At 72.4% G+C, this 57,034-nt stretch carries 49 protein-coding genes, 1 other RNA gene and 2 pseudogenes (2 of these 52 only partly in view); 29 read left to right on the top strand and 23 right to left on the bottom strand.

What is annotated here, in order from left to right:
• The 3 genes in view from ABT158_RS30370 to ABT158_RS30360 are tightly spaced (at most 9 nt apart) and all read right to left on the bottom strand, a layout consistent with a single transcriptional unit that may run on beyond the window.
• A protein-coding gene (locus ABT158_RS30370) for an alpha,alpha-trehalose-phosphate synthase (UDP-forming) (protein ID WP_352359155.1) crosses the window boundary here: on the bottom strand, positions 1-1,205 show its 5' portion. It extends 229 nt beyond the left edge of the window; the window shows 1,205 of its 1,434 coding nt (coding positions 1-1,205); the start codon lies at positions 1,203-1,205; its stop codon lies beyond the left edge, outside the window.
• Between the two features lie 9 nt (positions 1,206-1,214).
• Positions 1,215-2,765 carry an FAD-dependent monooxygenase gene (locus ABT158_RS30365; protein ID WP_352359153.1) on the bottom strand — a complete coding sequence of 517 codons (1,551 nt, stop codon included), beginning with the start codon at positions 2,763-2,765 and terminating at the stop codon, positions 1,215-1,217.
• Positions 2,762-3,709: an MBL fold metallo-hydrolase gene (locus ABT158_RS30360; RefSeq protein ID WP_352359151.1), complete on the bottom strand. Its 948-nt coding sequence runs from the start codon at positions 3,707-3,709 to the stop codon at positions 2,762-2,764. The genes ABT158_RS30365 and ABT158_RS30360 overlap by 4 nt, the downstream gene beginning before the upstream one ends.
• 174 nt (positions 3,710-3,883) lie before the next feature.
• Between ABT158_RS30360 and paaI the strand changes: the two genes are divergently transcribed.
• Together paaI and paaK are read left to right on the top strand one after the other, a co-directional pair.
• Complete coding sequence (paaI, locus tag ABT158_RS30355) at positions 3,884-4,252, top strand: hydroxyphenylacetyl-CoA thioesterase PaaI (RefSeq protein WP_352324061.1); 369 nt, start codon at positions 3,884-3,886, stop codon at positions 4,250-4,252.
• Positions 4,249-5,547, top strand: coding sequence for a phenylacetate--CoA ligase PaaK (paaK, locus tag ABT158_RS30350; RefSeq protein ID WP_352359149.1), 1,299 nt, complete (start codon positions 4,249-4,251; stop codon positions 5,545-5,547). Before paaI ends, paaK begins: the two co-directional genes overlap by 4 nt.
• A 16-nt stretch (positions 5,548-5,563) precedes the next feature.
• Here the strand turns inward: paaK and ABT158_RS30345 are convergent, their stop codons facing one another.
• The 4 genes from ABT158_RS30345 to ABT158_RS30330 all read right to left on the bottom strand — a co-directional run bounded on the left by ABT158_RS30345 (position 5,564) and on the right by ABT158_RS30330 (position 9,073).
• Positions 5,564-6,376, bottom strand: a complete 813-nt coding sequence (locus ABT158_RS30345) for a hypothetical protein (RefSeq protein WP_352359147.1) — start codon at positions 6,374-6,376, stop codon at positions 5,564-5,566.
• Positions 6,377-6,469: 93 nt separating this feature from the next.
• Complete coding sequence (locus tag ABT158_RS30340; protein WP_352324238.1) at positions 6,470-6,769, bottom strand: DUF4193 domain-containing protein; 300 nt, start codon at positions 6,767-6,769, stop codon at positions 6,470-6,472.
• 340 nt (positions 6,770-7,109) lie between these two features.
• Complete coding sequence (locus ABT158_RS30335) at positions 7,110-8,381, bottom strand: sensor histidine kinase (protein WP_502911580.1); 1,272 nt, start codon at positions 8,379-8,381, stop codon at positions 7,110-7,112.
• Between the two features lie 38 nt (positions 8,382-8,419).
• On the bottom strand, positions 8,420-9,073 hold the full coding sequence (locus ABT158_RS30330) for a response regulator transcription factor (protein WP_349451511.1): 654 nt from the start codon (positions 9,071-9,073) through the stop codon (positions 8,420-8,422).
• 224 nt (positions 9,074-9,297) lie between these two features.
• On the opposite strand from ABT158_RS30330, the gene ABT158_RS30325 reads away from it, so the two are divergent.
• Complete coding sequence (locus tag ABT158_RS30325; protein WP_352359142.1) at positions 9,298-9,462, top strand: hypothetical protein; 165 nt, start codon at positions 9,298-9,300, stop codon at positions 9,460-9,462.
• Between the two features lie 63 nt (positions 9,463-9,525).
• On the opposite strand, the gene ABT158_RS30320 is transcribed toward ABT158_RS30325, so the two are convergent.
• The gene (locus tag ABT158_RS30320) at positions 9,526-10,314 is read right to left on the bottom strand and encodes an inositol monophosphatase family protein (RefSeq protein WP_352359140.1); all 789 of its coding nucleotides are present in this window, start codon (positions 10,312-10,314) and stop codon (positions 9,526-9,528) included.
• Positions 10,314-12,260 carry a S9 family peptidase gene (locus ABT158_RS30315; RefSeq protein WP_352359244.1) on the bottom strand — a complete coding sequence of 649 codons (1,947 nt, stop codon included), beginning with the start codon at positions 12,258-12,260 and terminating at the stop codon, positions 10,314-10,316. Before ABT158_RS30315 ends, ABT158_RS30320 begins: the two co-directional genes overlap by 1 nt.
• 138 nt (positions 12,261-12,398) lie before the next feature.
• Between ABT158_RS30315 and ABT158_RS30310 the strand changes: the two genes are divergently transcribed.
• Positions 12,399-13,358: a ferrochelatase gene (locus ABT158_RS30310; RefSeq protein ID WP_352359138.1), complete on the top strand. Its 960-nt coding sequence runs from the start codon at positions 12,399-12,401 to the stop codon at positions 13,356-13,358.
• On the opposite strand, the gene ABT158_RS30305 is transcribed toward ABT158_RS30310, so the two are convergent.
• The gene (locus ABT158_RS30305; protein ID WP_352359136.1) at positions 13,349-14,536 is read right to left on the bottom strand and encodes a lytic transglycosylase domain-containing protein; all 1,188 of its coding nucleotides are present in this window, start codon (positions 14,534-14,536) and stop codon (positions 13,349-13,351) included. The two genes, ABT158_RS30310 and ABT158_RS30305, sit on opposite strands and share 10 nt — an antisense overlap.
• A 92-nt stretch (positions 14,537-14,628) precedes the next feature.
• Between ABT158_RS30305 and ABT158_RS30300 the strand changes: the two genes are divergently transcribed.
• The 3 genes from ABT158_RS30300 to ABT158_RS30290 are packed head-to-tail and all read left to right on the top strand — an operon-like array spanning position 14,629 to position 17,931.
• Positions 14,629-15,831 carry an MFS transporter gene (locus ABT158_RS30300; RefSeq protein ID WP_352359134.1) on the top strand — a complete coding sequence of 401 codons (1,203 nt, stop codon included), beginning with the start codon at positions 14,629-14,631 and terminating at the stop codon, positions 15,829-15,831.
• 55 nt (positions 15,832-15,886) lie between these two features.
• Positions 15,887-16,609, top strand: a complete 723-nt coding sequence (locus tag ABT158_RS30295; RefSeq protein WP_352359132.1) for a polysaccharide deacetylase family protein — start codon at positions 15,887-15,889, stop codon at positions 16,607-16,609.
• Positions 16,610-16,653: 44 nt separating this feature from the next.
• Positions 16,654-17,931: a D-arabinono-1,4-lactone oxidase gene (locus ABT158_RS30290; RefSeq protein WP_352359130.1), complete on the top strand. Its 1,278-nt coding sequence runs from the start codon at positions 16,654-16,656 to the stop codon at positions 17,929-17,931.
• Here the strand turns inward: ABT158_RS30290 and ABT158_RS30285 are convergent.
• Positions 17,928-18,803 carry a hypothetical protein gene (locus tag ABT158_RS30285; RefSeq protein ID WP_352359128.1) on the bottom strand — a complete coding sequence of 292 codons (876 nt, stop codon included), beginning with the start codon at positions 18,801-18,803 and terminating at the stop codon, positions 17,928-17,930. The genes ABT158_RS30290 and ABT158_RS30285 overlap by 4 nt on opposite strands.
• Before the next feature lie 113 nt (positions 18,804-18,916).
• Here ABT158_RS30285 and ABT158_RS30280 point away from each other — a divergent pair, with 113 nt between their 5' ends.
• Complete coding sequence (locus ABT158_RS30280; protein WP_352359126.1) at positions 18,917-19,873, top strand: S8 family serine peptidase; 957 nt, start codon at positions 18,917-18,919, stop codon at positions 19,871-19,873.
• Between the two features lie 161 nt (positions 19,874-20,034).
• On the top strand, positions 20,035-22,653 hold the full coding sequence (gene sepH / locus ABT158_RS30275) for a septation protein SepH (protein WP_352359124.1): 2,619 nt from the start codon (positions 20,035-20,037) through the stop codon (positions 22,651-22,653).
• 100 nt (positions 22,654-22,753) lie between these two features.
• Here the strand turns inward: sepH and ABT158_RS30270 are convergent, their stop codons facing one another.
• Positions 22,754-24,205 (bottom strand): PH domain-containing protein, encoded by a 1,452-nt coding sequence (locus ABT158_RS30270; RefSeq protein ID WP_352359122.1) that lies wholly within the window; start codon positions 24,203-24,205, stop codon positions 22,754-22,756.
• Between the two features lie 77 nt (positions 24,206-24,282).
• Positions 24,283-24,804, bottom strand: a complete 522-nt coding sequence (locus tag ABT158_RS30265) for a PH domain-containing protein (protein WP_352359120.1) — start codon at positions 24,802-24,804, stop codon at positions 24,283-24,285.
• A gap of 877 nt (positions 24,805-25,681) precedes the next feature.
• Between ABT158_RS30265 and ABT158_RS30260 the strand changes: the two genes are divergently transcribed.
• The 5 genes and pseudogenes from ABT158_RS30260 to ABT158_RS51310 all read left to right on the top strand — a co-directional run.
• Positions 25,682-26,194, top strand: a complete 513-nt coding sequence (locus ABT158_RS30260) for a YbhB/YbcL family Raf kinase inhibitor-like protein (RefSeq protein WP_352324255.1) — start codon at positions 25,682-25,684, stop codon at positions 26,192-26,194.
• A 199-nt stretch (positions 26,195-26,393) separates the two neighbouring features.
• A complete protein-coding gene (locus ABT158_RS30255; protein WP_352359117.1) occupies positions 26,394-27,800 on the top strand; it encodes a hypothetical protein in 1,407 nt (468 codons plus the stop codon).
• A gap of 80 nt (positions 27,801-27,880) precedes the next feature.
• Positions 27,881-30,076, top strand: a complete 2,196-nt coding sequence (locus ABT158_RS30250; RefSeq protein WP_352359115.1) for a SulP family inorganic anion transporter — start codon at positions 27,881-27,883, stop codon at positions 30,074-30,076.
• A gap of 33 nt (positions 30,077-30,109) precedes the next feature.
• Complete coding sequence (locus tag ABT158_RS30245) at positions 30,110-31,126, top strand: NAD-dependent epimerase/dehydratase family protein (RefSeq protein ID WP_352359113.1); 1,017 nt, start codon at positions 30,110-30,112, stop codon at positions 31,124-31,126.
• Positions 31,127-31,418: 292 nt separating this feature from the next.
• Positions 31,419-31,784: pseudogene (locus ABT158_RS51310) on the top strand (DUF7144 family membrane protein); the annotation flags it as partial.
• Positions 31,785-31,867: 83 nt separating this feature from the next.
• Here the strand turns inward: ABT158_RS51310 and rnpB are convergent.
• From rnpB to ABT158_RS30220, 4 genes are all read right to left on the bottom strand, one after another.
• Positions 31,868-32,258: RNase P RNA component class A (gene rnpB, locus ABT158_RS30235), an RNA gene on the bottom strand.
• Between the two features lie 386 nt (positions 32,259-32,644).
• Complete coding sequence (locus ABT158_RS30230) at positions 32,645-33,892, bottom strand: bifunctional RNase H/acid phosphatase (RefSeq protein WP_352359109.1); 1,248 nt, start codon at positions 33,890-33,892, stop codon at positions 32,645-32,647.
• Positions 33,889-34,629: a zinc ribbon domain-containing protein gene (locus ABT158_RS30225; protein WP_352359107.1), complete on the bottom strand. Its 741-nt coding sequence runs from the start codon at positions 34,627-34,629 to the stop codon at positions 33,889-33,891. The genes ABT158_RS30230 and ABT158_RS30225 overlap by 4 nt, the downstream gene beginning before the upstream one ends.
• A 2-nt stretch (positions 34,630-34,631) precedes the next feature.
• Positions 34,632-35,432, bottom strand: a complete 801-nt coding sequence (locus ABT158_RS30220) for a Nif3-like dinuclear metal center hexameric protein (protein ID WP_352359105.1) — start codon at positions 35,430-35,432, stop codon at positions 34,632-34,634.
• Positions 35,433-35,549: 117 nt separating this feature from the next.
• On the opposite strand from ABT158_RS30220, the gene ABT158_RS30215 reads away from it, so the two are divergent.
• The 9 genes and pseudogenes from ABT158_RS30215 to ABT158_RS30175 all read left to right on the top strand — a co-directional run bounded on the left by ABT158_RS30215 (position 35,550) and on the right by ABT158_RS30175 (position 45,497).
• A complete protein-coding gene (locus ABT158_RS30215; RefSeq protein ID WP_352359103.1) occupies positions 35,550-37,016 on the top strand; it encodes a flavin-containing monooxygenase in 1,467 nt (488 codons plus the stop codon).
• A 72-nt stretch (positions 37,017-37,088) separates the two neighbouring features.
• Positions 37,089-38,117, top strand: a complete 1,029-nt coding sequence (locus ABT158_RS30210; protein ID WP_352359101.1) for a dipeptidase — start codon at positions 37,089-37,091, stop codon at positions 38,115-38,117.
• Complete coding sequence (locus tag ABT158_RS30205; RefSeq protein WP_352359099.1) at positions 38,114-39,175, top strand: M20 family metallopeptidase; 1,062 nt, start codon at positions 38,114-38,116, stop codon at positions 39,173-39,175. Before ABT158_RS30210 ends, ABT158_RS30205 begins: the two co-directional genes overlap by 4 nt.
• A gap of 268 nt (positions 39,176-39,443) precedes the next feature.
• Positions 39,444-39,857, top strand: a complete 414-nt coding sequence (locus ABT158_RS30200; protein ID WP_352359097.1) for an SSI family serine proteinase inhibitor — start codon at positions 39,444-39,446, stop codon at positions 39,855-39,857.
• Positions 39,858-39,933: 76 nt separating this feature from the next.
• Positions 39,934-40,722 carry a GNAT family N-acetyltransferase gene (locus ABT158_RS30195; protein ID WP_352359095.1) on the top strand — a complete coding sequence of 263 codons (789 nt, stop codon included), beginning with the start codon at positions 39,934-39,936 and terminating at the stop codon, positions 40,720-40,722.
• A gap of 61 nt (positions 40,723-40,783) precedes the next feature.
• Entirely contained in the window at positions 40,784-42,220 is a 1,437-nt protein-coding gene (locus ABT158_RS30190; RefSeq protein WP_352359092.1) for an Nramp family divalent metal transporter, read from the top strand.
• A gap of 47 nt (positions 42,221-42,267) precedes the next feature.
• Positions 42,268-43,290, top strand: a pseudogene (locus ABT158_RS30185) (zinc-binding dehydrogenase); the annotation flags it as partial.
• A gap of 12 nt (positions 43,291-43,302) precedes the next feature.
• The gene (locus tag ABT158_RS30180; RefSeq protein ID WP_352359242.1) at positions 43,303-44,196 is read left to right on the top strand and encodes an NADP-dependent oxidoreductase; all 894 of its coding nucleotides are present in this window, start codon (positions 43,303-43,305) and stop codon (positions 44,194-44,196) included.
• 179 nt (positions 44,197-44,375) lie between these two features.
• Positions 44,376-45,497, top strand: coding sequence for a C45 family autoproteolytic acyltransferase/hydrolase (locus ABT158_RS30175; protein WP_352359090.1), 1,122 nt, complete (start codon positions 44,376-44,378; stop codon positions 45,495-45,497).
• On the opposite strand, the gene ABT158_RS30170 is transcribed toward ABT158_RS30175, so the two are convergent.
• The 3 genes from ABT158_RS30170 to ABT158_RS30160 are packed head-to-tail and all read right to left on the bottom strand — an operon-like array spanning position 45,458 to position 49,161.
• Entirely contained in the window at positions 45,458-46,966 is a 1,509-nt protein-coding gene (locus tag ABT158_RS30170) for an AMP-binding protein (RefSeq protein WP_352359088.1), read from the bottom strand. The two genes, ABT158_RS30175 and ABT158_RS30170, sit on opposite strands and share 40 nt — an antisense overlap.
• On the bottom strand, positions 46,967-47,998 hold the full coding sequence (locus tag ABT158_RS30165) for an acyl-CoA dehydrogenase family protein (RefSeq protein ID WP_352359086.1): 1,032 nt from the start codon (positions 47,996-47,998) through the stop codon (positions 46,967-46,969).
• Complete coding sequence (locus ABT158_RS30160; RefSeq protein WP_352359084.1) at positions 47,995-49,161, bottom strand: acyl-CoA dehydrogenase family protein; 1,167 nt, start codon at positions 49,159-49,161, stop codon at positions 47,995-47,997. Before ABT158_RS30160 ends, ABT158_RS30165 begins: the two co-directional genes overlap by 4 nt.
• 163 nt (positions 49,162-49,324) lie before the next feature.
• On the opposite strand from ABT158_RS30160, the gene ABT158_RS30155 reads away from it, so the two are divergent.
• From ABT158_RS30155 to ABT158_RS30140, 4 genes are all read left to right on the top strand, one after another.
• Positions 49,325-50,674, top strand: coding sequence for a sensor histidine kinase (locus ABT158_RS30155; protein ID WP_352359082.1), 1,350 nt, complete (start codon positions 49,325-49,327; stop codon positions 50,672-50,674).
• Positions 50,675-50,685: 11 nt separating this feature from the next.
• Complete coding sequence (locus ABT158_RS30150) at positions 50,686-51,285, top strand: TetR/AcrR family transcriptional regulator (protein ID WP_352359080.1); 600 nt, start codon at positions 50,686-50,688, stop codon at positions 51,283-51,285.
• A 69-nt stretch (positions 51,286-51,354) separates the two neighbouring features.
• The gene (locus ABT158_RS30145) at positions 51,355-52,332 is read left to right on the top strand and encodes an AurF N-oxygenase family protein (protein WP_352359079.1); all 978 of its coding nucleotides are present in this window, start codon (positions 51,355-51,357) and stop codon (positions 52,330-52,332) included.
• A complete protein-coding gene (locus ABT158_RS30140) occupies positions 52,329-53,126 on the top strand; it encodes an SDR family NAD(P)-dependent oxidoreductase (RefSeq protein WP_352359077.1) in 798 nt (265 codons plus the stop codon). Before ABT158_RS30145 ends, ABT158_RS30140 begins: the two co-directional genes overlap by 4 nt.
• A gap of 27 nt (positions 53,127-53,153) precedes the next feature.
• Here ABT158_RS30140 and ABT158_RS30135 read toward each other — a convergent pair whose 3' ends face one another.
• Complete coding sequence (locus tag ABT158_RS30135; protein ID WP_352359075.1) at positions 53,154-53,915, bottom strand: class I SAM-dependent methyltransferase; 762 nt, start codon at positions 53,913-53,915, stop codon at positions 53,154-53,156.
• 51 nt (positions 53,916-53,966) lie between these two features.
• Between ABT158_RS30135 and ABT158_RS30130 the strand changes: the two genes are divergently transcribed.
• Positions 53,967-54,614 (top strand): copper resistance CopC family protein, encoded by a 648-nt coding sequence (locus ABT158_RS30130; RefSeq protein WP_352359073.1) that lies wholly within the window; start codon positions 53,967-53,969, stop codon positions 54,612-54,614.
• On the top strand, positions 54,611-55,645 hold the full coding sequence (locus ABT158_RS30125; RefSeq protein WP_352359071.1) for a CopD family protein: 1,035 nt from the start codon (positions 54,611-54,613) through the stop codon (positions 55,643-55,645). Before ABT158_RS30130 ends, ABT158_RS30125 begins: the two co-directional genes overlap by 4 nt.
• Here ABT158_RS30125 and ABT158_RS30120 read toward each other — a convergent pair.
• Both ABT158_RS30120 and ABT158_RS30115 read right to left on the bottom strand, forming a co-directional pair.
• Entirely contained in the window at positions 55,603-56,787 is a 1,185-nt protein-coding gene (locus ABT158_RS30120) for a hypothetical protein (RefSeq protein ID WP_352359069.1), read from the bottom strand. The two genes, ABT158_RS30125 and ABT158_RS30120, sit on opposite strands and share 43 nt — an antisense overlap.
• A 69-nt stretch (positions 56,788-56,856) precedes the next feature.
• Positions 56,857-57,034, bottom strand: partial view of a cytochrome P450 gene (locus tag ABT158_RS30115; protein WP_352359067.1) — the 3' portion only. It continues 1,133 nt past the right edge of the window; 178 of the gene's 1,311 nt are visible here — the last part of the coding sequence; its start codon lies beyond the right edge, outside the window; its stop codon occupies positions 56,857-56,859.

The following is a 57,034-nucleotide window of genomic DNA, read 5'->3' as shown; positions in this document are numbered from 1 at the left end:
TCGTCGGCCGCCCCGGTGAACTCGCTGAGCACCAGCGCGCCCTGCAGGTCGTGGTGGCAGGAGATGTACTCCTTGGCCACCAGGTTCATCCCGTCGCGCAGGGGCGTGACGACCATGACGTCGGCCGCCAGGTAGAGCGCGGCCAGCTCGTCGTGGCCGTAGGACTGGTGGAAGTACTGGATCGGCTGCACCCCGATCTGGGCGTGCTCGCCGTTGATCCGGCCCACCTGCAGCTCGATGTCGTCGCGCAGCTTGCGGTACTCGTCCACGCGCTCGCGGCTCGGGGTGGCGATCTGCACGAAGACCGCCTCGTTCGGGCGCAGGCTGCCGTCCTTGAGCAGCTCGCCGAACGCCTCCAGACGCTGGCCGATGCCCTTGGTGTAGTCGAGCCGGTCCACGCCGAGCAGCACGTGCTCGGGATCGCCCAGCTCGCCCCTGATCTCCTTGGCCCGCGCCACGACGTGCGGCTCGCGCACCAGCGAGTCGAGCTGCCCGAAGTCCACCGAGATGGGGAACGCCTGCGTGGTCACCACCCGGTCGTCCAGGAAGATCTCGTTCCCCTTGTACGGCAGCCCGAGCAGCCGCCGGCACAGCCTGCGGAAGTTCGAGGCGCCGCCGGGCAGCTGGAAGCCGACCAGGTCGGCGCCGAGCAGCCCCTCCACCAGCTCCTTGCGCCAGGGCAGCCGCCAGAACAGCTCGACGGGCGGGAAGGGGATGTGCAGGAAGAAGCCGATCCGCAGGTCGGGCCGGAGCCGCCGGAGCATCGCGGGCACGAGCTGGAGCTGGTAGTCCTGCACCCAGACGACGGCCCCCTCCTCGGCGGCCTCGGCGGCGGCCGCGGCGAAACGTTCGTTGACCGAACGGTAGGTCTCCCACATCTCCCGCTCGAACACCGGCGGCGCCACCACGTCGTGGTAGAGCGGCCAGAGCGTGGCGTTGGAGAAACCCTCGTAGTAGAGCTCGACCTCGCGGGCCGACAGCGGGATGGGGATGAGGCTCATGCCGTCCTGCTCGAACGGTTCGAGCTTCTCGTCCGGCGCCCCGTGCCAACCGGCCCAGGCGCCGTGGCGGCGCTTCATCACGGGCGCTATGGCCGTCACGAGCCCCCCCGGGCTCCTGCGCCACGAGGCCGTTCCGTCTGGCTCGATCGCGCGATCGACCGGCAAGCGGTTCGCGACGATCAGAAACGAGCTACGGCCGGTCACGCAGTCCTCCTAGGGCTCAGGTCGAGGAGAGCCGCAGGCGCGGCTCACGGCGGCCGCGACCTCGTCCGGCCCCCCGCGGGGAATGATCGCGGCGATGTGGGCATCTGGCCTGATCACCCATGCTTCATCCGGCCGCGCACCGAGTCTTTCGGCGAGCGAGCCGGTCGCATCCATCTCCGTGAGCTCGCGGACGGCGAGCGGTGCCGTAATGACCTTGCCCAGGACCTGCACAAACAAACTCGAATCGCACATATCGCCCAACAGAATGAGGAAACCGTCCCGGCAGAACTCGCGCAGTCTGCCCTTCGCCAGCGGCACGTCCGGCAGGATCACTCCGGGCGCCGGATCGCACAGCGCGCCCTTCGGCGGACGCCCCCCGAACGGCCGGCCCGGCTCGGGCGTGGTGAGCGGCGAGTCCACGTACCAGTAGGGCTCGGCGAAGCGCCCGGAGTCCACCTCGGCGACCAGGCCGCCCTCCAGCACCTCCCGCCGTCTGGCCCGGTCCCGGTCCGTCCTGGGCGCGAGGAAGCGCATGGTGGCGGCGGTCACCTCCAGGTTCTCCCGCGCCGCCGCGTGCCGCTCGGCGTGGTACGACTCCAGCAGCTCCGGCCCGGCCCAGCCGTTCAGCGCGAAGGCGAGCTTCCAGGCCGCGTTCTCGGCGTCGGGCACGCCGGAGTTGAGCCCCCGGGCCCCGAAGGGCGCCACCAGATGGGCGCAGTCGCCGGCCAGCAGCACCCGTCCGACCCGCATCCGCGAGGCGATGCGTGAGTGGAACCGGTACGTGCTGTGCCAGATCAGCTCGTACGGGCGATCCCCGATGATTTGCTGGATTTTCTGCGAAATATCGTCTCTTGTTGGGATGAAGTCCGGCGCGATCTGCCAGTCGATCCGGTACGTCCCGTTGGGGCAGGGATGGATGAGGACCTGCCGGCCCGGGTTCCACACGGGGTCGAAGTAGAAGCGCCGCTCGTTCTCCCAGCCCGGCAGATCCGCCCGGATGTCGCAGATCAGGAACTGGTCGTCGAACGCCTCGCCGTCGAAGGAGACGCCGAGCGACCGGCGTACCTGCTGGGCCCTGGCGCCCGCGCAGACCAGCACGTAGGGGGCGCGCAGCAGCCGCTGCCCGCACTGGACCTCGACCCCCGCCGGGTCCTGGACCAGCCCGGTGACCTCGTGGCCCCAGCGCACCTCGATGAGCGGCTGGTCGGCGATGACCTCGTCGAGCAGCTGCTCGGTGCGGGCCTGGGAGATGTTCACGCACGGCGGCAGCGGGCCCTGGCCGTCGAAGGACCAGGAGAACAGCTCACGGTCGCGGTAGTACGTGCGGGCGGTGGTCCAGGCCAGCCCCTCCTCCGCCACCCGGCCCGCGCCCGCCGCGGCCCAGATGTCGAGCACGTCGCGCTGCTGGCAGATCGACTTCGAGCCGCCGCCGTCGCGGGCCTGCCGCCGGTCCAGCACCAGCACCCGGACGCCCCAGCGGGCCAGCAGCAACGCGGCGGTCTGGCCGACCGGCCCCGCGCCGACGACGATGACCTGCGGCCCGGATTCCGCGGGCCTCATGACTGGAGCTCGTCCCACACCTCGCGGTCGCGCTCGGCGGTCCAGACGCGCGGCCGTTCGACGCCGTGGAGCTCGTCCCAGAGGCGGGAGACGTTGAAGGGCAGGCAGTGCTCGAAGATGGGCCAGCCGCCGTAGCGCGGCCGCAGGGCCCGGTGGGTGCGCTCGAACGCCTCCTTCAGCCCGCTCGCCGCGCCGACCTCGCGCAGCATCACGGTCAGGAAGTCGCGGCTCTGGGCGATGGCCGCCTCGACCTCGGCCTTGCCGTGGGCCACCGCTCCCCTGCCGCCGACCAGCGTCTCGGCCCCGAACGAGGCGACGCGGTCGAGCGTGCCGGAGGCCCATTCGCGGTGGAAGGCGTCGCCGGTGTAGAGCGCGGCCTGCGACTCCACCAGGTCGCCGGCGAACAGGATGCGCCGGTCGGGCAGCCAGGCCACCAGGTCGCCCTCGGTGTGGCCGCGTCCGCAGTGGGCCAGCACCAGGTCGCCCCTGCCGCCGCCGAGGTCGATGGTGAAGGTGTCGCTGAAGGTGGCGGTGGGCCAGGTCAGGCCGGGGATCGAGCCGGGGTCCTTGAACAGGCGGGGCATCCGGGCGTACTCGCTGGCCCAGTCCTGCTCGCCGCGCTCGGCGATCAGCTCGCGGGTCTTGTCGTGGGCCACGACGACGTCCGCGCCGAACGCCGAGGCGCCCAGCACGCGGACCGCGTGGTAGTGGGAGAGCACGAGGTACCTGACCGGTTTGCCGGTGTGCTCGCGCAGCCTGGCCAGCCAGTCGCCCGCGGCCGTGGGCGTGGCCAGGGCCTCGAAGCAGACCAGGAAGTCCTCGCCCTCGATCGCGCCCACGTTCGGGTCGCCCTCGGCGGTGAGCGCGTAGACGCCTTCCGCCAGCACCTCAAGGGACTGCCGCTTCTCACCGAGATCCGCCGACGAGGCGAACGGCTTGATCATCGTCTCTCCTCACGCGCTGAGGCCGACCCGCTGACGAACCAGGACATACCCCACAGACGGCCCTTGCAGCTGCGCTGCGCCGGCCCTCCCTTGACAGTGCTCGGCAGGACGGGGAAGTGTTTACCGAACAATCGGTCAGTAAGCAAGGGAGACCAGGTGGAGAGCGCGCGCCGCATGCTGGACGCCGACACCGCCTCCGCCGCCCTGGGCATCGAGCTGGTGGAGCTGGCCGAGGGGCGCGCGGTGTGCCGGATGACCGTGACCGGCCAGATGATCAACGGACACGCCATCTGCCACGGCGGCTACGTCTTCCTCCTGGCCGACACCGCCTTCGCCTGCGCGTGCAACACCCGGGGCCCGGTGACCGTGGCGGCCGGGGCCGAGATCACCTTCGTCGCCCCCGCCCACGAGGGCGACGTGCTGGTGGCCGAGGCGGCCGAGCGCACCACCTACGGCCGCAGCGGCATCTACGACATCACCGTGCGCGGGGCCGGCGGCCGGGTGGTCGCGGAGTTCCGCGGGCGCAGCAGGGAGCTGAGATGAGGCCCTTCCCGCCGCCGTCCCCCGAGGAGCTCGACCCGGTCGAGCGCGTCTCCAGGGACGAGCTCATGGCCCTGCAACTGCGGCGCCTGCGCTGGACGCTGTCCCACGCCTACGACAACGTGCCGCTCTACCGGCGCAAGTTCGACGAGCACGGCGTCCGTCCCGGCGACTGCCGGACCCTGGACGACCTCGCGCTCTTCCCGTTCACCACCAAGGAGGACCTGCGCGAGTCGTACCCGTTCGGCATGTTCGCCGTGCCGCGCGAGCGGGTGGCGCGCGTCCACGCCTCCTCGGGCACCACGGGCAAGCCCACGGTCGTCGGGTACACCAAGGCCGACCTCGACGTCTGGGCGCAGGTGATGGCCCGGTCGATCCGGGCGTCCGGCGGGCGTCCCGGCGACGTGGTGCACGTGGCGTACGGCTACGGGCTGTTCACCGGCGGCCTCGGCGCCCACTACGGGGCCGAGCGGCTGGGCTGCACGGTGGTGCCGGTCTCCGGCGGCATGACGGCCCGGCAGGTCCAGCTCATCACCGACCTGCGGCCCAGGGTCATCATGGTCACGCCGTCGTACCTGCTGGCGCTGCTCGACGAGTTCGCCGCCCAGGGCCTCGACCCGCGCGAGAGCTCGCTGGAGATCGGCATCTTCGGCGCCGAGCCCTGGACCGAGCGCATGCGCGCCGAGATCGAGGAGCGCTTCGACCTGCACGCCGTCGACATCTACGGGCTGTCGGAGGTCATGGGCCCCGGCGTGGCCAACGAGTGCGTCGAGACCAAGGACGGCCTGCACGTCTGGGAGGACCACTTCTACCCCGAGACCGTCGACCCGTTCACCGGCGAGCCCGCCCCCGACGGCGGCGAGCTGGTGTTCACCAGCCTCACCAAGGAGGCCATGCCGGTCATCCGCTACCGCACCCGCGACCTGACCCGGTTGCTGCCCGGCACGGCCAGGCCCGCCTTCCGCCGCATGGAGAAGGTCACCGGCCGCACCGACGACATGATCATCCTGCGCGGCGTGAACGTGTTCCCGACCCAGATCGAGGAGCTCGTGCTGCGTGTGCCCGGGCTGTCGCCGCACTTCCAGCTGCACCTGACCCGGCCGGACCGGCTCGACGTGCTCACCGTCAGGGTCGAGGCGCGGCCGGGCGCGACCGCCCGCGAGGAGGCCGGGCGCGCGCTGCGGCACGCGGTCAAGGCGGGCGTCGGCGTGAGCGTCGAGGTCGAGGTGGTGGACCCCGAGACGCTGGAGCGGTCGGTGGGCAAGCTCAGGCGCGTGGTGGACAGACGGGACGTCTGACCTCACGGCCGCCGGGCTACGGCGTCAGCTCGTCACGGGGGTCGGACGCCGGCAACGACGGGGCCTTGAGGCGCAGGTCGGCGCGGATGGTCTTGCCGAGCTTGCCGGTCGCGCCGCGGTTGAGCGCGCCGCCGGCGACGGCTCCGGTGAGGAAGGGGCCGAACGTGGTCAGGTGGCGCCCGAGCGTGCGCATGAGACGGTTGCGGAGAGCGGCCTTGGACGCGGCGCCGAGCGCGAGCGAGACGGACGCGGGGGCGAGGGGGTCGATCCCGCGCTGCTTGGCCCAGGCGGAGGCGAAGGCGAAGGCGCGCTGCGTGCCGTTGCCCTGGACGCGGACGCCGTAGACCTCGTGCAGCTCGGCCAGGAGCTTGACCTCGATCGCGGCGACGACGATGGTCTCCGCGACGAGCTGCGCGGGCGCGGAGAGCAGGAGGGGTGGTGCGGCGAACTGGGCCGCCGCCAGTGCTCCGCCGATGGCGCCGACCGTCATCGTGGCCTTCTGGGCGGTGCGCACCAGGTCGTCGGCGAGCTCCTCGCCGGTGAGGCCGTGATGATGCTCCGACAGCGTCGAAAGATCGCGGATGGGGATGCGGGGCGCGATGGTGAGGAAGACGTCGGCCAGCCAGCGGCCGCGGCCTGCGCCGCTCTCGCGGGCCTTCTTCGCCCCTGCGGCCAGGGACCTGGCTAGTCGGCCGAGCAGTCTGCGCCGCTCGGCCGGCTCCAGCTCACCGGACTCGGTGAGCCGCACAACGAGCTCGCCGACCTCCTTGTCGGGGTCGGCGATCCCGTCGTCCGTCTGTTGCTTGTTGTCCTTCTCGGGCTCGGCCACGCGATGCCTCCGTCCTCTTGGTCGCGACCGCTCAGGGTAGGCGGGCTCGGTCGTGCCTTGGGTCCCTCACCCTGAGCTCCTTCGCTCCAGCGGTCAGGCGGCGCACTCCCGGCAGATCTGCTGGCCGTTCTTCTCGGAGGCCAGCTGGCTGCGGTGGTGCACCAGGAAGCAGCGCGAGCAGGTGAACTCGTCGGCCTGACGGGGAATGACCCGCAGGGAGAGCTCTTCGTTCGACAGATCCGCGCCGGGCAGCTCCAGCGACTCGGCGAGGTCGGTCTCGTCGATGTCGATGCTGCCGGACGACTTGTCGGTACGCCGTGCCTGGAGTTCCTGGAGGCTGTCCTCTCCCAGGTCGTCGTCTGTCTTTCGCGGGCTGTCGTAGTCGGTAGCCATTGTGCTTACTCCATCCCCCTCATCTATATGTCTTCGCGCTCATCGCGCGTCTTCTAACGTCCGGGAGGCCCATCTTGTGCCCGTTCCGTCGGGGAGATTTTCCATCGGTACCCCGCGCGAACGGACAACGAACCTCCCAACACGACAGGGCCTGCTGCCGACGGCAATGGTTAGCCAAATATGGCGAAACCCACAGCCTTGGCGTCATGCACCACCGTGTTCGACGGCACATCCAACCACATGTACGGCGAGAACGAGACGCCCCCACTACATCAACACGCGGACGAACACCCCTGAACGTCACCCGTCGGCGCCCCATGGCCCACTCAAGGACGCTCACTCAACGCGTCGGAAGCCGAATCGTCACCACAAGTCCTCCGCCGTCACGCGGCACCGCGGTCACGTTTCCACCGTGTGCCTGCACCACCGCACGGACGATGGACAGCCCCAGACCCGCCCCCTTGGCCGATTCCACGCGGTCGGCGTGGAGCCTCCTGAACGGCTCGAACAGGCTGTTCACCTCGTACGCCGGGACGTGCTGCCCCGTGTTGGCCACCTGAACAACCAGCCCCCCGTCTGCCATTCCCGTCCGGATCCAGACTTTTCCGTTTTCGGGAAGGTTGTACTTCACGGCGTTCTCCAGCAGGTTGCTGACCGACCGCTCCAGAAGCACCGGGTCGCCCACGGTAGGCGCGCTGACCAGTTCGGCCACAACGGTCACGCCGTGTTCGGCGGCGAAGGGCGCGAGCTGTTCCACGGCCGTCTGCGCGACTTCCTGAACGTCGAGCGGTTTGCGCACCGCGAGTTCTCGTTCGCTCCTGGCGAGCAACAGCAGTCCCTCGATGAGCTTCTCGTTACGCGCGTTGACTTCCAGCAGCGTGCGCCCGAGCGCTTTGAGGTCCTCGGACGCCTCCGGATCCGACAACGCGATCTCCAGGACGGTCCGGTTAATCGTCAACGGCGTGCGCAATTCGTGGGAGGCGTTGGCCACGAATCTGCGCTGGGTGTCGAAGGCAACGTTGAGCCGGGTGAGCATCGCGTCGAAGGTGTCGGCCAGCTCCTTCAGCTCGTCATTGGGGCCGCGCAGGGCGATGCGCTGGTGGGCGAGCGTGCTCTCCGACAGCTTGCGGGCCGCGCTGGTCATCTGGGCGACCGGCCGCAGCGCCCGGTCGGCCACGAAGTAGCCGATGATGAGCGCGAGGATGCCGACCCCGGCCAGCGCCATGAACGAGCTGGTGAACAGCGCGTCGCGGGCGCTGCTGACGGCCCGCCCCTTGGCCAGGGTCCACCGGTTCTGCATGATGGCGGCGTCGAGCGGGTCGAGGTCGTCGGTGATCAGGTCGGGCCAGGCGTTCTCGATCGACCTGCCGACGATCGAGTAGACGACGAACAGCAGCACCGCCGCGGCGGCGAACACCAGAGCGCTGTAGGTGAGCGTGAGCCGCCACCGGATGCTCACCTTGGCCGGCAGCCCCCTGACCCGTTCCAGGGTACTGCGGGCGGCGGGCGTCTCCGCGCCGGGCGGGGGCGGGCCGTCCCAGGCCGGCGGGCCGGTCGGGGGTGGCGCCTCCTGCACGCGCGTCGCCTTCCTTGCCGAATGGGGGCTGATCATCGGATGCGTCGGCCCCGCCCCGCGCTCTGGCCGTTCGCTCACAACTTGTACCCAACCCCGGGCACGGTCTCGATCACCTGAGGCTCGCCCAGCTTCTTCCGCAGCGTCATCATGGTCACCCGGACGACGTTCGTGAACGGGTCGATGTTCTCGTCCCACGCCTTGTCCAGCAGGTCCTCCTGGCTGACCACCGCGCCCTCGGCGCGCATCAGCTCCTCCAGGACCGCGAACTCCTTCTTGGTGAGCACGATCTCCTTGCCGTCGCGCTCGACCAGCCGCTTGCCCGGGTCGAGGCGGATCCCGGCCCGCTCCAGCACGGGCGGCAGGGCGGGCGCCGAACGCCGCCCGAGCGCGCGCACCCGGGCCACCAGCTCGATGAACACGAACGGCTTGGCCAGGTAGTCGTCGGCCCCGAGGCCGAGCCCCTCCACCTTGTCGTCCACGTCGCCGGAGGCGGTCAGCATGAGGATCCGCGAGGCCGAGCGCTGCTCGACCAGCCGGCGGCACACCTCGTCGCCGTGCACGACCGGCAGGTCGCGGTCGAGCACGATCACGTCGTAGTCGATGTAGGAGGTGCGCTCAAGGGCGCCGCCGCCGTCGTAGGCGACATCGACGGCCATGGCCTCACGCCGCAGCCCGGTCGCGATCGCGTCGGCGAGCACCCGCTCATCCTCGACAACCAGCACTCGCACGCCTGGTACACCCTCTTTCCGGTTCCGGTGTCTCATTCTGCCTACAGGCTCGATAAGCGCACGGTAAGGCATGTCCAGGGGTGTGCCGGGCAGGGGCCGCACACATTCATGTTTCAGAGGGCGATAACCCGGGGTATGCCGTCGGGACACCCATTGCCCGGACATCCACTGGCAATGGACTCCCTTGGCCCCGCACGGATCGAACCCCTGAGAGAGTAGGTGAGATGGGCGAGTTCACCACCACGATCGAACGCCGCCTCGACCAGGCTTACAAGGGCCTCTCCGAGGCCCGCAGCACCGGCGACGACTACCTCGCCGACACCCTCACCGCCGAGATCGAGGACCTGCGCCGCCTGGCCGACGATCACGGCGTCCCGCTGCCGCGCTAGACATACGCGTGCGACGGCCGGGGCCCGCTGGGCCCCGGCCGTCCTGTCATGTTCGCGACCCCGTCAGGAGTCGCGTTCGGGGTCCAGCTGCACGAGCAGGTCGTGCAGCTCCTCGAACAGGCCCGGAGCCGCGCACAGCGCGAACTCGGGGCCGACCGGCCGGCCGTGCAGGCCGCCGAGCCGGGCTCCCGACTCGGTCGCCACCAGCCCGGCCGCGGCGTGGTCCCACGTGTTGGTGCCGCGCTCGTAGTACGCGTCCACCCGGCCCGCCGCCACCGAGCACAGGTCGATGGCGCACGAGCCGCCGCGCCGGATGTCGCGCACCCGCGGCAGCACCGCCGCCACGACCTGTCCCTGCACCTCGCGGCGCGGCGCCGAGTAGCCGAACCCGGTCGCGACCAGCGCCCGGGCCAGCGGCACCCCGCTGTTGCAGCGCAGCCGCGCGCCGCCCAGCCAGGCCCCCTCGCCGAGCGCGGCGGTGAACACCTCGCCCCGCGCCGGCACGTTGACGACCCCCGCCACGACCCGCCCGGCCACCTCGACGGCGATGGACACCGCCCAGTCGGGCAGGCCGTACAGGAAGTTGACGGTGCCGTCGACGGGATCGACGATCCACCGCACGTCGGACGCGCCCGGCGCCTCGCCGCCCTCCTCGCCCAGGAACCGGTCGTCCGGACGGACCGCCAGGACACGCTCGCGGATCAGCTCCTCCGACGCCTTGTCCAGGATGGTGACGACGTCCGTGGGGCTGGACTTGGTCTCGACGTCCTCCGACATCGTGGGCCGCTTGGCCAGGAGCATGTCCCCGGCCTCGCGGGCGACGTCCTCGGCCAGCCGCAGGAAGTCGGTCATCAGGCCACCGAGTCCGGGCGCTTCCACTCCTCGCCGAGCACGTGCTGGGCGAGGAAGGCGAGCACGGTCTCGTACCAGGCGACGATGTTGCCCGGCTTGAGGATCCAGTGGTTCTCGTCGGGGAAGTACAGGAACTTCGACTCGACGTCGGTGCGCTGCAGGTCCCACCACAGGCGCAGGGACTCGCCGATCGGCACCCGGTAGTCCTTGTCGCCGTGGATGACGAGCATCGGGGTGGTGATCTTGCCGAGCCCCAGGTGCGGGGAGAGCCGGTCGTACCGCTCGGAGCCGGGCTCGCCGAACTCGCGCTGCCAGTACAGCGAGGAGTCGGTGGTGCCGGCGAACTGGTCGAGGTTCCACAGCGCGGCGTGGGTGACGATGGCCTGGTAGCGGTCGGTGTGCCCGGCCAGCCAGTTGGCCATGTAGCCGCCGAACGAGCCGCCCATCGCCGCCACGCGCTCGTCGTCGATGTCGTCCCTGGCCAGGGCGACGTCCACGACGGCGTCGAGGTCGGCCTGGGTGCGCGGGCCCCAGTCGCCCCAGCCGCGGTCGATCATCTCCTGGCCGTAGCCGGTGGACAGGCAGGGATCGGGCATGAGGACGGCGTACCCGCGCTGCGCCATGATCCACGCCTGCCAGCGCCACTGCCAGTCGTTCCAGGACGCGACCGGGCCGCCGTGGATCCACAGCAGGAACGGCGCCGGGTTGTCGGCCGAGGCCCCCTCGGGCAGCACGAGCCAGCCGCGCACGGTCGCGCCGTCGTCGGCGGTGGCCGAGATCTCGGTCAGCGTGCCCGGCACCTCGGGGCGTGGGGCCGGCGAGGGCAGGTCGGCGATCTCGCCGGTGGCCGCGTCGATCCTGGCCGGGGCGGGGGCGAGGGCGATGTTGCTGCGCAGGGCGTAGACGTACGCGCCGTCGGCGCTCGCGTTCACCCCGAGGTAGGCGGCGTCGTCGCCGGTGAGCCTGGTGTGCTCGCCGTCCAGCGGGACGCGGAAGACCGGGCGGCGGCCCTGGTGGTCGGCGACGAGGTAGAGGGCCGAGGAGTCGGGGGCCCAGGCGAGGTCCATCGGGAACAGGTCGGGGGCGTAGGCCCGGCCCTCGCCGGTGGCCAGGTCGGCGATCCACAGCTCGACGCGGACGGAGACGTCCGTGCTCGTGATGCGCTCGCGCGCGCAGGCCACCCGCGTGCCGTCGGGCGAGACGGCGATCGGGCCGCCGAAGTCGTGCGCCTCGTCGGTGAGCAGGGTGCGCCGCCGGCCGGTGGCCACGTCGATGGCGACCAGGTCCGTACGGTTGTCGCCACCGGACAGGTACCTGCGCCAGGTGACGATCACGGTGGAGCCGTCGGGGGTGAGCTCGAAGGCGGCGTCGCGCAGCGCCTCGCCCGCGTCGGGGGTCAGCTCGCGCACGTCCTCCAGGCGGTCGGCGCCGAGCCGGCCGGTGAACAGCCGGGTGCGGGCCGGGCCGAGGTCGTGGTCCCAGTAGCGGACCGGGTAGCCCTCGTGCAGGATCGCGCTGGTCCCGGAGTCCTTGCGGGCCTTGCGCCGCTCCTCCTCGGTCGACTCGTCGCCGTCGAGCACGTCGGAGGCGAACACCACCACGTCGCCCGCCGTGCGCGCGGCGCCGATGCCGCCGGGGCGGGTGGCGATCTGGCGGGCCTCGCCGCCGGCGCGCGGCAGCAGCCACAGCGCGGGCACCTCGTCGGTGGCGTCCTTGACGGTGGTGTCGGGACGCGCGGAGGTGAACAGCACGTCCCCGGCGTCGGTGAAGACGGCGGCCGTCTCGCCCTTGGCGGACCGGGTCAGACGGTACGGCTCACCGTCGAGGGGGATCGCCCAGAGCGCGGTGCCGTACGACTTGCCGTCGGGATTGAGGGCCTGCACGGCCGAGATCAGACGGGAGCCGTCAGGCGAGAGCTTCAGGGAGAGGACCCGGGGAATGGCCACATAGTCACGAATGTCATCGAATGCGCTCACTCGATCGAACCTACCTGTTCACCGGCGCTCCGCGGGCGACGCCGCGCTCCGCGCTCCCCCGGCACTCCCTCCGGCCGGACCGTCCGCTCTCCTGACTAGGCTTGACACGTGGCTGATTACGACGCTCTGCTCGTCCTGTCGTTCGGCGGTCCCGAGGGCCCCGACGACGTGCTGCCGTTCCTGGAGAACGTCGTGCGGGGGCGCGGCGTGCCGCGCGAGCGGCTGCTCGCGGTGGCCGAGCACTACCAGGGCTTCGGCGGCGTCAGCCCGATCAACCAGCAGAACCGCGAGCTGGTCGAGGCGCTGCGCCCGGTCGCGGGCGTGCCGGTCTATTGGGGCAACCGCAACTGGCACCCCTTCGGCGAGGACACCGTGCGGCGGATGGCGGCCGACGGCGTGCGCCGGGCCGCCGTCTTCGCCACCTCGGCGTTCGCCGGATATTCGAGCTGCCGCCAGTACTACGAGGACATCGCCAGGATCTCCGTCGAGGGCGGCCCCGAGCTGATCAAGATGCGGCACTTCGGCGACCATCCGGGGTTCGTCGCGGCGATGGCCGACCACACGCGCCAGGCGCTGGAGCGGCTGGGCCGCCAGGACGCCCGGCTGGTGTTCACCGCCCACAGCATCCCGGTCTCCATGGCCGAGACCGCCGGCCCCTCGGGCGGCCTGTACGAGTCCCAGCTCCGCCGCAGCGCCGAGCTGGTCAACCAGGCGCTGGGCCGCGACGAGCCCTGGCACCTGGTGTGGCAGTCGCGCAGCGGCCCCCCGCAGGTGCCGTGGCTGGAGCCCGACGTGTGCGACTTCCTGCGCAAGACGGACGCCGGCTCGGTCGTCCTGGTGCCGATCGGGTTCGTCTCCGACCACATGGAGGTCGTCTACGACCTCGACACCGAGGCCCGGCAGGTGGCCGCCGAGCTGGGCCTGCCGATGGAGCGCGCGGCGACGGCCGGCACCCATCCGGCGTTCGTGCGCATGGTCCGAGAGCTGATGGACGAGCCGGCGTCCGTCCCGTGCCCGCTCACCTGCTGCCCGCGTCCGGTCCGGCCCGGCGGGCGGCCTCAGGCGTAGGTGCGGGCGTACGCCTCGGCGATGCCCATGACCTTGTCCACGTAGTCCCACGAGTGGTTGTAGAACCAGATCGACTTGCGCAGCTTCGCGCCGCCCTTGCCCGCGCCGTTGGCGCACAGGTAGTTGGCGGCGCCGGGCACCGCGTCGTAGGGGCTCCAGATGTCGGCCTTGCCGTCGCCGTCGCCGTCCACGCCGTAGTGCTTCCAGGTGGCGGGCATGAACTGCATCGGCCCCAGGGCGCCCGCGCTGGAGGGGCCGTTGTTGCGGCCGTGGCTGCTCTCGACCTGGCCGATGGCCGCCAGCACCGTCCAGGACAGGCCGGGGCAGCGGGTGGCGGCGGCCTTGTAGAGGTCGAGGTAGCTGTTCGGGCGGCCGACGGTGACCGGCTGCTGCTGTTGTTGCTGCGGTTGCTGTTGCTGTTGCTTCTGGGCGCGGCTGGCCGCGTCCAGCACGACGACCTGCGCGCCCTTGCCGAGCAGCCGCCGCACGCCGGCCTCGGCGATCGTGCCCGGCTTGCCGTGCAGCAGCACCGCGACGCCCTTCGCGAAGCCGAGCGACCTGCCCACCTCCAGGCTGACCAGGCCGTCCACGCCGGAGAGCCCGAGCGTGGCCGAGGCCGCGACCCGGAGCCTCGGGCCGCCGTCCACCTGGTACATCGCGCCGAGGATCATGCCGTACTTGCGGGTCGTGCCGGCCTCGGCGACCAGCTCGCCCCTGGCCAGCGCGCTCCAGACGGCGGGCTGGTCGGCGACGGGCTGGGGCGTCCAGGAGCGGAAGTCGGCCGGGTCGACGGCCAGCAGATTGAGCGACGTGCCGGCGACCTTGACCGCGCCGGCGTCCACGACGGCGGCCTTCTGCACGTGCTTGAGCGCGCCCAGAGCGAGCCTGGTCCGCCGGGAGACCGTGGCGGGCGCGATCGCCAGCACCCGCGGCGGCGTCACCGTGACGCCCGGACCGCCCTGGCCGAAATCCTTGACCGGCGCCGTCGTGGGTACGAGCTGGTCGAGGCGGGGAGCGGCCTCCGGAACCGCGCGGGTGATCGGCCTGCGCACCGGCTCCTGGGCCGTTCTGACCAGGTCATCGCCCATGAGCACGACGACTCCCCCGGCCACGGCGGTGACCACGAGCACGCCGAGGACCATGAGCAGGACCGCGCGGAGAGAGGGAAGACCGGACATCAGCCACACGTTAACCCACTCACCGGAAATATCACTTGCCATCCGGACAGACGGTGCGCCATCGTGGGGGCGCCAAGTAAGGGGGAAACAGCGTGGTCGGGCCTTACCGGGGGTTGTTCAACGGGCCCGGCGTCAAAGGATTCGTGCTGGCCGGGTTCGTCGGCCGGATGCCGATGTCCATGCTCGGCATCGGCGTCGTGCTGCTGATCTCCACCGTCACCGGGTCCTTCGCCACCGCCGGCGCGGTCGGCGCCACCACCAACGTGGCCTTCGCGATCGCGGCGCCGCTGTCCGGGCGGCTGGTGGACAGGTTCGGCCAGAACCGGGTGATCGCCCCCTTCTCCGTGATCAACGCGCTGGCGATGGCCGCGCTGATGCTCAGCGCCGCGCTCGGCCTGCCCGAGTGGACCCTGTACGTCTCCGGCCTGCTGATCGGCGCGTCCTCCCTGTCCATCGGGTCGATGGTGCGGGCCCGCTGGTCCACGATCCACGGCGGCACCGGGACGCTGCACACCGCCTTCGCCTTCGAGTCCGTGGCCGACGAGGTCGTCTTCGTCACCGGGCCCGCGCTCGTCACGGTGCTGGCCACCGCGGTCAACCCGTACGCGGGGCTGCTGGTGGCGCTGGTGTGCATGCTCGGCGGCTGTCTGGCCCTGGCGGCGCAGCGGCGTACGCAGCCGCCCGTGCAAACGGTCAGGACGGGCGGCGGCACGCCCATCCTGATCCCCGGCATCGCCCTGCTGGCGTGCGTCTACCTCGGGCTCGGCGCGGTGTTCGGCTCGGTGGACCTGATCATGGTCGCCTTCGCCGAGGAGCACGGTGTGAAGGGCGCCTCGGGATTCCTGCTGGCGGCGTTCGCGGGCGGGTCGATGGTGTCGGGGCTGTGGTTCGGCTCGCGGGAGTGGCGGATCTCGCTGCGCGCCCGGTTCATCCGCGCGCTGGGCGTGTTCGTGGTGGGCCTGCTGCCGATCCTGCTCGTGGACGACCCGTGGATCATGGCCGCCGTGGCGTTCGTGGCCGGTCTGGCCATCTCGCCGACGCTCATCACCGGGTTCTCGCTCACCGAGCGGCTGGTCCCGCCGTCCCTGCTCACCGAGGGCATGGCCTGGATCTCCACCTCGATCGGGTTCGGCGTGGCGATCGGCGCGTGGGCGGGCGGGCATCTCACCGACACCTTCGGCGCGTCCAGCGCGTTCGGCTTCGCCGTGTGCGCGGCGCTCCTGGCGGCGGTCGTGGGCGTCGGAGGTTCGGGTTTGCTGAGACTTCCGGAAGCGCCTTCACCCCTGAAGAGCTGATCCGCTACGGTCGGGAGTTATCCCTCGCAACACCCATCACACCGGAAGCTCTGTTATGTCCCGACAAATCACTTCACTTCTAGCTATCGCGGCAGTTTGCGTCACCCTGGCTCCCGCGCCCGCGTTCGCCCAGACGCCGAAGAAGGCCGAGGTCGATTGCGAGCAGGTCAAGTGCATCGCGCTGACCTTCGACGACGGGCCCGGCCAGTACGCGGGCACCTTGCTGGACACCCTCAAGAAGTACGGCGCCAAGGCGACGTTCTTCCTGGAGGGCCAGTACGTGAACAGCCGCCCGGCCTTCGTCAAGCGCATGGTCACCGAGGGCCACGAGGTGGGCAACCACAGCTACAAGCACCCCGACTTCACCAAGATCGACGCCGGGGTCATCAGGAGCGAGATCAAGAAGACCCAGGACGCGGTCAAGAAGGCGGCGGGCGTCGAGCCCAAGCTGCTGCGACCGCCGTACGGGCTGGCCGACATCCAGGTGTCGGATGTCGCGACCGAGTTCGGCATGCCCATGATCCTCTGGACGGCCGGCTCGCACGACTGGGACACCAAGAACGTCGAGGCCATCAAGAAGAAGACCCTTGAGGTGGCCGAGCGCGACGGCATCATCCTCATGCACGACTGGGTCAAGCAGACCGTGGACGCCATGCCCTCGATCGTCAAGTCGCTGCAGGCCAAGGGCTACCAGCTGGTCACGGTCTCCGACGTGGTCAAGCAGCAGAACCTCCAGCCCGGTCAGATTTTCCCGGTTCCCGAAGGCTGGCAGAAGTGAGTATCGTTCACGTTTAATCGGAACGACGCTCGGAGGGGCGCCTCATGGTCTTCACTAACTGGGCCGGGAACCAGACGGGCGCCCCTGCCGAGGTGCGCACCCCCGCGAGCGTGGCGGACGTCGTCCAGGCCGTGCGGGACGCCTCGGCCGCCGGGCGCCGCCTGCGCATGGTCGGCACGGGCCACTCCTTCACCGGGGTGGCCCTCACCGACGGGATCATGCTCCGCCCCGAGGGGCTCAGCGGCATCAGGTCCGCCGGCGAGGACCGCGTCACGGTGCTGGCCGGCACACCGCTCAAGGTGCTGAACGAACTGCTCGACCAGCGCGGGCTCGCCCTGGCCAACATGGGCGACATCACCGAGCAGACCGTCGCCGGCGCGATCCAGACCGGCACCCACGGCACCGGCCGCGACAGCGGCGGCCTCGCCGACCAGGTCACCGAGCTGGAGCTGGTGCTCGCCGACGGCTCGGTCGTCACGGCCGCACCCGGCGAGGACCTGTTCGACGCGGCCCGGGTCGGCCTCGGGGCGCTGGGCGTGCTGACGGCCGTGACGTTCCGGGTGGAGCCGGCGTTCCTGCTGCGCAACCGGCGGCGCAGGATGACGCTCACCGACATCCTCGCCTCGCTCGACTCGCTGACCTCGGCCAACGAGCACCTCGACTTCTTCTGGCTGCCGCACACCGACGCCTGCCTGGTCAAGACCAACAACAGGGACGCGGGCCCGGCCAGGCCGCCGAGCCCGTTCAAGCACTGGCTGGACAACGTGTTCCTGGAGAACACCGTCTTCGGCGCCGCCTGCGCCGTCGGCGGGCGGCGTCCGGCGCTGATCCCGCGGATCAACGCGATCAGCGCGGCGGCGCTCGGCGACTCGGAGGCGGTGGACACCTCGTACAAGGTGTTCACCGCCCGCCGGGACGTGCGGTTCCTGGAGATGGAGTACGCCGTGCCGCGCGAGCACCTGGCCCAGGCGCTGCGCGAGACCCGCGACCTGATCGACAGGATGGACTGGAAGATCACCTTCCCCGTCGAGGTCCGGGTCACGCCGCCCAGCGACGCCTGGCTGTCCACCGCGTACGGCCGCGACTCGGCCTACGTCGCCTGCCACATCTACCGGCCCACGCCCAACCCCGCCTACTTCGAGGGCGTGGAGGAGATCATGAACCGGCTGGACGGCCGGCCGCACTGGGGCAAGATGCACACCCGGGACGCCGCGTACCTGCGCAAGGTCTACCCCCGCTTCGACGACTTCGTCGCGCTGCGCGACCGGCTGGACCCGCGCCGGGTGTTCACCAACGACTACCTCGACGTGGTGCTCGGCTAGCGTCCCTGCTGCTGCGCGGGCGGCTCGTCCGGCTGCGTCGTGGCCGGGGGCGCGCTGGACTGCTGCTCACCCGGGTCGGGGCGCTCCTGCTCCTCCTCGCCGGGCCCGGGCGTCTCGGGGACGGGCTCGACCGTGTCCGTGGGCGTGGGCGTCGGCGTGCCGGTCGGCGTCGGCTCGCCGGTCCCGGAGGGCGGCGGGGTGCGCGGCGTGTCCGTGGGCGTCGGGGTGGGGGTCGGGGTGGGCGACTGCGTCGGACCGGTCGGCCGGTCGTCGCGGTCCTGGCGGTCGTGCCCCTGATCCTTGACGGGGGCGCGCTGCTGCTCCTTCACCGTCGTCTGCCCGCCGGTGACCCGCTCGTGCAGCGTCCGGTGGTCGAGGGCCTGGAAGGCGAGGATGCCGCCCATGCTGACCGCGAACACCAGCGCGGCCGCGACCGCCATCTTCAGCCACGGCAGCCCCCTGCGCCCGGCGGGCTCGACGACCGGCATGACCAGCGTGTCATGCCCCCGGCCGCCGCCTCCCTGCACGGCGTGCGCGGCGGTCTCCTCCCCTACGGCACGGGTGGCGTGCGCGGCGGTCTCCTCGCCCGCGGCCGGGGTGGCGTTCGCGGCGGCGGCGAGCAGGCCCTGCCCCTCCTCCTGCTCCTCGCGCCACGCGGACAACGTGTGCTGCTTGACCCGGTCGCCGGTGCGCTTGAGATAGTGCGTGTAGACGGCACTGGCCACCGTGCTGGCGATGCTGAATACGGCGGCGCCGATCACGGTGCCCGCCACCCCGAGATAGGAGGCGGCCACCGCGGCGGTGACGGCGGCGAGGGCGCTCCCGAGGATCTGTGGCACGCTCAGCTCGAACTTCCGCTGCTCGCCGGTCATCCCCCGGATCAGTCCCCTCTGGTCATGCGTACGGTAAAGAGCTTCCTCGTGAATAGACGCGAGCGCGTGTCCCGTTGTTCCTGTGACCTGCGTGACAGGCATCCTCGTAACTCGTGCCCCGACGATTCGGCCTACCCTCCGTCTACCTCGCCGCGGCCGTGGCGACGGCCGCGACGACCGCTGTCCCGCTCGCCATGACGCCCGCCTCCGGACTCGCCCTGCGCCCCTCGGCCTCCGAGCCCACCCGGCCCTACATCGTCACCGCCCGCAGCCGCGCGGACGCCCGGGACCTCGTCGCGGAGGTGAGATGGCGGGTACGGCGTTACTACACCGAGGCCCTGCCGGGTTTCGCCACCTTCCTCACCGTCGGCGAGCTGGCCGAGCTCAGATCCGATCCCCGGGTCCTGGCCGTCGAGCCCGACCGCGAGATCCACGCCATGCCCGGCGACGCGCCCGCCCCCGCCTCCGACACGGACGCCGACACGGGCACGGGCGCGGGCGCGACCGTGTTCGTCGTGGACACCGGCGTCGACGTCACCCGGGCCGAGTTCGGCGACCGGGCCTGGCGCGCCTTCGACGCCACCGGCGGCACCGGGCGCGACTGCGGCGGGCACGGCACGCACGTGGCCAGGACCGTCGCCGGGCGGGCGCCGGAGGCCAGGATCGCCTCGGTGCGGGTGCTCGGCTGCGCGGGGTCGGGCTCGCTGGCCGACGTGCTGGCCGGGCTCGACTGGATCCGGCGGCACGCGCGCGGCCCGTCCGTCGTCACGCTCGCCGCCGACGGGGCCGACTCGCCCGCGCTCGGCGCCGCCGTACGGTCGCTGGTGCGCTCGGGGGTGTTCGTCGCGGGCGCGGCCGACTCGGGCTGGTGCCAGGTTTCCTCCGGCGGGCAGGCGTTCTCGGCGGGCGCCCCGTACCTCGCCGCCGCCGCGGCGCGTCTTCTCGAACGCCGTCCCGACGCCGGCCCCTCCCTTGTCGCGAGTTCGCTGAAGTGCACAACAGCACGCGCCGCGATTCGCCAGAATCCGTCGAGGAGCCCTAACCTCCTCATGCACAGCGGCGGGCATTAGAGGAAATGGAATCCACAAATGTGACCGGCGTCACATCGCCCCCGGGGCTTCCCAGGAAGGCGATGTTCGGACATGCCGGGTACGGTGCTGGCAGGCAACCGGCACACGCGAGAGACTCAAGGGTCCGGGGGAAGAATGGCGACGCTGACGAAGGGACTCGCATGCAGGAGCTCCGACTCGTCGCGGTGAGTGAGGACGGCACCTATCTCGTGCTGGCTACTGCCGGGCGGGGTACGCGCTTCACCCTTCCCGTGGACGACCGGCTCCGTGCTGCCGTCCGCGGCAACTTCTCCCGTCTCGGCCAGTACGAGATCGAAGTGGAGAGCCCGTTGCGCCCCAAGGAGATCCAGGCACGCATCCGCGCCGGAGAGACAGCGGAAGAGATCGCCGCGACCGCCGGGATCCCGGTCGAACGAGTCCGCTGGTTCGAGGGCCCGGTGCTGCAGGAGCGGGAGTACGTCGCCCAGCAGGCGCAGCGCGTCGCCGTCCGCATGCCCGGGGAGACCGCGCCCGGTCCCACCCTCGGCGAGCTGGTGGCCGAGCGGCTGACCAGGCGCGGCGTGCCCACCGACGAGATCGACTGGGACTCGGCCAAGCGCGACGACGGCCTGTGGCGGGTCAAGCTCGGCTACGTCTGGAACGGTCACACGCGCCACGCCGAATGGCTCTTCGACCCGCGAAAGCGCCACGTCTCCCCGCACGACGACGAGGCCATGCGCCTGTCGTCCGCCGACTTCGATCCCGAGCCCGCCGTGGTGGAGGACACCACGGTCACGCCGTTCGCGCCGCGGGTGGCCAAGCTGCAGCCGGTGCCGCCGCTCGCCTCCGACCCGCTGCCGTTCCCGTCGGTCGTGCGCCGCGAGCCGGAGGAGCCGGCCGTCGGCTACACCCCGCCGCCCAGGGCCGCCGACACCGGCGGCTACGGCCGCGGCCCCGACCTGCCGGGACGTGACCTGCCTGGGCGTGATGTTCCTGGGCGTGACGTGTCGTTCGACCGGCCGTCGCCGGCGCGGGAGAGCGCGTCGGACAGCTCGTCGTCCCTGCCCGAGACCACCCGCGCCCCCTTCCGGGGCGAGGGCTTCCACCCGGACCCGTCCCGTGCCGAGGGGCAGCGCGGTGAGCGTGGTGAGCGTGGTGAGCGCGCTGAGGGCCAGCGCGGGGAGACCGCGGGCCGCGAGACCGGCTTCGGCCGCTCCCCGGACGTCTCCTCCCGCCGCGGCGGCACGTCGCCGTGGCTGCCCGACTTCGGCTCCGGCCGCTCGGGCGAGCGCGACGACTCCATCTACGCGCCCGCCACCCCGCCGCCGTCCCGCCCGCTCGCCTCACACCCGTCGCCCCCCGAACCGACGACATCCGCCCAGCCACCCGCCGCCTCGGACCTCCGCCCGCAGCCACCCGCCGCCTCGGACTTCGGTACGCAGCCACCCGCGACCCCGGACTTCCGGACGCAGCCGCCTGCGGCCTCGGCACCTGGCGCACAGCCGTCGGCAGGCCCGTCGCTCGATGGGCAACCGTCGGTCAGTCCGTCGTCGGGTGCGCAGTCGCCTGCCGCTCCGGAGGCCGGTGCTCAGTCGCCTGCTGCTCCGGAGTCTCTTGGTCAGCAGGCGGCGGTGTCCGCTCCTGAGGTCGCCGCCACGTCGGCGGCTCCTGAGGTCCTGCCGACGTCGGCCGCTTCTGAAGGGCCTGTGACGCAGCCGTCGCAGCCGTCGTCGCCGACGTCCGCCGGGGAGCGCACGGCCGAGCCCGACGCTTCCGTCCCGGCCCCGGCCCAGCCCGTCACCTCGACACCCGCGGTCGCGACGCCCGCCGCCGCGGCGCCCGTCCAGCCGGAGCCCTCCGCCACGGCCGACGTGCAGCAGGAGACCGCGGCCACCACGGAGGCCCAGCCGACTGGCTCGGCCGTGGATGCTCAGCTCTCCACGACGCCGGAGGCCGACACCACGTCCGTCTCCGCCACGCCCGAGACCGACACCACCGGTTCTCCCGCGTCCGAAGACGCCGCCACCACCTCCGACACCGGCAATGCCCAGGTCACCACGCCCGAGGCAAGCGACTCCACCGCGCCCTCGTCGGACGCCTCGACGGCCGGTGCGACGGACGTCCCGGACGCCGCTGCGGAGGCTTCCTCCGCCGAAGCGCCCACTGTGGCCACCACCGAGGCGACCGCCTCGGACGTGACATCAAGCGCACCGACCGCGGCTCCCCCGGCAGCCGCCGAGGACGCCCCGGAACCCCCTGCGACCACCGAGACGGACGCCACCCCTCAGGCCGAGCCTGTCCCGGCCGAGACGGCGACGCCCGACGCGCCCGCCGCCGAGACGTCTGCCACCCAGGACACACCGGCCGACGAGACCGACGCAGAGTCCTCGGCCACTCCGGAGGCGGCTACGGCGAAGTCCCCGGACGCCGAGCAGGAGAGCCCGGCGACAGCACCGGAGCCCGCCGCCCAGGACGTGGCCGCCGAGGACGTGTCCGGGCCGAAGACGTCTATGCCGGAGGTGGCCGAGGAGGTTGCGTCCGAAGAGGTGGCGGAGAAGGTCGAGAAGAAGGCGCCCGCGCCCAGGCCCAAGCCGGGCCCCGGCGCGCCCAAGGGCACCCCGCCGGTCCCGGCCGCGCGTCCCGGCAAGGACGACGCCAAGGGCCCCGGCAAGGACGACGTCCCGGTGCCCTCTCCGCCGCCCGCTCCGGCCGCGCGCCAGGCGCGCAAGAATTCGCGGGGCCGCCGGGCCTCCGTGCCGACGTGGGACGAGATCATGTTCGGCGCCCGCCGCCAGGACTGACCCGCACCCGATCAAGCGACCACAGGCCGCGCCCACCTCGACAGGAGGGCGCGGCCTCGGTCGTTCAGGAAGGAAGCACCGCGGTGGTCGGCGGAGGCGTTCAGTCCTGCGGCGGGACGGTGTGGGGCCGCATGAACGGGGCCAGCCACTCCGGCGTCACCTCGGCGGGGAACGCCGCGCCCTGAGCTTCAGAGACGTCCAGCGCGTCGTAGCCGCCCTTGCCCGCGCCGACCCCCGCGATCAGCGTCAGCACCCCGGCCCGTCGCTGGAACCAGGTCTGGCGCAGCCGCCAGCCCACCACGGCCCGGCGTTCGATCACCGCTTCGGCGCGGCGCAACGAACCCGACCGGACCGCCAGCCGGGCGCCGTCGTAGCCGTGCCCCAGGGAGGCGTACCGGTCGAGGCCCAGGAACACCCCAGCGCCCGCCAGGAGCAACGCCAGAACCGTCAGGATCCACCAGAGCATCATTCCTGTGGCCCACGCTCCGGCGGCGCTCAGCGTGGCCAGGAGGAGCCAGGGGAAGACCGCGCGGAACAGGCGGCGGTTGCGGGCGATCGGCGGATGGGCGCGCAGGGTGGAGCGGAAGGGGCCCACGGCGTCGGCGGTGACGCCGACGGCGACCTGGCGCGGCACGTCGGGCAGCAGCTGCCCGCGCGTCTCGGAGTCGCCGAGGCCGGTCACGATCGCCCAGACGCGTACGACCCCGGCCAGGCGTTCGGCCAGACCGTCGACGATCTCGTAACCGCGCACCCGCCGGGACTCCAGCGACACGCTGCGCCGGTTGATCAGCCCGCGTTCGGCCACGAGGTAGCCGTCGCGGCGGGTGAGCCTGAAGTCCCAGTTGAAGACCGCGTACATCACGCCGCCGACGAACGGCATGGCGACGACCAGCAGCAGCGCCACGACGAGCAGCAGGTAGGGGTGCTCCCACAGCCACTCCCCCGCGCTCCAGGCGGCGTCCTGGCCGAAGCCCAGGTCGTCGCCCCACTGGAAGGCCAGCCCCACCGCGCCGCCGGCGAGCGCGAAGGGCGTGAGCAGGTACGCCCCGGACAGCGGCCCGTACAGGAGCCACCGGCGCGGGACGGCGATGATCGGCCGGTTCACGGGCGCGGGGCCGGGGGCCGGGATGTGCTCGGCCTCCCTGACCTGGACGGCACGGCGCAGCAGCACCGCCTTGAGGCGTTCCGCCTCGTCCAGCGTGACGCCGTCGAGCGCGGCCTCCTCGTCGTCGCCGCTCGCGCCCGTGTCGACCTTGAGCACGGCGAGCCCGAGAATGCGGTGCATGGGCGGCGTGGACACGTCGACGCCGCGCACCCGTTCCAGCGGGATGGTCCGGATCGAGCGGCTGATGAGCGACCGCTTGGTCTCCAGGCGGTCGCCGACGATCTCGTACGTGAAGGTGGCCCAGCGGATGACCGCGAACACGACGGTGCCGACGACGCCGAACGCCGCCCACGCGTACGACCTGGCCGAGAAGCCGCCCACGAACAGCACGCCGACCAGGGGCAGCAGCAGCGAGGGCAGCATGCGTACCGGATCGATGAGCAGCACCTTGGGGCTCAGCCGCCTGTGCGCGGGGGGCGCGGGGGGCGGAGGAGGCAGAGAGGGCGGGGGTGGCGGCGGCTGGGTCACGTGGCGTCGTCCCTGAGCTCTTCGGCGCGGTGGGCGAGCCGTTCGGCGAGCCCGGCCGCCACCTCGAAGTCGAGGCCCTTGATCGTGGACGAGCCCGCGTGCGAGGCGGTGCGGATCTCCAGCGTGGCCAGGCCGAGCAGCCGTTCCATCCACCCCTGGCCCTTGTCGACCGTCTGGATGCGGCTCACCGGCACGAACACCCACTCCCTGGTCAGGAACCCCGACCTGGCGTAGACGACGTCGCCCGACAACTCCCAGCGGTGGACGGCGTACCTGATGAACGGCTCCGCCGCCAGGAACGGCGTCAGCACGACCCCGACCACCAGCGGCAACAACCAGGAACGCGCGGCGAGCCAGGACGGAACCCACGACCAGCCGCTGCCCCCCAACCACCCGGCCACCACGGCCGAACCGCCCACGAAGAGCACGAATCCGATCGCCGCCTGCAGCAACCACAGGCGGCGGGCTTTGGGCGAGACGCGGTGCGCGGGGTCACGCAGTGGGCCTTTTGACGTCACAAGAACCAGCTTAGGGCGCACGCCCCGAAAGACGATCTGACCCCGCCCCCCAAGATCTCTTCCCTCCCCCGGCACAACTGCCAAGGCCCCCCACGAAAGGCATCCCCACAGACAGCGCCGGCCGCCCCCGGAGGTCCAAGGCCGGTGAACGGGCGAAGGCGGTGCCGAGGGCTACAGGGAGCGCCCAAGAGGTCCGGCCCGGCCGGGGAGCGCCGCTGTCTGCCACGACGGCAATGCGCAGGACCCGGCGTGCCCCGCGCGGCGGCAGGTAAAGATCGGACGGGCGGCGCGGCGTGTCGGACGGCCGGCCGGGGGCGGCGGGTGCATGCTCGGTGGCGGCCGGCCGCAGGCTGTCGAGCTGGGCCACGTCGGCGGCGCCACGTTCGTGCCATCCAGGCCCGGCGGCGCGTTACCGCACCACGCGCGAAACGCCCTCACGAAGCGTGGCAGCCGCCGTCCACCCGCAAGTCGAAGGCAGCCGCCGTCCTCTCGCGAGGCGCAGAGACCTGGGCAGCCGCACCCCTGTGCGAAGCACATCTGCCTCGTCCGGCGCAGCTGAATTTCGCGTGCCGGGCGCCGTCCGAAACCATGCCCGTTTTGTCCTGCGATCTCGCGCGCCACGAGCGCGCCGCCCGCCCCAGGGAACGGGCAGGCCAGGAAGGTCATCGGATCGTCATCGCCGGGCCGCCGCCGACGGCGTCCCTGTGGCCAACTTCACCCCTCAGATCACCGCATTCTGGCCGGTTTCGGCTCCTTTGCCGACGACCGACCATCGGGAAACGGTCTGCGCACCGCCGAGAGCCGCGTAGCATCATCCGGCATGGGGCTGTGTAACACGGCATCACGTGTGAGGCGGGCCGCTGTCAGTGTGACAGTGGTGGCTTTCGCGCTCACCCTGTCAGGTTGCGCCGCCCTGGGCATCGGAAGATCACAAGCCAAGGAGATCGCGGAGATCAACGTCTCGAGCCCGGAGTTGCGCGACGGCATGCCGCTGCCGAGCGAGTTCTCCTGCCGAGGCCGCCAGGGCAGCCCGCCGCTGCGCTGGTCCAGCGAACCCTTGCCGAAGGCGAAGTCGATCGCGATCGTGGTCGACTCCCATACTCCCTCCGAATCGGCCGTTCACTGGGTGCTCTACAACATCCCGGCGACCACGACCGAGCTGGGGCCGGGTGCCGCCGAGAGTCCTCCCGAGGGCTCCGGCCAGGCCACGGTGACCAGTGGGAAGGCGGGCTACGAACCGCCCTGCAACACTCCGGGCAGCTACCGGTTCACCGTCTACACACTGAACGACAAGGTCGAGGCGAAGGAGGGCGGTCTCCCCGAGATCTTGAAGGAGATCGCCGACCACACGATCGCCCGGGGCCGGCTGACGGCGGTGAACATCCAGTGACAGGTCGATCACCGCAGGTAGACCGGATGGACCAATTCTCTACGTAGGGTGTGACAACTCTCATAGTGGTCCGACAGAATCAGATCCAATTGTTAGGCATTGGTGATCAAAGGGGGCAGATCGCGTCGATGGCCGCGCGATCTCACCGATGCCACAGGGAGGCCATGGCTTTGAGGGTGGTGCAATGATCGCGGTCGTCGTGAGCTTGGTCGCTGTCGTGCTCCTCGTGCTCGTCGTCGTGGCACTGGGCATGCGTTCCATGAACCGCCGGGAGAGCTCTCTCCCTCCGGAACGGCTGAAGGAGATGGCCGAGAAGGAGGAGATGACGCACGCCCGGTCCACCGACGAGTTCGCCGCGCACGAACCGCGCATGGCCAATTTCAGCCCGGACTTCTCCCCGATCGACGAGGTGAAGCCGAAGCCCGTGCGCACCGGCCAGCGTGGCAGGCGTGGCGTCGACGAGTGGGGCAACCCGACCACCGACCACGAGGACGAGGAGTTCTGGGCGAACATCCGCAGCGACGCCGAGGAGGGCGGTTTCGGCGCCGGCGGCACCGTGGCGGCCCGGAAGGGCGCCGCCCGTCCCGTCGAGCGTGAGCAGCCCGCCGAGCGCCGTGAGCGTCCCGCCAAGCCCAAGCCCGTGGCCGCCGCGGCCGACCCCAACGCCGCGACCGTCCAGGCCCCGCTGCCCCAGCGCCAGCCCGCCGCTGCCGCGGCCAACCTCGCCGACCTGGTGGAGCCCGCCAAGCGGCCCACCCCCTCCGCCTCCGACATGGCCGACCAGCGCACGGTGACGTTCGCGGCGCCCACGCCCGACGTGCTCAGCCTCCTCGGCGGCGGCGCCCAGCCCGTCGTGCCGGCCTCCCGCCCCGAGCCCCTGCCTGCGAGCGGCGCCCACCCGGCCGTCCCGGCGGCGAGCGGCGGCTCGTTCCCCGCCAACCCGGCCGCCGGCGGCGGGTCCTACGCAGGCGTCACCTCCAGCGGGTCCTTCCCGGTCGCGCCCGTCGCGCCGATCCACGGCGCCCCGACCAGCGACCCGTTCCCCGCGTACAACAACGCCGCCAACAACGCGGCCGACGCTCTTGAGACCACCTGGACGGGCGCGCCCGCCGCGGCCACCTCCGGCTCCTGGCCCGCCGCCTCGCCCGACATCCTCGACGACCCCTCCCCCACCTCCTACGGCGGCCCGGCGAGCTCCTGGCCCGCCTTCGTGGAGCAGCCCGCCGCCACCGCCTCTCCTGCCGCCGCGTTCCCGGCCTCGTACGAGGTGCGCGCCGGCTGGGCCGTGGCCGACGACTCCGGCTCGCCCATCACCGGCCCCTCCCCGGCCACCGGCACGCCCACCGTCCCCGCCCGCGCGGTCTCGGCCTACGACGACGTCCTGTCGGCTCCGCCGGTGCCGCCCGCGCCGTCCTCCTCCATCGCGTACGAGACCGGCGACTTCGCCGCCGAGCCCGGCCCCGCCTGGCCCGAGCCGCCGTCCGGCACGGCGAACTGGCCGACGTACGGCGGGCAGTCGCAGGGCGCGGCCACTCCCGGCCAGACCGACAGCGGCGGCGGCCGTCGCCGCGCCCCCGAGCAGGACTACAACGACTACTACCGGTGATCTCCGGCCCCTTACCGAATGAGTAAAACTCCCGCGACGACCCCCTAAAGCGGGGGTGGCGCACCACTAGGGTTTCCGACATGATCGGCGATACCCTCAGTAGCTGGTTGCGTACGCTACGGCATGATCTGCCCGCTTCGCTCGTGGTCTTCCTCGTCGCAGTCCCGTTCTCCCTGGGCATCGCGGCGGCCTCGGGCGCCCCGCCGGCCGCCGGGCTCATCGCCGCCGTCGTGGGCGGGGTCGTGGCCGGCTCGCTGGGCGGGTCGGCCGTCCAGGTGAGCGGGCCGGCGGCAGGGGTGTCCGTGGTGGTCGTCGAGCTGGTACGGATCCACGGCTGGCGCGCCACGTGCATGATCACGCTGCTGGCGGGGCTCGTCCAGCTCGTGCTCGGCGTGGTCAAGGCCGCCCGGGTCGTCCCCGCCGTCTCCCCCGCGGTCCTGCGCGGTCTGCTGGCCGCGGTCGGCGCGATCCTCGCGCTCTCCCAGCTCCACGTGGTCCTCGGCGGGCAGCCCCAGCTGTCGGCCCTGGCCAACCTCGCCGATCTGCCCGGCCAGATCGCCGGCCTGCACGGGCACAAGGTCGCGCTGGGCCTGTTCACGATCGTGGTGCTGGCGTCGTGGACGCTGCTGCCGGCCCGGGTCAGGGTGGTGCCCGCGCCGCTGGTCGCGCTGCCGGCCACGGCGGGCGTCGCCTGGCTGGCCGGCTGGGACGTCACCCACATCGACCTGGCGGGCAGCTTCTCCGGGTGGGGATTCCCCGTGCTGCCGTCCGCCGACTGGCACACGATCGTGGGCGCGGTGCTGCTCGTCGCGCTGCTGGGCAGCGTCGAGTCGCTGCTGTGCGCGTCCGCCGCCGACGGGACGCACCCCGGCCGCCGCGCCGACCTCGACCAGGAGCTGACCGGCCAGGGCGTGGCCAACATGGTGTCGGGGGCGCTGGGCGGGCTGCCGATCGCCGGCGGCATCGTCCGTACGGAGGCGAACGTGCGGGCGGGCGGGCGCACCCGGTCGGCGGCGATCCTGCACGGGGTGTGGGTGCTGGGGTTCGCGGTGGGTCTCGGCTGGTCGGTGCGGCTGATCCCGCTGGAGGCGCTGGCGGCGCTGCTGGTGTTCACCGGCGTGCGGATGGTGGGGCTGGCGCGCGTCAGGAGGGGCCGCGGGCACGGCGAGGTGCCGGTCTACGTGGCGACGGCGGCGACCGTGATCGTGCTCGGCCTGGCCGAGGGGGTGCTGGCGGGGGCGGCGCTGGCCGCGCTGCTGGCGCTGCGCCGGCTGACCTGGGTGAGCGTGCGCAGGCGCGAGGAGCCGGACGGCCGCCTGCACGTGACGATCAGCGGCTCGCTGACGTTCCTCGGCGTGCCCAGGCTGACGCACGAGCTGCGGTCGATCCCCCCGGGCACGCCGGTCGACCTCGACCTCACCATCGACTTCATGGACAACGCGGCCTTCGAGGCCATCCACTCCTGGCGGCTGGATCACGAGCAGGCGGGCGGCACGGTCGACCTGCACGAGCCGCACGACGAGTGGTACACGCTGGCGGCGGGCGGGGCCCGCGCGTACCCCGGCAGGTCGCCGGACCGGCGATGGGTGCCGTGGGCGCAGCGGCGGACCCGCCCGCAGCGCCGCGCCATCCCCGACGACGGCGGCTCGACCCCGGCGACCTGCACCGAGGGGGCACGCGACTTCCACCGCACCACGGCGCCGCTGGTCCGGCCGATCTTCACCGAGCTGGCGCGCAAGCAGCAGCCGACCCACCTGTTCATCACCTGCGCCGACTCCAGGATCGTGCCCAGCCTGATCACGGCGAGCGCTCCCGGCGACCTGTTCACCGTGCGCAACATCGGCAACCTGGTGCCGCGCCGGGGCTCCGAGCCGCACGACGACTCGGTGGTGGCCGCGATCGAGTACGCCACGCAGGTGCTCGGCGTGCGGACGATCACCGTGTGCGGGCATTCGGGATGCGGGGCGATGGCCGGGGTGCTCAGCGCCGGCGTGCAGGCCGGCAGCCTGCCGGGGCTGCGGCGGTGGCTGCGGCACGGGAACCACAGCCTGGCCCGGTTCATCGAGACCGAGGGCGACCGGCTGCACAAGGGGGCCCTCGACGTGTTGTGCCGGGTGAACGTCCAGCAGCAGCTGGAGAACCTGCGCACCTACCGGAAGGTGGACGAGCAGGTCAGGGCTGGCAAGCTGGAGCTGGTGGGCCTGTACTTCGACATCGGGTCGGCGCGGGTGCACCTGGTGCCGCCGCTGCGGTCTTCGCTCTCCGTGAAGTTGTGAGCCCGCGCCCCGCCGGGCGCCCAAGATGGGTTCATGAAGATTTTGCTCATCGGCGGCACGGGGTTCCTGGGGCGCGCCATCGCGGAAGAGGCGTTGGCGCGTGGCCATGAGGTCACGACGTTCAACAGAGGGCAGAGCGGCGGCGACGTGCCGGGCGTCGAGACCGTGCGCGGCGACCGGGAGTCCGTCGCCGACCTGGAGCGGCTGGCCGACGGCCGGTCGTGGGACTTTGTGGTGGACACGTCCGGGTATGTTCCGCGGGTGGTGGGCGAGGCGGTGCGGGCGCTGTCGGGCCGGGCGGCGACGTACGCGTTCATCTCCAGCGTCTCGGCCCTCGACGGGTTCCCCGCCAAGGCCGCGACCGAGGAGACCGGCGGATGGCCGTGCGAGCCCGACGCCGGCCCCGACGACGGCGACTACGGCGTGCTGAAGGCCGGGTGCGAGCGGGCGGTCGAGCAGGGTTTCGACGGCAACGCGCTGATCATCCAGCCTGGGCTGATCCTCGGCCCGTACGAGAACGTGGCCCGGCTGCCCTGGTGGCTGACCCGCATCTCGCGGGGCGGCCGGGTGCTGGCGCCCGGCGATCCCGCCGAGCCGATGCAGCTCATCGACGCCCGCGACGTCGCCATCTTCACCCTCGACCAGGCCGAGCGGGGCGTCGCCGGCCGGTTCGCGGTGACCGGCCCGGCGGGCAACACCACCTACGGCGAGTGGCTGGAGCTGTGCAAGCAGGTCACCGGGTCCGACGCGGAGTTCGTGTGGATGGACGCGGAGTTCCTGGTCGCGCAGGGGGCCGGGGCGTTCGTGGAGCTGCCGCTGTGGGGCGGGCCGCCGTCGGAGGAGAACGCCAACTTCTGGAGCGTGCCGACGGGCAAGGCCGAGGCGGCGGGGCTGCGGGCGCGTCCGGTCGCGGAGACCGTGCGTGACACGTGGGAGTGGCTGCGGGAGATCCCGGAGGAGCAGCGTTCCTACGGGCGAAGGATGGTCCACGGGATGGCCCCGGAGAAGGAGGCCGCCATCCTCGCCGCCTGGGACGCCCGCTCCGCCTGACCCCGAAAGCGCCGCCAGGGCCTCGGCGGAGACGCCGTCGGGGCCCAGGGCCCGGCGGAGGCGCGCCCGTCAGAGCCCGGCGGAGGCGCGCCCGTCAGGGCCCGGGGTGGAGACGGGCCGTCAGGGCCCGGTGGAGGCGCGCTGCCAGGGCGCGGCTGGGGCGTCGTCAGGGTGCCGAGGCTTTCTGGCGCCCCGGAGGCGACTGGGCTTCCGCCCTTCGCCGACGGGCGCCTGACGCGTCGTCGAAACGTTGTGAGCTGGGAATACGCATACAGCTCGGCTCGACGGGCAGATGACTGCCGGTGTACGTGAACTCACGGGGGAGGGTTCGACGATGACGTACCAGAGCAGGCCCGTCACGGGCTGGGTGGGCTGGGTATGGTTCGCCGGCATGCTCATGATCATGGCCGGCGTGTTCAACATCATCACCGGTCTCTACGCGGTGATCAACAGCGGGCTGTTCGTCCGCACGCCATCCCGCCTGCTGTTCTTCAACGTCGGCACTTGGGGCTGGATCCACCTGTTGTTCGGGATCGTCCTGCTCCTGACCGGTATCGCGGTGACGGTGGGGCAGACCTGGGCCCGCGTCGTGGCGGTGGTTCTCGTCATGATCAACGCGATGACGCAGCTGACCTGGATCGCGGTCAACCCGTGGTGGTCGCTCGCGGTCATCGCGGTGGACGTACTGGTGCTGTACGCCCTGATCGTGCACGGCCGCGAGGCCCAGGAACTGGGAGGTGAGAGACGAGCCGGCCTGTAGGCCGGGTTCTGTCCTTCGCGAACGAAGGGGCGACCATCCATCTAGGGCCGCCGTTGCCGGCGGCCTCAAGCGGTCTACCCGCGCGGCTCGGGCGGGCAGCCCTCGAACGTCGCGCGCGGAACGCTCCGGAGAGCGTCCCTTCTTGACCTTGCTCCGGGTGGGGTTTACCTAGCCGCCCACGTCACCGTGGGCGCTGGTGGTCTCTTACACCACCCTTTCACCCTCACCCCCCACCGAGGCGGGGGGCGGTCTGCTTTCTGTGGCACTGTCCCGCGGGTCACCCCGGGTCGGCGTTACCGACCACCCTGCCCTGTGGAGCCCGGACCTTCCTCGGCGGGCCCGAAGGCCCGACGCGGCCGCCCGGCCGACTCGTCTTCAGGGAGGTTATCAAACCTCAAGCCGTTCCCAACCGAGTCGCAAGATCGATTGGATGGGATGGGCATGTCACCGCCTGAGGGGGGCGGAGGCAGCAGCGGCCGCGCCGGGATGTTCTGGCGGCTCCCGGCGTGGCCGCGCTCAACGCAGGTGGGCCGGTCTAAGCACGAATTCACCGCCGCGCTCAACGCAGGTGGGCCGGTCTAAGCACGAATTCACCGCCGCGCTCAACGCACGCAGGCTGGCCGAAGCACCACTCCACCACCGCCGCGCTCAACGCACGCGGGCCGGTCGAAGCACGAATTCACCGCCGCGCTCAACGCTGGCGGGCCGGTCGGTGCACTACTTCGCCACCACCGCGCTCAACGCGAACGGGGGCGTGTTCAGCGTAGGTGGGCGGTGTCGTTGAAGGACTTCACCACGGCGGGGCCGTCGGCGTAGTACTCGATCAGCGACAGGCAGGCCAGGTCGAGGTGCATCCGGTAGAGCGCGCCCAGAGGCGCCGTGAGGGCGTCGCGCAGCAACATCTTGATCGGTGTCACGTGGGAGACGGCGAGCACGGTCTTGCCCTCGTAGCGCTCCACCAGCCGCTCCCCTGCCGCCTGGACGCGGCGGGCCGCCGTGGCGAAGCTCTCGCCCCCGGGCGGCGCGGCGTCGGGGCCGGCCAGCCAGGCGGCCAGTTCGGCGGGCCACTCACGCTGCACCTCGGTGAACGTGTGCCCCTCCCAGGCGCCGAAGTCGGCTTCCCTGAGGTCGTCGTCGATCTCGACGTCGAGCCCGGTGCGCTGGGCCACGGCCTCGGCCGTCTGCCTGGCCCGCTTGAGCGGCGAGGAGACGATGACGTCCGGCCGGTACGGCTCCCGCGACAACCGGTCGGCGGCCGCCGCCGCCTGGGCCAGCCCGTTGGCGGTGAGCTCGGCGTCGCCGAGGCCGGAGAACCTGCGCTCGACCGACAGCGGCGTCTCGCCGTGCCTGAGCAGCAGCAACGAGGTGGCCACGCGGGTGGGCGGGGCCCAGCCGGTGCCCTTGGAGCGCTGCTGGGCGGCGGCCACGGACGCCGTGGGGGCCGACAGCTCGGCGATGGCGCCCGCGTCGAGGAGGTCGGTCTGCTCGACGACCGGCGCCGGTGTGCGGGCCGCGGGCACGGCGGCAGCCGGGACGGCCGCGGCCCCCGGCGCGCCGGCGTCGTGGGTGCCGCCCGCCTTCCAGGTCAGGCCCTTGGCGGCGGCGTCCATGGCCTCGTTGGCCAGCCGGTCGGCGTGTTTGTTGTGCTCGCGCGGGATCCAGGTCCACTCGACCACCCGCAACCGCCTGGCCAGCGCGCCGGCCTCAAGGGCGAGCGGACGCAGCCCCTCGTTCTTGATCTTCCAGCGGCCGGCCATCTGCTCGATGACCAGCTTGGAGTCCATCCGCACGACCACCTCGGCGCCCTCGCCGCCCACCCCCAGCACGGCGGTCAGCCCGGCGATCAGCCCCCGGTACTCGGCCACGTTGTTGGTCGCGACGCCGATCGCCTCGGCGGCCTCGGCCAGCACCTGGCCGTCGGCGGCGTCCCGGACGACCGCGCCGTAGCCGGCCGGGCCCGGGTTGCCGCGCGAGCCCCCGTCGGCCTCGATGACGTAGGACGTCACAGGCCGGACTCCGGGGTGCGGACCAGGATCCGCCGGCACTCCTCGCAGCGCAGCACCTCGTCGTGGGGGGCGGCCTTGATGGAGTTCATCTCGGCGATGGACAGGGCCACCTTGCAGCCCTGGCAACGCCCGCCGTGCAGCATGGCGGCGCCCACGACGTACTGCTCCTTGAGCTTGTCGTAGAGCTTGAGCAAGTCGGCGGGGATCTCGCCGGCGACGGCGGCGCGCCGGCCCCGGACCTCGCTCGCCTCCTTGTCGATCTCGGTCAGCGCGGCGTCACGGCGGTCTTCGGCGGCGGCGCGGGTGGCGGCCAGTTCGTCGCGCTGGGCGACCAGGTCGGTGACCTTGCTGTCGGCCGCCTCCCTGCGCTCCATGATCTCCAGCACGACCTCCTCCAGGTCGCCCTGGCGCTTCTGCAGCGAGGCGATCTCGGACTGCAGGCTCGCCAGGTCGCGGGGCGAGGTCACGGCGCCGGAGTCGAGGCGCTTCTGGTCGCGGTCGGCGCGGGTGCGCACGGCGTCGACGTCGTTCTCCGCCTTGGTCTGCTCGCGCGCGAGGTCGCCGGCCTCGGTCTCGGCCTCGATGACCTGGGTGACGAGCCGGGCCAGGCGCTTGGACTGCTCGTCGATCTCGGCCAGCTCGGGCAGGGTGCGCCGGCGGTGCGCCAGCCGGTCGATCACGGAGTCGAGCTCTGCCAGGTCGAGCAGTCGCTTCTGGGCCTCAGGGGCTGCTTTCATGATCAATATCCTCTTGTCCAAGCATCGGTGACCGTGGCGGAGACGCGCGTTTCAACGGTAACGCCACTGGAGCGCAGGATGGACGCCGCGCTGTCGAGCCACGGCCACTCGGTGGCCCAGTGGGCGGCGTCGATCAGGGCGGGGCCACCGGACTCGACGAACTCACCGGCCGGATGGTGCCGCAGGTCGGCCGTGAGGAACACGTCGACGTCGGCGGACCTGGCCGCGCCGAGCAGCGAGTCGCCCGCGCCGCCGCTGACCGCGACGCGCGAGACCGGCCGGGCCAGGTCGCCCGCCACCCGCAGGCCGCCGGCGGTGCGCGGCAGCCCCTTGGCGGCCCGCGCGGCGAACTCCCCCAGCGTGGTGGGCTCGGGCAGCTCGCCGATGCGGCCCAGGCCGCGCCAGGGGTCGTCGGGGAAGGGCTGGAGCGGTACGAGGTCGCCGGTCAGGCCCACGGCCCTGGCCAGGGCGTCGGAGACGCCGGGATTGGCGGTGTCGGCGTTGGTGTGGGCGGTGTAGAGGGCGACGTCGTGCTTGATCAGGCGGTGGATCAGGCGGCCCTTGGGCGTGGTGGCGGCCACGCTGGTGGTGCCGCGCAGGTAGAGCGGGTGGTGGGTGACGATCAGGTCGGCGCCCCAGTCGAGGGCCTCCTCGCCCACGACCGCGACCGGATCGACGGCGAACAGCACCTTGTGCACCCGCCGGGCGGGGTCGCCGCAGACCAGCCCCACCGCATCCCATGACTCGGCCCGGGCGGGCGGGTAGGCCGCCTCGAGCACCTCGATCACCTCAGTCAGCGTCACAGCAGCCACCTGCGCAGACTACCGGCCCGCGGAAGGGTCGCGCGGGGCGTGGCGGAGGGTGTCGCCAGAACGTGGTTCGGCGTACTGTAAGTGGATCCTGACTTCGCGGAGGACGGCATGGCACCCAGCGTCGCGATCATCGGAGCGGGCTTCGGCGGCCTGTGCATGGCGATCCGGCTGCGGCGTGCCGGGATCGGCTCCTTCACGGTCTTCGAGAAGGCGGCCGACCTCGGCGGCACGTGGCGGGACAACAGCTATCCGGGCGCGGGCTGCGACATCCCCTCGCACCTGTACTCGTACTCGTTCGAGAAGTACGCGAGCTGGACCCGCCGTTACCCGGCCCAACCCGAAATCCTCGCCTACCTAGAGCATTGCGCCGATAAATACGACGTCAGGCGAAAAATACGCTTCGGCGCGGAAGTACGGCGAGCGGTCTTCGACGGCCGCCGCTGGCAGGTCACCAGCACCCACGACGGCGGCGAGCGCACCGAGGCGTTCGACGTGGTCGTCATGAGCGTGGGCCAGCTCAACCGCCCCCACCTGCCCGAGATCCCCGGCATGTCCGACTTCGAGGGCGTCTCCTTCCACTCGGCCCGCTGGAACCACGACCACGACCTCACCGGCCGCCGCGTCGCCGTGATCGGCAGCGGCTCGTCGGCGGCCCAGCTCATCCCGGCCGTCGCCGAGCGGGCCGCGCACCTCGACGTCTTCCAGCGCACGCCCAACTGGGTGATCCCCAAGCCCGACGCCACCTTCGGCCCGCTCGCCCGGCTGGCCTTCCACTACGTCCCGGGCCTCCAGCGGGCCTACCGCGAGTGGATCTACCGGTACGCCGAGGCCACGCTCTACCCGGCCCTGGCCGAGGGCTGGAGCGCCGGCCTGCTGAAGAAGCGCGCCCTGGCCCACCTGCGCGCCCAGGTCCCCGACCCCGTCCTGCGGGCGAAGCTGACGCCCGGCTATCCGCCCGGCTGCAAGCGCGTCGTCATCGACAGCGCCTTCTACCCGGCGCTGACCAGGCCGGACGTCGACGTCGTCACCGATCCGATCGTCCGGATCGGGCCGAAGGGCGTGGAGACCACCGAGGGGCTGCGCGAGGCCGACACGATCGTGTACGCCACCGGGTTCCTGAGCACCGAGTTCCTGGCCCCGATGGAGGTCACCGGGCTCGGCGGGCGGTCGCTGGCCGGGCAGTGGCGCGACGGCGCGCACGCCTACCTCGGCATCTCGGTGCCCGGCTTCCCCAACATGTTCCTGCTCTACGGCCCGAACACGAACCTCGGGCACAACTCGATCATCTACATGATCGAGTGCCAGGTGCGGCACGTCATGGCGTGCCTGGCGCGGGTGGCCGAGCAGGGGCCGATCGAGGTGCGTCCCGAGGCGATGGCCGCCTGGACCAGGCGGCTCGACGCGGCAATGGACCGCATGGTGTGGGGCGAGGGGTGCCGGAGCTGGTACAAGACGGCCGAGGGACGGGTCACCAACAACTGGCCCGGCCCGACGACGCTCTACCGGCGGCTCACCGCCCGGCCGCCGCGCGGGGCGTACCGGAGGGTCGAGGAGGTCCCGTCTTCGGTGCGGTGAACAAGATATGGGCAAAAAATCGGACTTGAGGCGCATTGGAGCAGGTCGGGGGCACGCGGTAACGTCCTTCGCATGACGCTTCCCCTGCACCGGCGTGCCGTCGTGGCCGACACCCACAATGATCTGCTCATGGCGGTCGCCGCCCGGCCGCCCCAGCAGTGGGCCTCCTTCTTCCGCCGGCGGTGGCTGCCGCAGCTCGTCGAGGGCGGGGTCGACCTGCAGATCCTGCCGGTCTTCATCGACGACCAGTACCGGCCCGAGGGCGCGCTGCGGCAGACGCTGCGCATGATCGAGTGCGCCCACGTGATCGCGGAGGGCAACCCCGACACCGTACGGCTCTGCCTCGACGGCTCGGCGATCGACGCGGCGCTGGCGGAGGGCAAGATCGCCCTGGTGCTCGCGCTGGAGAGCATGCCGGGGCTCGACGAGAGCGTCGAGCTGATCTCGACCGTCCACCGGCTGGGCGTGCGGGTGGCCTCGATCGCGCACTTCGGGCGTACGCCGCTGGCCGACGGCAGCGCCGAGGACGCCACCGGCAGCGGCCTGACCAGCCGCGGCGTGGCCGCCCTGAGCGAGATGGAGCGCCTGGGCATGGTGTTCGACGTCTCGCACCTCGGCGCGTCGGGCGTGGCCCACGTGCTGGAGCTGGCGACCAAGCCCGTCATGGCCACCCACTCCGCGGCCCGCGCGCTGCGCGACCACCACCGCAACCTCACCGACGACCAGCTCCGCGGGGTCGCCGCCACGGGCGGCGTGGTCTGCGTGAACTTCTTCGCCCCCTTCCTGGCCGAGCGCAGGGAGGACATGACGCTCGACCGCCTGCTCGACCACATCGAGCACGTCGCGCAGGTGGCCGGGATCGACCACGTCGGCCTCGGCCCCGACTTCATCCGCGAGGTCATGGACGACCTGACGCCCCCGTGCTGCGAGGACCTGGATCCCGAGGACCTCGACCCCAAGGCGTCGATCCCCGGCCTGGAGGGGCCCACCGGGCTGCCCATGGTGACCGAGGGGCTGCTCGCCCGCGGCCTGCCGGAGAAGGACGTCACCAAGATCATCGGAGGGAACGTCCACCGGTTCCTCGGAGAGCGGCTGGCATGATCGAGGATCTGGAGGAGCTGGTCCTGTGCGAGTCGTTCTCGCGTGACCTCGCGGCCGTGGCCCGCAGCGCCGAGGTCGTGGCCGCGATGGGGGCCCGCTATCTGGGGGCCCGGCCGGAGTTCCTGGTGATCGACGGCGTCACCCATCTGCGGTGGTCGTTCGGCACGCCCAGGGTGCTGCTGCTCGGCCACCACGACACCGTCTGGCCGATCGGCACGCTGGCGACCCACCCCTGGTCGGTCGTCGACGGCGTGGCGCGCGGGCCGGGCGTGTTCGACATGAAGGCCGGGCTGGTGCAGACGTTCCACGCGCTCGCCGGGCTCGGCTCGCTCGACGGCGTCACGCTGCTGGTCACCGGCGACGAGGAGCTGGGCTCGATCACGTCCGCGCCGCTGATCACGGACACCGCGCGGGGGCTGGCCGCCGCGTTCGTCATGGAGGCCAGCGCGGACGGCGGCGCGCTGAAGACGTCCCGCAAGGGCACGTCGATGTACACGCTGCGGGTGCGCGGCAAGGCGGCCCACGCCGGGCTGGAGCCGGAGAAGGGCGCGAACGCGGGCGTCGAGCTGGCGCACCAGATCCTGGCCATCGCCGCCCTCGGAGCCGGTGACACGACGGTCACCCCGACCGTGCTGCGCGGCGGGACGACGCTCAACACCGTCCCGGCCGAGGCGACGGTGGGGGTCGACGTGCGGGCGAGCACGGTGGCCGAGCAGCTGCGGGTGGACGCCGCGATGCGGGCGCTGGCCCCCGTGGTGCCCGGCACGCGGCTGGAGGTCGAAGGAGGCCCCAACCGGCCGCCGCTCGAAGCCGCGATGTCGGCCTCGCTCTACGCCATGGCCCAGGACCTGGCCGCCGGGCTGGACGTGGGCCCGCTGCACAGCGCGGCGGTGGGCGGCGCCTCCGACGGGAACTTCACCGCGGGGGCCGGCTGCCCGACGCTCGACGGGCTGGGCGCGGTGGGCGGCGGCGCGCACGCCGACCACGAGCACGTGGTGGTGGCCGAGATGCCGCGCCGCGCGGCCCTCCTCCGCGCCCTGATCGAGGCCGTGCGCTGATCGAGGCCGTGCGCTGACCGAGGCCGTGCGCTGACCGAGGCCGTGCGCTGACCGAGGCCGTGCGCTGACCGAGGCCGTGCGCTGAGGCGACCCGGGCCCGGTGTCGCAGCCCTGGACGGGCGGCGGCCGGGCCCGCGGCGGGAGCCGGGTGTGATCGGCGGGGACAGCATTCTGTCACTCCTTCACCAGTGGTATCGATATGGTGACTGCCTGTAGTCATTTGACGTGCGCCGCCACTCTCGGGGCGCACGTTGACCAGGGAGGTTCCATGAAATCCGTGCTGACCGCCGCTCGCAGGACGGCCGCCCTAGCCCTGTGCGCGTCCGCCGCGCTCGTCGTCCCGTTCGGGGCGACCCCGGCCGGTGCCGCCACCGACGACGAGCCGGGCGTGCTGCTGTACATCACCGTCACGCCGAGCAACGGCGGCGGCGCGTACTCGATGCGGCTCACCTGCGACCCCGACGGCGGCACCCACCCGCGCCCGCGCACGGCCTGCGCGGAGCTGCACGAGGTCGACGGCGTGGTCAAGGATCTCAACGTCGATCCGGGCGCGTGCCCGCGCAACTACTCCCCCATCTCCGTGCGCGTCAGGGGCCACTGGTACGGCCGCACGACGTCCTACGACAGGAAGTTCGAGAACGACTGCGTCATGGAACGCACGCTCGGGCCGCTGGTGAAGTGATCCCCGGCAGTCCCTGACATGCCCGTCCGCGGACCGCGGGCGGGCATCTCGCCGTCCGGCGGGCATAGTGGGGGGCATGACGAGCCGGGAGGAGGCCGCCGAGGCGGCGGCCAAGAGTGGTGTGACGATCCGCGAGTTGCACGAGATGGGCGAGTTCGCGCAGGTCTTCCGGCTCTTCGACGAGATCTGGCGGCCCGACCCGGGCAACGCGCCGGTCAGCGTCGAGTTGATGGCCGGGTTCGCGCACACCGGCAACTACGTGGCCGGCGCGTACGAGGACGACGTGCTGGTGGGCGCGTCGGTGGGCTTCCGGGCGGCGGGGGGCGCGCTGCACTCCCACGTGACCGGCGCCTCGATCGGCCGGGGCATCGGCTACGCGCTCAAGCTGCACCAGCGGGCGTGGTGCCTGGATCGGGGCCTGGACCGCGTCACCTGGACCTTCGATCCGCTGGTCCGCCGCAACGCCCGGTTCAACCTGGTCAAGCTGGGCGCCCGCCCGCAGGAGTACCTGCGCGACTTCTACGGCGTCATGGCCGACGCGATCAACGAGGGCGACTCCTCCGACCGCCTGCTGGCGGTGTGGCCGCTGGACGAGCGCCCGCTCGGGCCACGGGTGGAACCGGCCGAGGGCCGCGTCCGGGTGCTGGCCGAGGACGGCTCCGGCCCGGTCATGCGACCGGCGGAGGCGGACGTCGTGCTGGTGGGCACGCCGCACGACGTCGAACAGTTGCGCGTGCACGACCCGGCGGCGGCCAGGGCCTGGCGGACGGCGATGCGCGAGGTGCTGGGCGGCCTGATGGAGTCCGGCGGGCGGGTGGACGGGCTCACCGACCGCGGGGACTACGTGGTGACCCTGACCGGATAGTTCACCGGCGTGAGCGATCTGCGTAAGGTGACGGTACGGGAAGCCGACCGAGGAGATCCGCATGACGGACTTCACCCCCACCGTCCCCGCGCGAGTCCTGCCGTCCGTCGCCGTCCGCGACCTGCCCGACCCTCCCCGCTCGACCTGGCGCGTCATCGGCCCGGGGCTGGTCGGGGCGGGGGTGGGGCTGGCGTCGGGCGAGTTCATCCTCTGGCCCTACATCGCCTCCCAGGTGGGGCTGGTGTTCGTCTGGGGCGCCGCGGTCGGCATCGTCACCCAGTGGTTCCTGAACATGGAGATCGAGCGGTACACGCTGGCCACCGGCGAGACCGCGCTGACCGGTTTCAGCCGGATGTGGCGGCACTGGGGGCTGGTGTTCGTCGTGATGACGCTGGCCTCGAACCTGTGGCCGGGGTGGGTGACCACGTCCGCGACCATGGTGAAGTACCTGACCGGGGCCGGGGCGGGCGGGGTGCGCTGGATCGCGATCGGCATGCTCGTCGTGATCGCGCTGGGCCTGACGCTGGCGCCGGTGATCTACACGGCCCTGGAACGGGTGATCTTCGTGAAGATCGCCCTGGTGGCCACGCTGGCGGTGGTCGCGATCCTGTTCGCCGTCAATGCCGACAGCTGGGTCGAGCTGGGCAAGGGGCTCACCGTGGGCGCCCGCTTCCCGGCCGGGGAGCTCGGGATCGCCGTGCTCTTGGGCGCCGTCGCCTACGCCGGCGCGGGCGGCGGCCAGAACCTGTGCCAGAGCAACTGGATCCGCGACAAGGGCTTCGGCATGGGTTCGTACGTCCCGCGCCTGGTCAGCCCGGTCACCGGCGAGGAGGAGGCGGCCGCCTCGACCGGCTTCCAGTTCCCGCCGACACAGGACAACCTGGCGCGCTGGCGCCGGTGGTGGCGCTTCGCCAACGCCGAGCAGGGCGCCACGTTCGCGCTGGTGTCGTTCCTGACGATCGGGCTGATGTCGATGCTGGCCTACTCGACCGTCTTCGGCCGGCCGGAGGTGGCGGGCAAGGACAACATCGGCTTCCTGAAGGTCGAGGGCGAGGTGCTGCAGGGCACGGTCGGCACGTGGTTCGGGATCCTGTTCTGGCTGAGCGGCGCGCTGGCCCTGTTCGCCTCGGCGATGGGCATCGTCGACTACACCTCGCGGCTGGCCTCGGACACGATCAAGACGGTCTACCTGCGCGACCGTCCCGTGTCGGTGAACCGGGTGTACTTCGTCACCGTCTGGGCGATGACGCTGGTCGGGATCGCGATCCTGCTGCTCGGGCTCGACCAGCCGCTGCTCCTGCTGGTGTTCTCGGCCTGCTTCGCGGCGGTGATGATGTTCGTGTACTCGATCCTGCTGATCGTGCTCAACCGGCGGGCGCTGCCGGAGGCGATCAAGGTCAGGTCGTACCGGCTGGGGGCGCTGGTCTGGTCGGTGCTGTTCTTCGGGACGCTGACCGTCCTGGTGGTCGTCCAGCAGGTGCAGAAGCTGACCGGCTGAGCGCCGGGGTTGACCTCAAGTTCGCTTGAGGTAGGACACTCGGCGGCATGGATGTTGTCGAGGTGACGAAGTTCGGTGGTCCCGACGTGCTCCGGGTGCGGCGGGTGGACGATCCCGTCGCGGGGGCGGGGCAGGTGGTGGTCGGCGTCTCGGTGGCCGACGTGATGTCGCTGGACGCCCAGTTGCGCGCCGGGTGGGGGCAGGAGTGGTTCCCGAACCGGCCGCCGTTCGTGCCGGGGACCGGGGTGGCCGGGCGGGTGGTGTCGGTGGGCGAGGGGGTGGATCCCGGCTGGACGGGGCGTCGGGTCGCGGCCCTGGTGTCCGGCGGGTACGCCGAGCGGGTCGTGACCGGCGTGGACACGCTCGTGCCGGTGCCCGACGAGGTGAGCTCGTGGCTGGCGGCGGCGTTGCTGCAGGTGGGCCCGGCGGCGATCAGCCTGGTGGCGGCGGCGGAGCTGAAGCCGGGGGCGCGGGTGCTGGTCACGGGGGCCGGCGGGGCGCTGGGCCTGCCGATCGTCCGGCTCGCGCGGGCCGCCGGCGCCCGGGTGACGGCCGCCGCGCACGGCCCGGCCAAGCGGGCGGCGGCGCTGGCGGCGGGCGCGGCCGAGGCGGTCGACTACCCGGCCCTGGCCACCCGTGAGACCGATGGGGGCACCGACCACCCCGCCCTGAACGCCACCGGCCCCCACGAGACGGAGGCGGGCGCGGGAGCTGACGTGACCATGGCCGGCGGGAGCGCGGTGGGGGCGTTCGACGTGGTCTTCGACGGGGTCGGGGGGCGGGTGGGGGCCGAGGCGTTCGCGTCGCTCGGGCCCGGCGGGGTGTTCTTCGCGTACGGGGTGCCGAGCGGTTCGACCGCGCTGGTGGACCCGGCCGAGGCGGCACGCCGGGGGGTGCGGCTGGTCGGCATGGAACAGGTGCAGTTCGCCCCCGAGGAGTTCCGCCGCCTGGCCGGGCAGGCGCTGCGCATGGCGGCCACCGGCGAGCTGACGACCGTCGTCGGCCTGGCCGTGCCGCTCGACCGCGCCCACGAGGCGCACGCCGCCCTGGAGGCCCGCGAGCTGGTCGGCAAGGCGGTCCTGCTGGTCACCGCCCAGGCCGTGCGCTACCACGAGCACGGCGGCCCCGAGGTGCTGGCGCTGGAGGAGGTGCCGCTGCCCCGGCCCGGGGCCGGGCAGGTACGCGTGGCGGTCCGGGCGGCCGGGGTGAACGCCCTGGACTGGAAATTGCGCACCGGCTTCGGCGGCCCGCCGCCCGACGGCCCGCAGGGCACCGGGATCGAGTTGGCCGGGACGGTCGACGCACTCGGCCCCGGGGTGACCGGCCTGGAGGTGGGCCAGGCGGTGTTCGGGCAGGTCCCGTCCGGGGCGGCGGCCACGTACGCGCTGGCCGAGGCCGCCGCGCTGCGTCCCAAGCCGGAGCACCTGTCGTACGCCGAGGCGGCCGCGCTGCCCGTCGCGCTGGAGACCGCCCACCGCTCGCTGGCGGAGCTGGGCCTGCGCGCGGGTGAGACGCTGCTCGTCCACGCGGTCGCGGGCGGCGTCGGCCTGGCCGCCGCGCAGCTCGCGCTGGCCCGGGGCGCCCGCGTGATCGGCACCGCGAGCGAACGCCACCACGCCTTCCTGCGCGACCTCGGCGTCGTGCCGGTCACCTACGGGGACGGGCTGGAGCAGCGCCTCCCCGGCCCCGTGGACCGGGTGCTGGACGCCTCGGGACGCGGCGAGGTCGCGCTGTCGGTCAGGCTCACCGGCGATCCGGCCAAGGTGATCACCATCGCCGACCCGGCGGGCGCGGCCGAGCACGGCGTGCGGTTCTCCACGGGCAAGGGCGGGCCGTTCCCGGCGGACGTGCTGCCGCGCGTCCCGGTCGCGGAGGTGTTCCCGCTGGAGCGGGTGGCCGACGCCCACCGGCGCAGCCAGGACGGCCACTTCCTCGGCAAGCTCGTCCTCGACGTGGAAGCCTCCTTGCCGCGTTAGCGGGCAGACCGGGCGCACGTTCGGCCACCCCGTGCACGCCACGCCCGGGGTGGCCGGCCAGGACGCCTGCCTGCTCCGCCGGAGCCGGCCGAGGCGATCCTCGGACTGTCGGAACGCCACCGGCGGGCGGTCAGCGGACGGTAGGAGCCCGGTCAGCGGGCGGCGGCACCATCGGCGGCATGACCAACATGACCTGCGTCGCGGGCGGCAATGACGACTTCCAGCTCGTCACGCACCTCACCGTCACCGGCAGCCAGTTCGAGATCGGCCGGGTGCTCACCGAGGAGGCCCGCCGGCTCGGCTGGTCCCCCAGGACCGCCGACCCGGCGGTGATCAGAGCAAGGATGTCCTGGTTCGAACGGAACTGGCCGCAGCACCACGCCCGCATGGACGGCGCCGCCGCGGCGCTCGGCCTCGACCCCGACCAGGACGAGCTGGCCCTCGACGGCTGGGACTACGTGCCCGCGGACGCCGCCTGCTCGGCCCTGTGGTGCCCGCCGTCCGCCTCCGCCGACGGGCACGGCAGGGTGGGCCGCAACTACGACTTCTTCCTGCACACCACCAGTCAGCTCATGGGCGAGCCGGCCCGCCCCGGCGAGCTGCCCATGGCCGCCCGCCCGTACGTGATCAGCACCGTGCCCGACGACGGGCTCGCCTCGACCGTCATCACCATGAACGGCCTCGACGGCTGCATCGACGGCATCAACGAGGCCGGCCTGGCCGTCATGCTGCTGATCGCCGACGCCGAGACCGCCACCCCGCCGCGGCAGGACGCCCCGCAGGTCGGGCTCGGCAGCCTGCAGCTGCCCCGGTTCCTCATGGACACCTGCGAGACCGCGGCCCAGGCCAGGCAGGCGCTGCTGGGGGCCAAGCAGTACGACCTCGGCCTGCCCCTGCACTACCTGATCGCCGACGCCCACGGCCAGGCGTTCGTGTGGGAGCGCGGCACGGACGGCACCGAGCACGCCGTCGAGTTCGGCGACGGCCCGCTGTGCGTCACCAACCACCTGCTGCACCGGCATCCCGACCCGATGGCCCTGCCCGCCGACACCCCGGCGAGCCTGGGCACCTACGGCCGGCTGCGCACCCTGTACGAGCGCAGCAAGGGCGCCACCATGTCCGCCGAAGACCTGCGGGACAGCCTGCGCGCGGTGCGGCCGGCGGAGGATGCCGCCGAGCCGATCCGCACGCTGTGGACCACGCTCTTCGACACCGCCGACCGCACCCTCGCCACCCGCTTCTACCTCGGCGACGGCCGCGACTACAGCGAGGAGCTGGTGTTCCCCGCCTCGGCCAGGTAACCCTCGCGCACCTTCGAGCGCGACAGCTTGCCGGTGGGGGTGCGCGGGAGCCGGTCGCGGTACTCGACGACCTTCGGGTGCTTGAACCGGGCGAGCCGGGGCCCGCAGTGTTCGAGCAGCTCGGCGGTGAGCGCGGGGCCCGGCTCGACGCCCTCGGCGGGCTGGACGAGCGCGACCACGTTGTGGCCCCACTCCTCGTCGGGCACGCCGATGACCGCGACGTCGGCCACCGCGGGATGCTCCAGCAGCGCGGCCTCGATCTCGGCGGGGTAGATGTTCACCCCGCCGGAGACGATCAGGTCGGTGCGCCGGTCGCACAGGAACAGGAACCCGTCGTCGTCGAGGTAGCCGATGTCGCCGGGGGCGTACCACTCGCCCAGCATGCTGGCGGCGGTCTTGGCCGGGTCCTTGCGGTACTCGAAGGAGCCCATCGAGGACTTGACGTAGATCATGCCGGGCTCGCCCGGCGGCAGCTCCTCGCCGTTCTCGTCGCAGATCTTGGCCTCGAACGTCGGCGCCGGGCGGCCCACCGTGCCGGGCCTGGCCAGCCAGTCGTGCGGCTTGACGGAGAAGGCGATCGTGGACTCGGTGGAGCCGTAGTACTCGTACAGCACCGGGCCCCACCAGTCCATGATCGCCTGCTTGACGGCGACCGGGCAGGCCGCGGCCGTGTGGATGACCTGGCGCAGGCTCGACACGTCGTACTTGGCCCTGACGTCCTCGGGGAGCTGGAGCATGCGGTGGAACATGGTCGGCACCATCATGGCGTTGGAGACGTGGTGGCGCTGGATCAGCTCCAGGATGTCGACCGGGTCGAACCTGGGCGTGATCACCACCGTGTGCCCGAGGTGCAGCGCGAACTGGGTGTGCGCGCAGGGCGCCGAGTGGTACATGGGCGAGGTCACCAGGTGCACGGCGTCGCCCGGCGCGAGGTCGACGACCTCGCCGAGGAACCACGTGTACAGCGGCACGAGGGCCTCCGGCTCGGCGTCGGGCAGCGCGCGCTGCACGCCCTTGGGGAAGCCGGTGGTGCCGGAGGTGTACCACATGACCGCCCCGGCCGTACGTCCGCCGGGGGCGTCCGCGGGCTGTCCCTCGGCCAGCCCGGACGTGCCGATCTCGGCGCCCGGCACGGCGTGCGCGGCGTCGGTGACGACGACCTTGGCGTCGCAGTCGGCCAGGATGTAGGACACCTCGGACTCGGTGAGGTGCCAGTTGACCGGCACGTAGTAGAGCCCGATCTGGCCGGTCGCCATGAGCATGACGACGGCGTCGATGCCGTTGGTCAGCACGCCGGCGACCACGTCGCCCTTGCCCAGCCCGCGGGCCCGCAGGCCGTGGGAGACCTGGTTGACCCTGGCGAGCAACTCTCCGTACGTGGTCCGCGTGCCGTCGGTGTCGATCACGGCCAGGCGGCCGGGGTCGGCGGCGGCGATGGCGTAGAAGCCGGGAAGGCCGCTGATGTCCATCTACAGCTCCAGGAGTTCCGCGAGACGGGCCCGGTGGATGCGGGGCGGGCCGAGCAGCACCTCGTCGGCCTTGGCGCGCTTGTAGAACAGGTGCGCGTCGTGCTCCCAGGTGAAACCTATGCCGCCGTGCAGGAGCAGGTGGTCGCGGGCGACCTCGAAGCAGGCGCGGCCCACGTACGCCTGGGCCAGGACGGCGGCGCCGGGCAGCTCGGCGGGCGACTCGTCGGCGGCCCAGGCGGCGTACCTGACGATCGACTCGGCCTGTTCGAGCTTGCCGTGCATGTCGGCGAGCTTGTGCTTGACGCCCTGGTAGGAGCCGATGTAACGGCCGAAGGCGACGCGGATCTTGGCGTAGGCGACGATGGCGTCCAGCGAGGCGCGCAGCACGCCCAATTGCTCCGCGGCGAGCGCGACGCACAGCCGGTCGCCGATGCCGCTGCCGGCGGGCGCAGGGCCGAGCACGCGGGCGGGGGCGTGCTCCAGGGTCACTTGCGCCTGGCCGCGCGTGAGGTCGAGGGTCTCCAGCGGGGTCCGCGTGACGCCGGGACCGGCCAGGTCGACGGCCACCAGCAGCACGCCGCCGGCGCCGGGCGCGGGCGCGAGCAGCACGTCCGCCTCCATGCCGGACAGCACCCGGGGCAGGGCGCCGGTGACGGCCGTGCCGTCGAAGGCGAGGTCGCTGTCGGGCTGGACGAGCGTGGCGGCGACGCGGCCCTCGGCGATGCCGCCCAGCAGCTCCTTGTCGGGCACCTGGGTGAGCGCGAGCGCGGCGAACTGGGTGGCGAGGAAGGGGCCGGGCAGCAGCGCGGCGCCGGTCTCCTCCAGGGCCACCGCGAGGTCGGCGAGCCCGGCCCCGGCGCCGCCGTGCTCCTCGGGGACGACCAGGCCGGACAGGCCGAGCTCGCCGTTGAGCCGGGCGTACACCTGGGGGTCGTAGCCCTCGCGGGCCTTGCGCAGCGGCGAGGCGGCGCGCAGGAAGTCGCGCACGGCCTCGCGGAGCTGCTGCTGTTCCTGGCTGAGTACGAGCTTCACCCCTGCGTCCCCACCTTCAGGTCCTTGAACGGCACGGTCTTGTCCACCCGCGGCTCCGGCGGCAGGCCGAGCACGCGGTCGCCGACGATGTTGCGCATGATCTCGTTGGTGCCGCCGCCCAGCGCCATGCCGGGGGCCAGCGAGATCGACCGGGACAGCGGGTGGTCGCCGACCACGGACTCGGGGCCGACGAGCTGGGTGGCGAGGTCGGCCTGGAACAGGGTCAGCTCGGCCAGCAGCAGCTTGGCGGCGCTGCCGCGGGCGCCGGGGAAGATGCCCGCCCTGGTCTCCTGGGCCAGCCGCTGGTTGAACAGGGCCAGGGCGCGGCTGCGGATGTGCAGCTCGACGAGCTGGTCGCGGACCAGCGGGTCGCTGGTGTCGAGCGTCTCGCGCAGCGCCTCGAAGGTGGCCGGGTTGTCCTTCTGCCCGCCCATGCCGACGCCCGCCGAGATCGACAGCCGCTCGTGCAGCAGGGTGGTGACGGCCACGCTCCAGCCGTCGTTGACCTCGCCGATCCGGTGCTCGTCGGGGATCGTCACGTTGTCGAAGAAGATCTCGTTGAAGTTGGCCCGGCCGGACATGTCCTTGAGCGGCCGGACCGTGACGCCGGGGTGGTGCATGTCCACCACGAACATGGTCAGGCCGCGGTGCTTGGGCACCTCGACGTCGGTGCGGGCCAGCAGCAGCCCCCAGTCGGCGTGGTGGGCGACCGAGGTCCAGACCTTCTGGCCGTTGACGACCCAGGTGTCGCCGTCGCGTACGGCCCGGGTCTGGAGGCTGGCCACGTCGCTGCCGGCGCCCGGCTCGGAGAACAGCTGGCACCAGACCTCCTCGCCGCGCAGCAGCGGCCGGACGAACCGCTCGCGCTGCGCGTCGGTGCCCCGGTCCACCAGCGTCGGCCCGGTCATGCCGAGCCCGATGGAGAAGACGTACGTGGGGAGGGTATAGTCACGGGCCTCGGCGGCGAAGGCGCGCTCCTCGGCCTGCGTCAGCCCCTGGCCGCCCCACTCCCGCGGCCAGGTGATGCCGGAGTAGCCGGCGTCGTACAGCCTGGCCATGAACTCCTTGGCGCGGGCGAGGGCGTCGGCCCCTGACTGATCGTCGGCCGGGACGTTGTCGCGCAGCCACTCCGCGGCGGCACGCCGATACTCTGCAAGGTCCACATCGACTCCTTGGCATCAGTGTTCACTTACTCTAGTCAGGTCGCGGCGGCACGCATAGAGCAATGCTCTGGAGTGCCTTTCGGCGGCATTTGTCGCCGAAACTCCGCTAATTAGGACCACCCCCGCCTCCTGTGATCATCTGGTCGTCGGAGGGTGCGTGCGCATGTTCAGACGCTGGTCCGTGCAACGGCGCCTGACGCTGGCCGCCCTGCTGTGCGCGCTGGCGGGATACGGCGTGACCGCGCTCCTCGTCACGCCGCTCGTGCACACGCTGGCCACCGGCTTCCTCACCGAGCAGACCGCCGGCGCCGCGCGCCGCATCGCCTTCGTCGTCGAGCGGGACGCCCCCGGCCGGCTGCGGCCCGTGGCCGTCACCGAGGGCACCGACCTCATCCAGGTCGTCGACGCGGACGGCCGGATCCGGCAGGCCAGCCCCCGCCTGACGGGGCAGCCGCCGCTCAGCACCGCCACCGCCAGCGGCACCGACGCCCGCCTCGACACCACGTCCTGCACGAACCGGCTGCGCGGCGTCCACTGCCTGATCACCGTCGGCTTCCGGGCGCACGTCGGCGGCAAACCCTGGATGGTCTACGCCTACACCCCCGAGCTCCCCTGGTACATCAGCCCCTGGTACCTGCCGGCGACCGGGCTCGGCGTGCTGCTGCTCTCCGCCGTCACCGCCTGCGTGGCCTGGCTGACCGCGCGCAAGGCGCTGACCCCGGTCTCGGCGATCAGGAACGAACTGGCCGAGATCACCGCCACCGACCTCGGCCGCCGGGTCCCCAGAGGACGGCACCGGGACGAGCTCGACGACCTCGCCCGTACCGTGAACGAGACCCTCGACCGGCTCGAACGCGCGGTGGAGCAGCAGCGCAGGTTCGCCTCCGACGCCTCCCACGACCTGCGCAGCCCGATCACGGCGATGCGCACGCAGGTCGAGGAGGCGATGCTGGCCCCCGAGGAGACCGACTGGCCTCAGACCGGCCGGCGTGTGATCGAGGGCCTCGACCGCCTGCAGAACATCGTCGGCGACCTGCTGACCCTGGCCCGGCTGGAGGCCGGCGCGCCCGGCCGCCACGAGCCGGTGGACCTGGCCAGGCTGGTGCGCGAGGAGCTGGTCCGCCGTCCGGAGCGCAAGCCGGTGGAGACGCGGCTGCGCACGGGCGTGGTCGTCGAGGGCGACGCGCTGCGGCTGTCCCGCCTGCTGGCGAACCTGCTCGACAACGCCGAGAGGCACGCCGATACCATGATCACTGTGACTGTGGGTGAACAGCAGGGGCAGGCGGTGCTGGAAGTGCTCGACGACGGCGCCGGCATCGCCCCCGAGCAGCGCGAAGCCGTCTTCCGGCGGTTCACCCGGCTGGCCGACTCGCGCCGCCGCGACGCCGGCGGCACCGGGCTCGGCCTGCCCATCGCCCGCGAGATCGCCGAGGCCCACGAGGGCACGCTCACCATCGAGCCCTCCGAACGCGGCGCCCGGTTTGTCCTACAAATACCGTTGATCAGTAGTTAGAGTTACTCGCTGTGACACCCAGTTTCAGCCGATTAAGGCGCGAAGACCTCCTCAAGACGGCCTGCGAAGTGATCGCCGAGCAGGGGTTCGGTCACACCCGGACCCTCGACATCGCCCGCGCGGCGGGCGTCAGCCAGGCGTTGCTCTTCTACCACTTCGACACCAAGGACGGGCTGTTCGCGCAGGCGTTCGGCTACGCGGCCAGACTGCATCTCGACGCGCTGTCCGACATCGAGGAGTCCCCCGCCGGCCCGCTCGAACGGCTGCGCGCCCTGCTGCGGCGCTGCTCCCCGGCGATCACCTCGGACGAGTGGCGGCTGTGGATCGACGCCTGGGCCGAGGCGATGCGCAGCCCGGAGCTGGCGGAGATCTCCCGCAGGATCGACGCGCGCAGCCGTTCGCTGCTGCGCTCGATCATCGAGGACGGCGTGCGCTCGGGCGCGTTCGCCTGCGGCGATCCGGAGGAGGCGGCCTGGCGGATCTTCGCGCTCATCGACGGCCTGGCGGTCCAGACGCACGTGCATCCCCACGTGCTCTCGCGCCGCCGGGCCGCCGTCCTGCTGCGTACGGCGGTCGCCGGCGAACTGGGGCTGCCCGTCGAGAACCTGTGACCCGGGCCCCTCTTCCGCGCCTATTGGATCCTTCGTACAATTGCAAGGGCGAGGAGAGGAGCACCCGCGATGACATCCGCACCGAGCTCTGCCGCCGCCAGGGAGAACGACGAGAAGGTCGCCGACCGCACCGCCTACGAGGCGGTCGTCGAACGCCTGTCGAAGGCGTCGGTCGACAAACACTGGGAGCCCTACCGCGACATCCCGTGGGACGACCCGGAGTTCCGCGTGGACCAGGCCGACCCGCGCTGGGAGCTGCCCGAGGTCGACAAGCTGGGCGGCCACCCCTGGTACCGCAGCCGCTCCCCCGAGGTCCGCGCCAGGATCGGCCTGTGGCGGGTCGCCACCGCCATGAAGATCGGCCTGCAGTTCGAGAACCTGCTCAAGCGCGGCCTGCTCAACTACGCCTACCGCCTGCCGAACGGCTCCCCCGAGTTCCGGTACGTCTACCACGAGACCATCGAAGAGGGACATCACGGGATGATGTTCCAGGAGTTCGTGAACCGCACGAAGCTCCCGATACGCGGCATGCCGCGGCCGCTGTCCCTGGTCGCCCAGATCGCGCCCTGGATCCCGCTGATCTCCACCGAGCTGTTCTTCGTCTTCGTCCTGGGTGGCGAGGACCCGATCGACCACGTGCAGCGTAAGGTGCTGAAGGACGGCCGGGCCCACCATCCGCTGGAAGAGACGATCATGCGCATCCACATCGCGGAGGAGGCCAGGCACATCTCCTTCGCCCGCCACTACCTCCGCGACCGGGTGCCGCGCATGCCCCGCCACCGGCGGATGCTGCTGAGCGTGATCTCGCCGGTCGTGCTCGGCGTGATGGCCCGCATCATGCTCGCGCCGCCCGGCCCGCTGATCAGGCACTTCCGCGTCCCGCCGCAGGTCGTGGCCGAGATCTACCTTGACAACCCGGCCGCCCGGCGGGAGATCCGCGACTCGGTCGGCCGCACCCGCGAGCTGTGCGCCGAGATCGGGCTCGTCAACGTCGTCAGCAGGAAGGTCTGGCAGGCCATGGGGATATGGGCGGAGCCGGGCCGGTGAAGGTCGCGGTGGTGACCGGAGGCGCCTCCGGCATCGGCCTGGCGGTGGCGCGGGAGCTGCGGCGCAGGGGCGTGACGGTGGTGATCGCCGACGTCGACGAGCGGGCGGGCAAGCAGGCCGCCGCCGACCTCGGGCTGGAGTTCGCCCGCCTCGACGTCACCGACGCCGAGGCCGTGGCCGCGCTGCTCACCCGGGTGAAGGCCGAACGCGGGCGGCTCGACCTCCTGTTCAACAACGCCGGCATCGCGGTCGGCGGCCGCACCCGCGAGCTGACGCTCGACCACTGGAACCGGACGATCGACGTGAACCTGCGCGGCGTCGTCCACGGCGTGCACGCGGCCTATCCGATCATGGTGGACCAGGGCTTCGGGCACATCGTCAACACCGCGTCGCTGGCCGGGCTGGTGCCCGCGCCGCTGATGCTGCCGTACACGACGACCAAGCACGCCGTGGTCGGGCTCTCGCTGGCGCTGCGGGCCGAGGCGGCCGCGTACGGGGTGCGGGTGAGCGTGGTCTGCCCGGGGTTCATCGACACGCCGCTGCTCGACCACGCCAACCCCGGGCTGCCGCAGAACGACATCGCCGCCCGTGCCAGGAGCGCGGCGGTGCGGGCGCAGGGGCGGCTCTATCCCGTCGACGCGCTGGCCGTGGACATCCTGCGCGGGGTGGCCAGGAACAAGGCGCTGATCGTGGCGCCGGCCTCGGGGCGGATCGCCTGGCGCGCCGCCCGGCTGTGGCCGTCGGCGGCGGTGCGGGTGGCCGGCCTCGCGGTCCGGCGGCTCACCCGGCGCTGAGGCCCGGCCCTCGGGCCGCCGGAGCGGTCAGGCCGGACGCCGGGCGATGAGGACCTCGGTGGTCGTCGTCAGCTCCCAGCGGCCCGACGGCTCGGCGGCCAGCAGGGCGGCCCTGGCCGCCTCGACGAACGCGGGCAGGCGGTCGCCGAGCCTGGCCGGGGCCGTGTAGGAGTAGGAGAGCTGCAGGCCGAGCACGGCGTCGAGGTCGTAGGCGAGGCGGTGCTCGTACCGGCTCGACTCCAGGTCGGCGAAGGGCGAGGCGGCCAGCACGTCCTGGTGGTGCTCGCCGGTCCGCTGGAAGGAGCCGGCGGCCGTGAAGGTGTTCACCCCGAACTCCTCGCGCACCCGGCGCATGACCGGCTCCCACGGCTCCTCTGCGGGGTCGCGGGTGGGGCCGACCAGGGCGACGACGCCGCCGGGCGGCAGCAGCGCGTCGAGGTCGGCCAGCACCGCGCGGCGGTCCATCCAGTGGAACGACCGGCCCATCACGACGTGACCGAACGGCGGCAGCTCCCGCAGCGTCGTCGAGTCGCCGCGCAGCCAGCGGACGCCGGACACGCCCGCCGCCAGCCGCCGCCCCTCGGCCAGCATCTCCTCGTCGGGGTCCACGGCCAGCACCTCGCGCACCCGCCCGGCCAGCGGGATCGCGATCGTCCCCGGGCCGCAGCCGAGGTCGAGCACGACGCCGTCCGGGCCGAACGCGCGGGCCAGCCGGTCGATGGCCGGATCGCCGTGACCGGGCCGGTACTTGGCGTAGTAGGGCGCCGCGCCGCCGAAGAGGTCCGTCATGGGTGGGACCATATACGGGTTCGAGACTCGTTCGATGGAAGGTTTTGATCGGTGAGGCGGCTACTCACGGTCCTGTTGCTCGCGTGCGCCGCGGTCGGGTTCGCCCTTCCCGCGCAGGCGCACAACGTGCTGGTCGGCAGCGATCCGAAGGACGGCGCCACGCTGTCCGCCTCGCCCGCGCGGGTGACGCTGGTGTTCGACCAGGCGGTGCGCCAGGGCTACGCGCAGGTGGGCGTGACGGGGGCGGACGGCTCCTCGTGGGCCGACGGTGCGGCGGAGGTGGCCGCCGAGCGGGTCTCCGTCAAGGTCAGGCCGCTGCCCGCGGGCGGCTCGTACGTGGTGGGCTACCGGATCCTGTCCTCCGACGGCCATCCGGTGACCGGGAAGATCAGCTTCACCCTGGCCGCCTCCGCCACCGGCGTCTCGGCCGGGCAGGCCGAGCAGGGCGACAGCGCCGAGGCGGCCGAGGCGGCGGCCAACGGCGGGGCCGGCATGGCCGTCGTGTGGATCGTGGCCGCGCTGCTGCTGCTGGCCGCGGGCACCGCCGTCGCCCTCCGCCGCGCCACCCCCGCCACCCCCGCCACCCCCGCCACCGCGGACACCGCAGACACCGCGAACACCGCGGACACCTCGGCGACCTCCGCCGCCGCCGAGCCCGCCGAGGGCGCCGCCTCGTCCGAGAGCGGGACGCGGGCGTGACCGCGACCGTCTCCTCCCATTCCGGGCGGCAGGTGGTGGGCGGGCGGCTCGTCGCCGGCGCCTTCGTCGTGTGCGGGATCGTCGCCGCCGTGGCGGCGTCCACGTTCACCGCGCAGGAGTCCGTGCCGGGCATCCCCATGCCGGGGCCGGTCGTGGCCTACGGCCTGCCGGTCGTCCGGGTGCTGCTCGACCTGGCCGCCGTCGCCGTGGTCGGCCTGAGCCTGGTGCCCAAGCTGCTCGGCTTCGACGATCCCGACGCCACCGAGCCGGTGCTGCGCCGGGTGCGTCCGCTCGCCGTGCTGGCGGCCTGGGCGTGGGCGATCTGCGCGCTGCTCACCATCGTGTTCCAGACGGCCGAGCTCAATCCGGGCCGGGTGCCCACGTTCGGCCTGATCGCCTCCTACGTCGAGGAGGTCGGCACCGGGCAGGGGCTGCTGTTCAGCGCGGCGTGCGCGCTGGCGGCGGCGGGCATCGGGCTGATGGCGGTCAGGTTCGGCGAGAAGGTGCCCGCGGAGCTGCGGATCATCGTGGCGCTGTTCGGGCTGCTGCCCATCCCGGTCACCGGGCACGCGGTCAACTCCGTCTGGCACGACCCCATCATGATCTCGATGGAGATCCATGTGATGGGCGCGGCGGCCTGGGCGGGCGGCCTGGCCGCCACGGCCGTGTTCGTCGCCCCCCACCGGGGGCTGCTGGCCGTGGCGCTGCCGAAGTTCTCCAGGATGGCCACCGTCTGCCTGCTCCTGGTCTCGCTGTCCGGGCTGGTCACCGGGCTCGGCACGATGGCACTCACGCCCGGCGTCGAGCTGCCCGCCGCCATCGTGACCAGCCACTACGGCGTGCTCGTCGTGATCAAGACGGCGCTGGTGGCGCTGCTGGTGCCGCTGGCCGCCCACATCCGCTTCCGCCTGCTGCCGGTGATCCGCCGCGGCGGGGCCACCGCCCTGGTGAGCTGGACGGCGGCCGAGGTGGGCGTGATGGGGCTGGCCTACGGGGTGGCGGTCGCGATCACCCGGGCCTCGATCGGCTGAGCCCGCCGGTCGCGCCGCCCGGCGAGCCATTCGGCGGCCAGCCAGGCGACCATCAGGCCGAGCCCGGCCCACAGGGCCGACGACGTGACCAGGGGCGGGGCTCCGTACAGGCCGGTCTGGCCCTTGATCGCGCCGTAGACCGGACCCAGGGCCGCGTTCTGCGCGACCAGCGCGCCGTAGGCGCCGGCGGTCACCACGGCCGCCCCCACGACGGCGCGCACGGCCGGGACGCGCACCAGGAACGCCACGTCCACCAGCAGCCCGGCCACCACGAAGAAGAACGGCACCGCCGACGGCGGGAAGCCGCCGAAGGTGAGCAGCGGCCAGATCAGCGTGCGGAACCCGACGTACGCGCCGGCCACCAGCGTCGCCGCGCCGAACCTGCCGATCAGCAGCCTGGCCGCGACCAGCACCGACAGCCCGCCGACGACGGCGTAGACCGGGTAGAGGTAGTCGGGCACCGGCAGGGTGAACCCGGCCATCATGATCCGGTCGACCGGTCGGCCCATCTGGTCGGCGGCGAAGCGCAGCAGGATCGGCTCGGCGTAGGTGGCCTGGTTGTCCCAGGCGCCGAGCGACAGGATGCCGTACTCCTGGTGCTGCTCGGGGAAGTGCACGTTCTCCAGGAAGAACGCGAGGAACGCGCCCAGCACGACCGTGCGCTCCCGGCCGGGGGGCGCGCCCATGAACCAGCCCCTGATCACACCCATGATCATGAAGAACGTTCCAACGTAGAGCATGATGTGCGACGGGCTCCACGAGGTGATGTCGAGCCCGTTGACGCGGTGGTTGATCAGGTCGAGCGGCACCGCGACGAGGAAGATCCCGGTTCCCCACTGGATGAGCCGCAGCGCCGCCTTGTCGACGCCGTAGCCGGTGTAGCCGTGGACGACGGTCAGCACGACGACCAGGGCGGTGCCGGCGGAGTTGAGCAGGTGGGGCGGGGCGAGGTCGTCGCGCAGCCACTTGAAGTGCCACGAGACGTCCCAGGCCGAGCCGAGGAGCTTGAGCGTGAGCGCCACCAGCCATCCGAAGTAGAGCACCCGGAACAGGTCTTGCGGCGTCTCGCGCCCCGCCTGGCCTCTGGTCCAGTACGGCAAGGCCCATGCGGCGGCCTTCTTGAACGATGCTGGTGACTTCACGGCGCAAATCTTACGGTCATCCGGCCCATCGGTCTCAGATGTCTCATTTGTCTGGATGGGCGGCGGCCTTCAGGCCGGGCGGCGGGTCAGGCGTACCGGGAGGTGTTTGAGGCCGTTCTGGAAGTTGGAGGTGAGGCGTACCGGGGGGCCGGCGAGTTCGACGTCCCAGGCGAGCAGCTCGGTGAAGACCGCGCGGAGCTGGACGCGGGCGAGGTGGGCGCCGAGGCAGAAGTGCGGGCCGAACCCG

The sequence above is a fragment of the Nonomuraea sp. NPDC001636 genome, assembly GCF_040298265.1.
Taxonomy (GTDB): Bacteria; Actinomycetota; Actinomycetes; order Streptosporangiales; family Streptosporangiaceae; genus Nonomuraea.
Note: the sequence above shows the minus strand (reverse complement) of the source record. Positions and strands in the feature narration are given on the sequence as shown.

Excerpts from the sequence above, each read along its gene's own strand:
- ABT158_RS30365 (WP_352359153.1), bottom strand. The coding sequence starts at position 2,765 with ATGAGGCCCGCGGAATCCGGGCCGCAGGTCATCGTCGTCGGCGCGGGG.
- ABT158_RS30360 (WP_352359151.1), bottom strand. The coding sequence starts at position 3,709 with ATGATCAAGCCGTTCGCCTCGTCGGCGGATCTCGGTGAGAAGCGGCAG.
- paaI (WP_352324061.1), top strand. The coding sequence starts at position 3,884 with ATGCTGGACGCCGACACCGCCTCCGCCGCCCTGGGCATCGAGCTGGTG.
- paaK (WP_352359149.1), top strand. The coding sequence starts at position 4,249 with ATGAGGCCCTTCCCGCCGCCGTCCCCCGAGGAGCTCGACCCGGTCGAG.
- ABT158_RS30340 (WP_352324238.1), bottom strand. The coding sequence starts at position 6,769 with ATGGCTACCGACTACGACAGCCCGCGAAAGACAGACGACGACCTGGGA.
- ABT158_RS30335 (WP_502911580.1), bottom strand. The coding sequence starts at position 8,381 with ATGATCAGCCCCCATTCGGCAAGGAAGGCGACGCGCGTGCAGGAGGCG.
- ABT158_RS30325 (WP_352359142.1), top strand. The coding sequence starts at position 9,298 with ATGGGCGAGTTCACCACCACGATCGAACGCCGCCTCGACCAGGCTTAC.
- ABT158_RS30320 (WP_352359140.1), bottom strand. The coding sequence starts at position 10,314 with ATGACCGACTTCCTGCGGCTGGCCGAGGACGTCGCCCGCGAGGCCGGG.
- ABT158_RS30305 (WP_352359136.1), bottom strand. The coding sequence starts at position 14,536 with ATGTCCGGTCTTCCCTCTCTCCGCGCGGTCCTGCTCATGGTCCTCGGC.
- ABT158_RS30295 (WP_352359132.1), top strand. The coding sequence starts at position 15,887 with ATGTCCCGACAAATCACTTCACTTCTAGCTATCGCGGCAGTTTGCGTC.
- ABT158_RS30290 (WP_352359130.1), top strand. The coding sequence starts at position 16,654 with ATGGTCTTCACTAACTGGGCCGGGAACCAGACGGGCGCCCCTGCCGAG.
- ABT158_RS30285 (WP_352359128.1), bottom strand. The coding sequence starts at position 18,803 with ATGACCGGCGAGCAGCGGAAGTTCGAGCTGAGCGTGCCACAGATCCTC.
- sepH (WP_352359124.1), top strand. The coding sequence starts at position 20,035 with ATGCAGGAGCTCCGACTCGTCGCGGTGAGTGAGGACGGCACCTATCTC.
- ABT158_RS30250 (WP_352359115.1), top strand. The coding sequence starts at position 27,881 with ATGATCGGCGATACCCTCAGTAGCTGGTTGCGTACGCTACGGCATGAT.
- ABT158_RS30245 (WP_352359113.1), top strand. The coding sequence starts at position 30,110 with ATGAAGATTTTGCTCATCGGCGGCACGGGGTTCCTGGGGCGCGCCATC.
- ABT158_RS30225 (WP_352359107.1), bottom strand. The coding sequence starts at position 34,629 with ATGAAAGCAGCCCCTGAGGCCCAGAAGCGACTGCTCGACCTGGCAGAG.
- ABT158_RS30215 (WP_352359103.1), top strand. The coding sequence starts at position 35,550 with ATGGCACCCAGCGTCGCGATCATCGGAGCGGGCTTCGGCGGCCTGTGC.
- ABT158_RS30210 (WP_352359101.1), top strand. The coding sequence starts at position 37,089 with ATGACGCTTCCCCTGCACCGGCGTGCCGTCGTGGCCGACACCCACAAT.
- ABT158_RS30205 (WP_352359099.1), top strand. The coding sequence starts at position 38,114 with ATGATCGAGGATCTGGAGGAGCTGGTCCTGTGCGAGTCGTTCTCGCGT.
- ABT158_RS30200 (WP_352359097.1), top strand. The coding sequence starts at position 39,444 with ATGAAATCCGTGCTGACCGCCGCTCGCAGGACGGCCGCCCTAGCCCTG.
- ABT158_RS30195 (WP_352359095.1), top strand. The coding sequence starts at position 39,934 with ATGACGAGCCGGGAGGAGGCCGCCGAGGCGGCGGCCAAGAGTGGTGTG.
- ABT158_RS30190 (WP_352359092.1), top strand. The coding sequence starts at position 40,784 with ATGACGGACTTCACCCCCACCGTCCCCGCGCGAGTCCTGCCGTCCGTC.
- ABT158_RS30175 (WP_352359090.1), top strand. The coding sequence starts at position 44,376 with ATGACCAACATGACCTGCGTCGCGGGCGGCAATGACGACTTCCAGCTC.
- ABT158_RS30170 (WP_352359088.1), bottom strand. The coding sequence starts at position 46,966 with ATGGACATCAGCGGCCTTCCCGGCTTCTACGCCATCGCCGCCGCCGAC.
- ABT158_RS30155 (WP_352359082.1), top strand. The coding sequence starts at position 49,325 with ATGTTCAGACGCTGGTCCGTGCAACGGCGCCTGACGCTGGCCGCCCTG.
- ABT158_RS30145 (WP_352359079.1), top strand. The coding sequence starts at position 51,355 with ATGACATCCGCACCGAGCTCTGCCGCCGCCAGGGAGAACGACGAGAAG.
- ABT158_RS30135 (WP_352359075.1), bottom strand. The coding sequence starts at position 53,915 with ATGACGGACCTCTTCGGCGGCGCGGCGCCCTACTACGCCAAGTACCGG.